This window comes from Paraburkholderia sp. WS6 (genome assembly GCF_030464835.1).
GTDB lineage: Bacteria > Pseudomonadota > Gammaproteobacteria > Burkholderiales > Burkholderiaceae > Paraburkholderia > Paraburkholderia madseniana.
Genome location: NZ_JALQCK010000027.1, coordinates 57,015 through 114,685 on the forward strand (window position 1 = coordinate 57,015; position 57,671 = coordinate 114,685).

Consider the following 57,671-nt stretch of genomic DNA (forward strand, 5'->3'; position numbering starts at 1 on the left):
CGACCCGTCGAAGATCGACGAAGCGACCCGCCGCCACTACGCCGCGATCTACGCGAAGCCCGGCGCGATGCATTCCGCGTTCGCCCAGTTCCTCGCGATCGACCAGAAGGATGACGCCGACAACCTCAAGGCGATGCAGACGAAGCTGACGATGCCGGTGCTCGCCATCGGCGCAGAGAAGGCCTTCGGCGCCAACGTGGCGGTCCAGATGCGCAACGCGGCGACGAACGTGCAGGAAGTCATCGTGCCGAACGCCGGTCATTGGTTGATGGACGAAGCGCCCGCGCCGACTATCGCCGCGGTACAGAACTTCCTCGCAGCGAACTGAGTCCGGCAGCGGCTACTGCGCCGCGGCTCTGACGACGTTCAATGAACGCACGCCAGACCCACAACCTTTACGACACATTGGAATGAACATCATGAAAAAGAATCTCGCTGCGCCGTTGTTGTTCGTCGGCACAAATCTGCTCGCAATGACCATGGTCGCCGCAACGGCTTTCCTGGCGCCCCCTGTCTTTGCGAGCGGCTTTGGTCCCGCACCGTCATATAACCCGATTGACGGTGCACCGGCTTCGCAACGCGGCCAAAGCGCGTTGACGCTCGCTGCGCAAAATGCACCACGCGTTACGGCACAGGTTCGCGTTGCTGGCTTCAGCGGCGTCGGTGGTGTCGTGACTGATGCGTCCGCGTCGGGCACTCCTTTAGCCGTGATCGCTACTGGCGCGGATTCGTTTAACTCTCGCCGTTAATGTAGCGCACGCATCGCACCTGATTTTGATGGACGTCCAGAGCGTGAATCGTCGCGTCAGGTACTTGGAGAGCGGGCTGTTCTGGTGCCTGGGGGTAGCGACCGACTTTTCGACCATGAGGCGCGGCGTTGCCTTTCATTCAGACGCGCAGTAGCGTAGAAATGCTCAGCCGGTGCCGCAGCTCTTCGACTAGCGATGGGATTTGCCGTGAATGTCGCCTGTCGTGCACCGGCATGGTCCCGAGTGGCGAACCCTTCGCATAGCGCGTGGAAACACGCGGCCTCGCGGCCCCGGAGTTTATGTAACTTGTCCTGCGCTTCGGCGTTCTGCAGTCGCAGACGGATGAGCTTCATGAAGTTCTCCTTGACGGACAACTGCCATGAAAGTGCCTCGCAACTTACCCGCAAACCGGGCGGAAGCAGGCGGGTTTCTCTGAATGAAATCGGATAGATTGCCGCCATGCACCGGAGTCGCAACCAGAGCGAATGCGTAAAGCATCAACCATTCGCTGTACCCGTGCACGAGAAAGCCGCCCGAGCGTTCTATGTACTGCTGCCGGGACGTTTCATAGACCTTCCGGAGTGCAAACCAGGGAACATGCGGCAAGTCGTGGTGAACCAGATGGTAGTCGTTATTCAGGATCAACTTAGGATCGCGAAGAGCCTTGCTGGTCGGGACTTTATGGCTCATTGCTGAGTGACAATATGAATTTCTACCCGCAATTTACCCGCAGATCGCTACCGATGCCTGTAGCGGCGCTTTGAAGGTCCGGCCCGCTCTGATCAAGCATTTTCGAGCGTTGCGAGTCAGCTGTGGGACCGCTGGGGGCAGCGGATAATCAATTCGCAGCCAGCCAGGCGTGTTCGCGCGTATCCGGCCGCCCCGCACGTGGCGGGTGGTGGGTTCGGTGCACCTGCAATTGATCCGGTCGCCGCGGAATGGGATCGCCTGCTGCTGGTGATTGCGTGAAGGCGCGCCGATCGGGTAGGGTGGCGACAACACAACCACAAAGAGGAATTAGCAATGAACAAACAGGAACTGGTGGATGCGGTCGCCGCGCGGGTCGGCCGCAATCCGGCGACCGGCGCCGAAATCCAGATCCCTGCCGCGAAGACCGTCAAGTTCACGGCGGGCAAGGCGTTCAAGGATGCCGTGAACGGAGCCTGACAGCGGGCGACAGCCGCCGGTCGCGATTTGCGGAAAGGTCGCGGCCCAGCTATCCTGAAGCTGGATCTCTTCGCGGGCCGATCGGTCGGTCATTCCGGGGTGCCTGCGGATCAAATACCTCGACTATCCAGCTTCGATATGACCGCCGATACCCGAACGTGGCAAGTGCGGCCCATCCCATCGCACTGGATGCGGAAATTTGCTGCTCGTATACTCGCGCTGACATCGGGAAAGGAAAGAGTATGCGGCGCGTGATCGTTCGGCGGTCTTCAGTTCACGGCAAAGGCGTGTTCGCCATGCATGCGCTCGCGGCGGGCGAGCGCGTGCTTGAGTACAAGGGTGAAATCACGCCGTGGCGGGCTGCCGTTCGCCGGCACCGGCGTGAAGGCGTAGCCGGACATACGTTCCTCTTCGGCCTGTCGGACGGACGCGTCATTGACGGCAGCCGCGGCGGCAACAGCGCACGGTGGCTCAACCACGCATGCGCGCCTAACTGCGAAACCATCGAAGACGGCAATCGGATTTTCATTCACACACTCCGGCCGATCGGCGCAGGTGAAGAACTGTTCATTGAATATTTGCTGGCCATTGACGATCCTTCGGATGAAGAGGCTCGGGCTCTATATGTGTGCAGGTGTGCCGCGGCTGACTGTCGTCAGTCGATGCTAGCGGACGCGGCGTGAACAGGGAAGCGCAGGAGGGAGAGGGTAGTGTCGCTCCCCCTGAAAGCGCTTTCACCACGAACCGGCCGCACGCTTGCTTTGTCCGGATCTGCGTGGATGTGGTTTTTCATTTCGATGTGCTAAAACCAACGTCGCCAGAGGGAGAGGCAAGCGGCGGACGTCCCGGCGACAAGACAAAAAACCAGATGTCGCGGGATCTTGACGATTTGTGGTGACGCCGATGCCGGCGCGTCGTCTGAGGACTTAGGGGAGCGTTCTTATGCCGAAGCTGGAGTTCGCTCGAAAGATGATTGGGGAATTGAGCCTGCCGCAACTGGTGAACCGGTTTGAACTGGCGTTGGCGGGAGCCCGATCGCACGTCTGTCTGGAAAGCGCTGTCGGATCTCAATGAGCGCCTCGCTTCGGTTGGCAAGAAAGCTCCCGCGCGAACCACTCGATCCACGCCTTCGCGACGTCGGCGCAAAACGGCATTTGAATCACCCAAACTGTTTTCTTGAGCGCTGCCGTATGGGTGGCCTATCGGTGATGTTTCAAGGGAGAGGTCTACCGGCCTTCCAGAAGTCTTCGCTGGCACTCCGTATCCGGCTGAGTTCGGCCACGAAGCACCCGTTCGACCCCGTGACCTGGATCGTCAACAATAGCTTCCTGCGGGTCGCGAACGTGCGCATCACGACAGCCGCAGTCGCCTCACGTCTTGCTGCGGAGGCGCGCCGAACAGACGGCTGTACTCGCGACTGAACTGCGAGGCGCTCTCGTAGCCGACCTGGATCGCGGCACTACCCGCGTCGATGCCAAGGTTGAGCATCAACTGCCGCGCCTCCTGCAGGCGCAGCTGCTTCTGGTATTGCAGAGGACTTGTTCCGGTGATGTTGCGGAAATGCTGACGGAACGTCGAAGGACTCATGTGCGCGTGCGCGGCCAGGTCATCCACCTGGAGTCCCTTCGAGAAATTCTGCTTGAGCCATGTCACGGCCCTGGCGATTTGTTGGCTCGGCGATCCGTTGGCCGCAAGGTGCTGTAACTGCGGACTGTGGGGGCCAGCGAGAAGTCGCACGATGATTTCCTGCTGAAAGAGCGGCGCCAATTGCGGAGCCAATGCCGGTTGGTCCAGCAATTCGATCAGCCGAATCAGGACGCCGATCAGGGCATCGTCAAGAGTTTCGATCGTGATGGGCGTGAAAGCTGGCGTTCGAGGCGGAGCCGGCAACTGCATCTCCGCAGCTGTCTTCACGATGTCACGGCTGTCCAGTGTCAGCATCAGGCCCAGCATCGGTTCCTCAATACTCGCGCGCGTGACGTGCGAGATCACAGGCAGGTCGATGCTTGCCAGCATCGACTGGCCGGGGCCGTAGTTCACTACCTCTTTTCCTACCAACGCCTGCTTATGGCCCAGCGCAACGACGCCCAGCCCGAGGCTAAAGATGCAGTGCAACGGCTCGGTTGGCCCCTTCCGGCGGTGAAGGGAAAGGGCTGGTATGGCTGTGGTGTAGTCGCCGTCAGACTGGGCAAAGCGGGCGATGGCTCGCGCGAGGCCGGCCGTGCGTGCGGTAGTCGTACTCATTGGCTCGGAAACCCGGTATTTCATGCGAAATCTCAAACGCCAAGACGATGGAAACACTTTACTCCGGTAGAAGACCATTCGCGTGGCTTTAAGCACGCTTCGTCAGTTTAGGCAAGAAGTTCGGCACTTTCGGCAACCTCCCCGGTGCCAATCGCGCGACACTGAAGCCAGTTAATTCATATCCGATGCTCGAATTTCGGGGCATCAAGAACACAAAGGACCTACGTATGAATAGCAAGAAAGTGTGGCTGATTACCGGCGCCGGTCGCGGCATGGGCGTGGATATCGCCAAGGCAGCATTGGCGGGCGGCCACGATGTTGTGGCGACCGGGCGTAATCCTGAAAAGGTCAGGAACGCCATCGGCGATCACGATAATCTTCTGGTCGCCCAGCTGGACGTGACCAGCTCCGCGGATGCCGAGGCCGCCGTCGAAACTACCGTCCAGAGGTTTGGTCGCATTGACGTGCTGGTCAACAACGCGGGGAACTTCTATGGGGGCTTCTTCGAGGAGCTTAGCCCCGCCCAGGTGCGTAGCCAGCTCGAAACGCTTCTGTTCGGCCCGATGAATGTTGCCCGGGCTGTATTGCCGGTGATGCGCAAGCAGCACTCTGGCCTGTTAGTCACAATCTCATCGACGGCTGGCATTACTGCTGGTGTGTTTTGCAGTGCGTATGCCGCCGCAAAGTTTGGCGTCGAAGGATGGATGGAGTCGCTTGCCCAGGAAATTGCTCCCTTTGGCATTCGCACCATGCTGGTAGAACCAGGTTTTTTCCGAACAGATCTCCTCAGCGCAGACTCAACTACCTACGCCGAACTCTCCATTGATGACTATGCGTCCCGCACTCAGGAGACCGTGACTGCGTGGAAAGGCATGAACGGCAAGCAGGGTGGCGATCCGGCCAAACTCGCCGCCGCGCTAGTGGAATTGACGGCACAGGAAGAGCCGCCCGCTCGCTTCGCCGCCGGCGCGGATGCAGTTGAAGCTTTTGAATCCAAGGCGAACACCTTGCTCGCTCAGGCGAATGCCCACCGCGAGCTGTCTTCATCCCTTTCATACGCCCCTGAATAAAGACGGGCGCCGCCGGACAAGGGTTCGTCACCCTGACCTTTGATGCATCCCACCAGGGGGCCAGCGGCGGTATGCCCCGACTGCTTGACGACCTTCGGTGCTGTGACCAGGATCGTCGGCGTGAGTAAGGTCACGCGGCAAACCATCTTTCTATACGCGAAGATCGACATGCGTAATGGTGCCCTTTAGTAGGGACCGGCCGCGGTGTTCCCGACATGTATTCGCGGTTCCGTTGTGACTCGCCTGTTCGGCATCCAACTCGCGAAAAAAGGAACGCCTATGCACCATCGCCTCGACAGAAAGTGCATACGGCGGTCGCGACTATCTTCCGCTCAGGCTGGAACCGCACCGATTTGCTGCAAGAGGGCCAACAGGTCAGGTTGCCCGCGCTCTTCGACAATCTTCCCGTTGGAAAAACGATAGAAGTTCACGGCCTGAACCTGGATCTTCTTTCCGCTTGCGGGCATGCCAAAGAAGGTGGCTTGGTGAGTACCGCGCATGATGAAACGTGCGGCAACCGTGTCGTTTTCCGCGATCATTTCTTCGAGCGTCCATTGAATGTCGGGGAAACCAGAGCGCATCATGCCAAGGATTTTCATGTACCCCTGCGGTCCAATGAAAGGATCCGGGCTGACGGGGGCGTGGAAGATTGCATTGGCATCAACAAGCTCTTCGGCAAGCGCCTCGCTGGCTGTATTGATGAATTCAACAAAGCGGGACGTCAACAGTTTGTTCGATTCGGCGGACATGATTTGAACCTTGTAAGTAAGTATGGTCGGCCGCAACGGCGTCGTTTGCGTGCGCCGCCAAACGAGAGCGGAGCAGGTTGCGGTAGGTCGCGTACGTGCCGGGTTCGGCCCGCTTACGACAACTGCAACAAGTCTAGACTGCAAATCCATTGAGATAAATGCGTGATATCTTTGGACATTCACAACAGGATGTTTCGAATGGATCGCCTCGCGGGTATGAGCGTTTTCACGAAAGCAGTCGAATTGGGTTCGTTCTCGGCGGCTGGGGATGCGCTTCAGATGTCGCCACAACTGGTCGGAAAATACGTCCAGGCGCTGGAACAGAGTCTCGGCGTGCGTCTGCTGAACAGAACGACCCGTAGGCAAAGCCCGACAGATATCGGCCGGGCTTATTACGAACGCGCCAAGATCATCCTCGCGGAGGTCGAGGCGGCCGAAAACCTCGTAGCCGAGACCCGTTCAATGCCGACTGGCCGTCTGAAGGTAAATGCGCCTGTGAGCTTCGGGATGCACACCTTGGCGCCTAAGTTGCCGGAGTACCTTAAGGCGTTTCCGCAGGTCGCAGTTGACGTGACTCTGTCGAATCGAGCCGTCGATCTGATTGACGAGGGTTATGACGCAGTGTTCAGGATTGGCGAACTGGGGGATAGCGGCCTGATTGCTCAGCCACTGGCTCCATACCGGTTAGTGCTATGCGCCGCGCCGTCGTATCTTGCTGCAAACCCGCGCATAACATTCCCCGCAGATCTTGAGCGCCATGAGTGCCTTGGCTTTACGCATACGGAACTACGATCGGAGTGGACGTTTGATGGCCCTGAAGGCCGCGTCGCTGTGCAGGTCTCGGGGCGGTTCATGGGAGACCATGGTGAGGTGCTGCTGGCGGCCGCCGTGGCGGGCGTCGGGGTCATGCTTCAGCCCGTGGAACTGGCGAAGGGCGAACTCGATCGGGGCAGTCTGGTTGTTGTGCTTCCGGATTATCAGGCGCCTTCGCGACCATTACACGTTCTATATGCGCGTGATCGCCGCGTGACGCCCAAGTTGAGGAGCTTTCTGGATTTTGCGCGAGAGCACTTCGGAGCTTAGCGAAGTAATAGTTCCTCAGCATTGTTCAAATCCCATCGGTGTCACGACTCTGTCGAGCGGGCGCTGGTGGCAATGACCGCTTCCGGGAAAACTGAAGGTCTCTGCCGGGTCGAACCCGGCCTGCCGTTTAATGGGAGCGCATAAGCAAAAACAGGCGGTGACACCAAGCAGGTCCTGCTGCCAAGGTTGCACACCCTGTTGCCTGTCCGGTTAGTTCTTGTAGCGACTGACCGCAAAATCGTCGGCGGTAATCGCCGGTGTTGTGCCCGACATCAAATCCGCCAGCAATTGTCCCGAACCGCAGGACATGGTCCAGCCCAGAGTGCCGTGGCCGGTATTAAGCCATAGGCCCTTGATCGCGGTCGGGCCGATAATCGGCGTGCCGTCTGGGGTCATAGGCCGCAGGCCAGTCCAGAAGCTGGCTTGCGTCACGTCGCCTGCATGCGGGAACAGGTCGGTGACAACATATTCCAGCGTCTCGCGCCGGGTGCCGTGCAGTTCCTTGTCGAAGCCCACCAGATTGGCCATGCCGCCCACGCGAATTCGATCCTCAAAGCGGGTGATCGCGACTTTGTAGGTTTCGTCGAGGATGGTCGAGACCGGTGCCTGCGCCGCGCTGGTAATCGGCACAGTAATTGAATAACCCTTGACGGGATAGACTGGAATGCTGACCAGGCCGCGCAGCAGTGCGGTGGAATAGCTGCCCAGTGCCACAACACAAGCGTCTGCAGTCAATGTCTCGCCGCTGGAATGTACGCCCTTTAGCGTGCCACCTTCGACTACCAGGCCATCGATGCTGCGCTTGAACAGGAACTGCACGTGCCGTGCTTGCGCCATCTCGGCCAGTTTGGTGGTGAACACGTGGCAGTCACCGGTTTCATCGCCTGGCAAACGCAAGCCACCGACCAGCTTATTCTTTGAGCCTTCAAGTGCCGGTTCGGCGCGAGCCAGTTCGTCGCGAGACAGCAACTCATAAGACACTCCCATTGCCTTCAGAATGGCGATGTCTTTGGCGGTACCGTCCATTTGTTTTTGCGTGCGAAAGACTTGCAGCGTGCCCTGCTGGCGACCTTCGTAGGTGATATTGGTATCGTTGCGCAGGGCCACGAAGCAGTCGCGGCTATATTCGGCGAGCCGCACCATGCGCGCCTTGTTGACGGCATAACGCCTTTTAGTACAGTTAGCCAGCATCTGTGTGAGCCATTGCACCTGAAACAAGGTGCCGTCCGGCTGGAGTGACAGTGGCGGATGCTTCTGCAGTAGCCATTTGATGGCCTTGGCGGGTACGCCTGGCCCGGCCCACGGCGACGCGTAGCCCGGTGAAATCTGGCCGGCGTTGCCGAAGCTGGTTTCGAGCGCTGCAGCCGGTTGGCGATCAAGCACCGCCACCTCATGGCCAGCGCGCGCCAGATACCAGGCGCTCGTCACACCGACCACGCCTGCTCCAAGAATCAAAATTCGCATCAAAGTCTCCCGCAAAAAACCTGTTCATTTCTGGTTCTGATGAAGATGCAGATGCAGATGCAGATGCAGATGCAAAGTATGAACGATGCGGCGTTATTGCATAGATCGGCGTGCCCTCGTTTTACGGCCACTGAGTGACGGGAGGAGATCGGGCCGCGGCGTGGGACTCAGAGCGTAATCGGTTGAATGGTATGCGATTTCTGTTTGTGTTCGGGCCGCCTCGAACCCTCATCTCTATTGGGATGCTTTTGCACGAAATAAATATTCGCTTGCCGGCAACGGATGTCCGCGGTTCTACGCGTGGGACATCCCATGTACCAGGCCGTGCGCCAGCACGCGCAGCTCCTGGAACTGTGTCGCCAACTCGAAACTGAGCACGAACGCGGCGCCATAAAACACGCCGGGATAGCGCTGCGCGAACGCCAGTATCGGTGCGGCGATGCACGTGCGTATCGCCCTGGCGCTCATCACGGATGCGATGCCGATACCGAGTGCCGCACCGGCCAGCACGTCCGTCGGGTAGTGCACGCCGAGATAGATGCGCGGCAGGCCGATCAGCACCACGGCGTGCAATAGCGCGTAAATCCCCACGGGCCGTGAGGCGAGGAAAATGCCCATAGCGACCGCGCACCAGAGCATGGCGTGATCGCTCGGAAACGAACTCCACGTTCGCAGTACCGGCTCGTCCACGTTGGCCTCCGGAAAGAACGCACGCAACGCCGGTTCGTACATCGGCCGCAGGCGAAACGGCAGGTAGAGCGCAAGCAGGCGGCCAGCCGCCAGCGCGATGAGGCCGCTTGCAATGGCGATCACCACGAGCTCGCGACGGTGTCGCCGAACGGCCTCGCCGTCAGGTCCTTCCGCACGTTCGGGCCTGAACCAGACCCACCACAGCAGTGCAACCAACACCACACCCTTGGGCAAGTACGCGTTCACGACCGCTTCAACTACATGGGTGAAGTCTGGAGAGGGAATGGCCACTTTACTTATGGACGCGATGGCCCACGTATCGATGACGTTCATTTGTCTCTGCTCCCCTATATGCGGCAATTGACGTAACTTCATTGTTGGCCGCAGCCGTCGCCACGACGCCGCATCGCCAGCATCGCTAGTGCCTGGCTATGCGGCGAAGCGCTCGATGGCCGGTGACGACCATCATCGTATTGTCATGAACACGCGGTAAGTGCGCTAGCGCGTACTGTCCAGGCTAATTGTCGGATCCCTCGCTCAAGCCTCTTCCAGAAGCATTCACGCCAATCGCCCACGCGCGGTTGCCAACAACCGCTGTTATGGCCGCCGCCGCAGCCACCAGCACCGTCGTTTCCCGCCTTCGGGTTAACGTTAATTGGTATTCAAATTCCGGGTTGTCTCACTGGTACAGCCATCGTCCGCCCACGGCCAGCGCACAGGCTGCTGGCCGCAATGGTCGACGAACAGCAGGCGAAGCGATATGGGTAGATGACTCATGTTGACCCGATTGCAGTCCGTCGCCAATCGTGTCCGTGTGTCTCAAACGGGTCGGGTCCCGCCTCACGCTTTTCTCGTAAGCGGCCGTTCTCTGGGCGTAGCAACGTCAAGGCATGATCGTGCGAATGACAGGTTGCCGTGTATCGACAGCTTGGCCTCGCCGAGGCGTGCGCGGGCCGGCGGCAACGCGCGCTCGATTATTTCGAGCGTGTCCGTGAACACGATCCTGACGATCGCGCGAGTGTCTGTCTTGCGTCGATCAGGGAGCGCCGGATATCGACGGCACGTCAGGGAACCATCTGCATGTCGCCTGGAGCTTGCGGCGGCAGCTTGATAGAAATGACCTTGAATTCGCCGCTGGTCGGCTCGGACCCCGCATGCACGGTTCCCTTCGGGATGGTGATCAAGTCGCCGGCGTGGATCTGACGCTGTTCGTTACCTAACCAGAACGTGCCGCTTCCCGAAATCACATACTGGATTTCGTCAGAACCTCTATGCGTATGCCTGGGTACGTTACCGGTCTGCACTGCGACGGTCCCGCTCGGCGTGACGACCAGACCCTTCGAACGCAAGGTGCCCATGTTCGGAATCTGTGGACCAAGATCGGCATCGGTTAAGGCTGCCAGGTCAACGATCTGCGCCGTTAGCGGTACGTCTGACGCCTGGGCCCGCGCCAGTGTGCCCAGATGAGATGCAAACATGCCGGCAACGAAGGTGGCAGGCAATGCCGCGAGATAGATGTATCGACGCATGTTCTTATCCTTTCAGATTGAACGGACCATCGGTGTGCAGTGTTGAGGAGTGGCTTGTCCTTATTCGATTGTCGCACCATCGAGAAGGCAGCTCAAAACCAGGGCAACACCTGAGCATCCTCCCGAACAGGACATGCGAAGGAGATCCCCGGGGCGAGGGGGAAATCAGCCGGCGAATATTGACGTGCAGCATATCGCGAGCGGGAGGCTTCGCTGCCTCGAAGTCGGGCGCCTCCCGTGCGTAGGCATATATAAAACCCGCGGGGCGGCAGCCGGCCAACGCCAACGCCAGGGCCAATGGAGATGCACGGCTACTTGCCAGTTCTGCCGATAGAACTCGCAGATATATGCGAACTGCACAAGCGAATAGATGTTCTGCAGGATGCCACAGTACGCGATTACCTTGATGGTTGTGTATCGGCGTGGGAAATGCGCTGCGGAATCGGTTTCGATAAGAGTTGAATCCATGTGAGAGTGGGGTGTGTCGGTTGTCGGCGAAACTATACGTTGGCCCTGCACGACGTATTAACGTCAATTTGACTCTGGACTTGAGATTTAAGCGGGCAATGTGGTTGGTTTCGCACAACGCGGTAAATAGGAGGCGACTTCACGCCGCCACTTTTATGTAGATGAAAATTGGCGATTTGGGGTAATCTTGCGCCGCATCTTTATCATCCTACTTCGCCACAGGATTGCTTTTTATGGTCGCGAACGCCATTGCCTACAGCCGATTCGATGTTGCCGGGTTGCCACCGCAGCAGCAATTGCTGGCTTATTGGGAGCGGCTTGGCCATGTTATCGAGATCGTGCCGTCGCGTGAGCAAGTCCGACAGCCCTTTATCTGCGTCAGTGACCGCTACGATATCGGCGAATTCAGTATTAGCGACACCTTTACCGATTATGTCGTAATAGAGCGCACCATCGCCCGCATTTCGCGCGATACCGCGCGCAGCATCGGCTTTACCATTTTCCTGGATGGTGATGCGCATTCGGCAATGACGCACGCCAATAGGCGTGGGTACGCCTTTTCTGGGGGCAGCGTGCTTGCCAACGACCTCGATCAACCCGTACGCGTGCTGCGGCAGGCATGCCGATACATCACGCTTCTGGTGCCCCCCAACTTACTGCGGCAAGTGTTTCCCGATCCGGGAGCGATACACGGCCGCGTGCTCGATCCGGGCAAGCCTGGCACACGGCTTATAGTCCAGCGTGCCAAGGCGCTTGTCGAGAACTTCCGGTTCGTGCGGTTCGAGGACGCCCATCGCAAGCTCGCCGACCTGGTTCAACTGATCGTGGTCGCATTCGGGGAAGAGGCTGGTTTGAGCGGCAGCAAGCGAGCCGTCAACCGTGCGCTGATGTACGAATATGCGCGACGCTATGTACGCTCTAACCTGCAGGAAGGCGGGCTATCGCCCGAGGGCGTCATTGAATCGCTAGGGCTCCCGCGCAGCACAATCTATCGGCTGTTCGAACATGACGGCGGGCTTGGCGCCTACATTCGCTATCTTCGCTTGCGCGCCGCCGCAGACGATCTCGTTCGATTTCCGAAGACTCCGATCAAAGACATTGGCTATTCAGTCGGCTTCAACAGCGCATCCCACTTTACACGTGCCTTTCGTGATGCTTATGAAATTACACCTCAAGAATTGCGCTTGAACAACTACCGATATCTCCATGCTGAACAGCGATAGCCAGCCTCATTGACGCTCTTCCTTACGCTGCTGCTGCGCCGGCGACGCTCAGTGGCTCGCGGCTATTCGGGCGGTCGTGATTTCACCTTGGCTCGAGCTGGACAGTGAGGCGGCGTGATCCAGAAACGCCACCACGCCCTGCGCCTTCCGCCCGAAATACTCGACGAGATGATCGATGAACGTCCGAACCTTGACCGGCAGATGCCGCCGGCTCGTACGAGGGCCCTGCACCGCCGCGTCGATCAAGCCCGCGCGCCTCAAGATGACCGTGCCGATGTGCTTCCCATACAGGCCGATTGCGAGCCCAAGCACGATGAGGCTCGCTGCGGCGGCCTTCGGTGTGCCGATATGCTCCCCGAAGATCAGCACGAGCAGCGGCAACGGCGCCACCGTCGAGATCGGGTACTTCTTCAGCAACATGCTAATCGGCCCCCGACTTGAAAAACGAATGGCCGCTATGGAGAAATCTGAGAGTCCCATGAGGGTCGACCTGAGCCGCTCGTCGTCGGCCGATAAAGGGGCTTCGGTTTTGACAACCGGATGGCCGATTAGGGGGCGGAGCCGACGCGTGAACGTCTGACTGACGACAGAATTGAACGACGGTTCGTGGCCGTTTGTACTCGCACGGCGTCAGGTGAGATAGCGGCTGCACGAACCCTATCGAACTGTTTTAGCGTGCGGCCGGTAATGGCGAAGCTAAATCTTGGTCTGCTCCGAGATCTCCAGTACGTCGTCGACCTCGATGCAAGGGTATCGCACGGTACTTTCCAACCCGACCGGGCATAGGGCTTTGCCAAGAGTGGCTATCGTTCGATAAAACAGAAAACTACTCCCGGAAAACAGGCCATTCACCATCTCTAAGCGCGCAATTATAGTAGGCGCATCGCTTATGGAAGTTTCCGCATGTCAATCACTCTCACCCCTCTCCATCCGCCCATCGGCGTCGAAACTCGCGGCTGTGATCTGAGCAAGCGCCAAACAGGAACTGGTGATGCCGCCAGCTATCAAGCTCGAACAGGCCAAGGGTTTGAGCCTCTATATGCTCAACGCGATTACGATGATAAGTCCGTGCCCGCCTCGGCATCGGCAGGCACATCGGCGAGCGCGCGGGCATCCGTTCGCGACGCCGCGGCGAAAGCCACACAGGAGGCCGCGCGATGAACGCGCGCGCGTCCCTCACCGCCCGGCTCATGTCGGCCTCCGCGTGGCGCGATGCGCTGCTCGACTGGGCACGCACCGACGGGCTCGCATGGATCTATATCCTGAAAACGGTCAGCGCGGCGCTGCTTGCGCTAGGCATTGCGATGAAGCTCGAATTGCCGCAGCCGCACACCGCGATGATGACCGTCTTCATCGTGATGCAGGCGCAAAGCGGGATGGTGCTCGCTAAGGGCTTCTACCGGATCGCCGGGACGCTGATCGGCTCGCTCGTCACGATCGTGCTAATCGCGCTGTTCTCGCAGCAGCCGACACTGTTCCTGCTTGCCGTGTCGATCTGGGTCGGCATCTGTACGTTCGGCGCCGCATGCAACCGGAATTTCCGCTCGTACGGCTTCGTACTCGCCGGTTATTCGGCAGCACTCGTCGGCATCCCAGCCGCACAGCACGCAGATGGCGCGTTCATGGCCGCGGTCACCCGCGTGACCGAGGTGACGCTCGGCATCATCTGTGCGGGCACCGTCAGCGCACTGGTGCTCCCGCAACATGCGGGCGACACAGTTCGCACCGTGGTCCGCGCGCGCTATGCGAGGTTTGTCGAATTCGTCGCCGACACGCTTGCCGGTCGCGTCGATCGCGCGGGTGCCGAGCAGATCAATGCGCGCTTTGTCGCCGACGTTGTGGGTCTGGAAGCCTTGCGCAGCTTCGCGGTGTTTGAAGACCCGCGCACGCGGATGCGCAGTGGACGGCTCTCGCGCCTGAATACTGAATTCATGATCGCGTCGACGCGCTTTCACTCGTTGCATCAGTTGATGAACCGAATTCGCGCAAACGGACAGCACGAGGTCATCGACGCAATCAAGCCATATTTGCGCGAAGTCTCGCCCCTGCTGCTAAAGAAGAATGGTGAACCGGTGCGCAATGCAGCCGATGCCGGACACGCGGCCGCGCAGTTGCAGGTGTTCAAGGAGATGCTGCCCCGGCGCATCCGCGAAACCCGCGCGATGCTCGAGAGCCGTCCCCGGATCGACCTGCTCGATTTCGATACCGCCGCCGAACTGCTCTATCGATTCGTCGACGAAATGCATGCGTATACCTTGACGTATGGGTCGCTTACGGCGGATCTGCATGAACGGGAACGCACTGAAGAGCGCTACGTGCCGAGAACCAACACGATCGCGGCAGGTGTCGCCGGCCTGCGCGCGGCAGTCGTGTCGCTCACGCTGGGCGCATTCTGGATCGCGACCGCGTGGACCAGCGGCGGCACTGCGGTACTCAATGCGGCGGCAACGTGCGCACTGCTCGCATTGATGCCTGAGCCGGCCAAGACAGCCTCGCAAATGGCCGGTGGCACCGTGTTCGCGGTAGTGGCAGGGCTCATCGCGATGTTCTTCGTGTATCCGCGCATCGACGGTTACGTACTGCTTTGCACCGCACTCGTACCGTTCCTGCTGGTCGGCATGCTGATGGCGACGCGCCCACGCTTGGCTGGATACGGAATGGGTTACTGCCTCTTCTTCAGCTTGCTCGCCGGTCCCGACAACCTCATTCATTACGATCCGTCGTCGTTCATGAACGATGCGATTGCGCTGATTGTTTCGATGCTTGTCACCGCGGTCGCGAGCGCGGTGCTGCTGCCGCCAGCAAGCCCTTGGTTGCGCAATCGCCTATTACGCCACCTGCTGCAGCAAGTGGCGGCCGCATGCACGGACCGGCTCGGGCACGCCCGCCAGTCCCTGGAAAGCGGCACGCGAGACCTGATGCATCAGGCCAACGCGCTCGCCACGGACCGGCCCGACGTGCAAGCTCAGATGCTTGCGTGGATGTTCACCGTGCTCGAAATGGGCCACGCTGCGATCGAGCTGCGCACCGAACTGGCAAACTTGCCGGACGATGCACGCTACGCGCCGTCGGCTGCGTGGCGGCGCGCAACACAACGTATGCTTGAGGCCCTGGCCGCACTGTTCGATACACCGACGCGCGAGCGACTTATCGCGGCGCACGAAGCGACGTCGGCCAGCATCGATGCCGCACTGCAGACGCTGCACACCGTAATTACATCGCGCGAGGACCGGCACCGGCTGCAGCGCATGCTCACCTACCTCCATTTTATCCGTACCGCCTTGCTCGACCAGCGATCGCCGCTGAACGTTTCGATGTCGGGCATGCCAGCGCCCAATCCGAATGGAGGCAACCGTACCGCGTGATATCGCGCTGTTCGATGCCTACGTACCACTCCTCTTACTGCTGGCGTTTGCAGGCGCGGCAGTCACATCAGCCGGTGGCAGGTCCAGCGTCCGTGACACGGCAGCGTTCGTTTCTTCTGCGCTTCGCTGCGTTGAGCAGGCAGTTCACGAATATCAACGGTTCATATTTTTTTCCCAGACACCCGCCGGATCAAAAGTCTCGCGCAAGCAGGTCAGCAGCGCTTGGACACGGCTAAGGTGCGAGCGGCTGTGAGGAATTTGCGCACGAATCCAGAACTGAGGGACAGGGAACGCGTCCAGAAGGCGCACGAGTTGCCCGCCCGCAAGAGCAGCGCTGGCCATGTAAGACGAGACGATCGCAATGCCTATCCCTGCCAGCGCTGATTCGAGCAACATAAGGCCGTCGTTCGTGGTCAGGTGCGGTTCCACGGTCACAGCGATCTGACCTTCAGGGCCCTCGAAAGACCAGATTGGTCCAGTTGGTCCGAAGTTAAGCAATCGGTGCCTCGAAAGGTCTGCCGGATGCTGCGGGTAGCCGTTGACCGCCACATATAGCGGGGATGCGACGACGAACCTGTCGAGCGGACAAAGTCCCACATCGAGCACATCGTCGTAGCTCGCCGGCAGCATGCCCACCACGAGGTCGAATCCCTCCTGAACCGGATTTACGTTCCGGTCGATGACGACCACATCTAGCGAGACGTTCGGGTGAGCTTGTTGAAAACCCGCGAGCACTCTCGCGAGAAACACCGCTGTCAGAGTGGTGGGCACCTTGATACGCAGGGGTCCTTCGAGGTCGTTCGTATTACCCGAGATGCTGCTGATCGCGTCGTCCACGTCATGCACGATGCGTTGAGCGACAGGCAGCAAACGTCGCCCCTGGTCGGTGAGCGAGAGCTTTCGCGTGCTCCGCTCGAACAACGAAGACCGCACGTTCCATTCGAGCTGCTCGATCCTGCTGGTTACGACTGACGGCGAAATATGCAATTTTCGCGACGCCGCCGAAAAGCTTCCGCAGTGGACGACTTCGAGAAACGTTCTGAAATTGGTCACGATGTCCATTTTCGCCTCGCCAATACGGCTGCTTAGGGTATCCCCTAGTGGGTCTATCGTTCGGTTAAACAGAAAAGTGCTCTATGGAAACAGGCTATTCACTCTCTACAAGCCGGCAATTATAGTAAGTCCATCGCTTCCTTCGTGGATGGAATTCCTGCATGTCAATCACGCTTACTCCTCTTAACCCGACCATCGGCGTTGAGATCCGCGGTTGCGATCTGAGCAAACGTCTGAGCGACGAAGACTTTCGGGCGGTGCTTGATGCCTACTACCGTTACTCGATGGTGCTCATTCGCGGACAGCAATTGAGCGCCGAGGCGCAGACCGCGTTTTTGCGGCGCTTTGGCACCCCCAAGATCTCGCAGCGCAAAGAGTTTCATGTCCCTGGGGTACCGGAGATTGGTCGCGTCGGCAATACGAAGCATCCGGACGGCAGCCCGTCCGCGTTTCTGGATCGCCACGGCAATCTGTGGCACAGCGATACCGCAAGCGACGCTCACCTCGACGGCGTCACGATGCTGTACTGCGTAAAAACGCCCAATGTGGGGGGGCGACACGCTGTTCGCCAGTTCCGTGAACGCGTACGCGACACTGCCTGATCCATTGCGCGACCGGATCGAGGGTCGTCAGGTGACGCACAACTTCAACAAGCACAACGACCATCTGCTTGCGAAAAATCCGGGTTCGGCAAAACCACTGTCTGCAGAAGACCGGACGAAGTGGCCCGACCGCATACACGACTTGGTCCAGACCCATCCGGTGACCGGCAAGAAGCTCTATTTCGTCACCCCGACGTTGATGAAGATGATCAGCGGCTATTCGGAAGACGAGAGTACCGAACTGACCGCAGCGCTGCTTGTGCATGCGACCCAGCCTGAATTCGTTCTGCGTCATGTCTGGCAGGTCGGTGACCTGGTGTTCTGGGACAACCGTGCGTCGTTGCATTCGGCATCGCCAGCGATTTACAGCGGTGGTGAACGTCTGATGCATCGCGGGTATGCCTATACGGAGCCTCCAGCATGTCCAATAGATCACGAACTGTCGGCGGCAGCAGCGACGTAGCAGTGACGGTCGTCGCGACCCGCTGTCATACAAATAGAGCGTTGGAGAGACGCCTGTCATCGCGGCCCAAACCAAGGGCCGCCATCAGGAGACGAGATGAAAACGTTCAGTATGAGCGCGGCGCTCAATGAGAACACAGCGGAAGAGGCGCCGATGCTAAGGACCGGGTATCGTTGGGTCGTCCTGCTGTTTGCCTGGGGCGCGCTGTTGTTGACCTTCGTTGACCGCTTGGCGTGGGGGAGTCTCGGCCTCGCGGCCGGGGCGTCTCTCGGCATGCCGATTGCCGCGCTTGGCGTGTTCGTCACGGCCTTCTACGCAGGATATGTGCTGTCGAACGTGGTTGGGGGACTTGCGACCGATCTCCTCGGCGCCCGCTTGATGCTGTCGCTCTCGCTGGTGCCACTCGGCGTCTGCACCGCGTTGTTTGGATCGATAACGTCGCTATACATGGGATTGATGCTTCAGGCGCTCATGGGTCTTGCGGCCGGCTGCGACTATGCCGCGTGCATCAAGCTGACGACGTCCTGGTTCGACGTCAAAAGCCGCGGTCGAGCGATCGGCCTGCTGCTCACGGCCACGTCGCTTGCGGTCGTGCTAACGAACTGGCTCGTACCGATGCTTCTGCATTTCTCGGGATGGACGCAGATTTATCAGGGGTTGGGTGTCGTGACCTGCGTCTTCGGGATGGCTTGCCTGTTCGTCCTGCGCGACGGGCCTCTGTCCAGTCGACAGAAACAGTTGCCGCGTGACCGGGAGAGGATCGATGTCCGGTTGCTTTTGCGCAACCGCAACCTGATGCTCGTCGCGCTCGCTGGGCTCGGGGCGATGTGGGGCACCTGGGGCTTCGCTTTCTGGGCCAATGCGTTGATGGTGAAGGGCCATGGCCTTTCACCCAGTGCCGCCGGGTCGATCACCATGATGTTCGGGGTGGGCGCGATTGTGTCGAAGCCGTGCATCGGACTTCTGTCGGACTGGCTCGGCGGACGCCGGAAAGCGCTGGTCATGCTGTGCGTAGGGTCGTTCGCAGGGTTGTTGCTGGTGTTCGGCTCGCTTCACACGGAGACGCAATTTCGCATGGTTGCGCCGCTGCTTGGCGTAACAGCCTTTGCCTACAGTCCGTTGATGGCGGCCATGATCGCCGAGATAGCGGGCCCCTTGCTCGCGGGATCGGCGACGGGAATGACGAACGCGTTATGGCAACTCGGCAGCGTGATCGTGCCGGTCACTGTGGGCGCCGTATATCAGTGGTCACATTCATTTCTCGCTGCGTTCATCACGCTCGCGCTGGGGCCGTTGGTCGCGTGCGTCAGCATGATGGCGGTGCGCGAGCTGCCGGCCGACTAGTGCATGGACAGCGCCGCGCGTCAGCAAGGCACGCTAACAGCTGGATGTTTTTTGCAATCGATAGGGAGGACAAGTGTCAATGATTCGCCAATATGATGTCGTGGTCGTCGGCGGTGGCTCCGCTGGAGTTGCCGCCGCAGTCGGCGCAGCACAAGCCGGCGCAAGAGTGGCGTTGATCGAATCGGCGGGCTGCCTTGGCGGGGCATCGACCACGCGTAGCGTCCTGACTTACTGCGGCATCTATACATTGCAGGACGAGCCTCGGCAGGCCGTGCGGGGCGTGGCCGACAAGGTCATTACGATGCTCCGCGCGATGGGCGCCATCACGCCGCCGCAACGGCATCGCGGCGTCTTTCTGATCTTCGATCCCGAAGCCGTCAAGCTGGTTCTCGACCGGGTCTGCCGGGACGCTGGCGTCGACGTTCTCTTGCATGCGTTTGTAACCGGGGCACAACGCACCGAATGCAAGATCTCGCGGATTCGCTTTGCCGATCATTCAGGCGAACACTGGATCGAAGCAGCGGCGTTCGTGGATGCCAGCGGCGACTGCGATCTCGCCGCTTTGAGCGGTGCCTCGACGCGTTATGGCAACGCCGGCGCGGTCAATCTTGGCACGCTCGGGACACGGTTCGGCGGCGTCACAACCGATGCGGATATCTCCGCAGAAAGTGTGCACGCCGCTATTCGCGCAGCCACGCAAGAGGTCGATGGCAACGACCATCGTCGGTTGACGAAGGACAAAAGTGTGATCGCGCGTCTGCCGGTTTCCGGTGATGTCGTGGCTTATCTGGCATCCGTAGATTACGATCCGCGAGATGTCGAAAGCCTGTCCAGAGCCGAGGCAAGCGGCCGCGAACAGGCGTGGCAATACTTGGAGATACTGCGTCGGCTGCCCGGTTGGCAGCGTGCGTATCTCGCCTGTACGGGTCCGGAGTTCGGGACACGGGAAAGCCGCCATATCGACAGCGTTCGCCAGCTTAAGTGGAAGGAGGTGATGGCGAGTGCCCGCGCACCTGACTCGGTTGCGCTGGGTACCTGGGGTGTGGAATGGCATGACCGCGTGACTTACGAAAGCAGTTTCGAAGCGCCGCCAGACGAGGGCACCTACGATATTCCCCTTTCGTGCCTGATGAGCGTCGATACACCGAACCTGTTCGCCGCCGGCCGCACTGCAGACGGTGATCGTAAGGCCGGCGCCAGCCTGCGGGTCATGGGAACTGCGTTCGCGACCGGGCAAGCCGCTGGCGTCGGCGCGGCATACTACGCCGGAGACAAGCGCGTGGATGTCGATGAAGTGAGAGCGAGTCTGCGTAAGCAGGGAGCACTCATCGACGCTGGCGAAATATGAAACCGCATGGTCGGATAGCGCAGGATCTGGCCAGGAGGTCGTTTCATCGCGCGAGTTGGGCCTCCGTGTCAGTGGGCCGACTGTAGGAAAGGAGGGCTGCAGCGCGTAGCGATCAGGCAGACCCGTCGGATCGGGTTACCGGGCGTCAGACACGCGCAGACGAGTGAATGGCTCACGCGTTTCCGCTCGAGGGACGCGCGCGATCGAACGCGTTTGCGAGTCGGGAATGGCCGGATTAACAGCGGCCAAAAGCGCGGCTAAAATGCAGTGATGACCGATATCGACATCAAGCTGCTTCAGTCGCTCGTGGAGATTTATAAAACGCGTAGCGTCTCGCAGGCAGCGCTCAACCTGGGTTTGTCACAGCCGACAGTCTCGTTCAACTTGTCGAAACTACGCGAGCACTACCAGGACCCGCTCTTTGTTCGTGCTCCACAGGGCATGGAACCGACGCAGTTCGCCGTAGAGCTTCATCAGCGGGCCTTGGCGTTGCTCGCCTCTTTCGAATCGGTCGCGCAACACCGGAAATCCTTTGATCCCGACACCGCTCGGCAGTCGTTCCGGGTCGCGATGACGGATATCAGCCAGATCGTCATCTTGCCAAGGTTGCTCAATCGCCTTAGAGCGATTGCACCGGGCGTGATGATTCGCGTGCTGCATATCACGGAGAAGACGGCGAATTTGCTGGAAGCCGGCGAAGCGGATCTTGCGATCGGGTTTATGCCCCAGCTCGATGCCGGCTTTTATCAACAGAAGTTATTTGTTCAGCACTATGTGGGCATGGTTTCGCCCGATCACGCGCGTGTCAGGTCGGATCCTTCGCTCGATGCGTATCTCGCGGAAGGACACGTCACCGTCACGCCATCAGGCACTGGGCATTCCCTCGTGGATCGCACGCTTGCTCAACTTTCGCTGGAACGCAGAGTCGTACTGGAAGTCCCGAATTATCTCGGCGTTGCCAATATCATCGCTCATACGGATCTCCTCGCTACGGTCCCGTTGCGACTGGCGGAACTGATTGCCAATGAGACTTCGGTGCGCCTCTTTACCTTGCCATTCGTTATTCCCGAATATCAGGTCAAGCAGCATTGGCATGAGCGGTCGCATCAGGACCTGGCGCATAAATGGCTGCGCACCGTGCTGACCGATCTGTTCCTCGAGTCGTCAGGTCCGACAGCCGCGCCGGACCAGCCCGACTAGTCTCCGATAGCGATGGCCGGCGATGCTTCGATTGCCCCGTTTTGATGGCGCACCCGGCCCAGCACGGCAAGCGATACGGCCGCGGCAAGACTAGGCACGGTCAGCATCAGGAAGATGGTTTTGAAGCCGAGGTTCTGGCTCATCATCACGCCGCCGAGAAGGGACCCTGCGATCGAGCCGCTGCGGCCGACGGCATTGGCCCACGCAACGCCCGTCGCCCGGCTCGCGGTCGGATAAAAGGCCGCCGCCAGCGCGTTGCCACCGACTTGCCCGCCGCTCACGCATAGGCCGATACCGAACACCGCGATCACAATCGTCACGACCGAACTGCCGCCCAGTGCGCACATCACGATGAACGCCGCAGCCGCAATGTAAGCCCGGGACAAGACGCGATGCGGATCTCGACGGTCCATCAGGCGTCCGAGGCAAATTGCGCCGACCGTACCGCCGATCTGAAAGGTCGCTGTCATAAACGAAGCTTTTCGCAGGGAAATGCCGTTGCCGGCAAGCAAGGTTGGCATCCAGCTCGAGAGCAGATAGACGATTAAGAGACTCATGAAGAACGTCGCCCACAAGAGCAGCGTGCCGGTGATCATCTCCGGCGCAAACAGCGTACGCACTGACGATTTCGCCGGTGCCTCACCCGCAACGAAATACATTCGTGGATCGAGCCGTGGGTCGATTCGCCTCGCAATCCGCCCAATACTTTCCTGATTCGATTCACGCCCGCGTTTGGCAACCAGGAGGAAGCGCATCGATTCAGGAAGGGCTAGCAGCAATAGCGGAGCCAATAGAAGTGGCGCCGCGCCCCCGATGGCGAGAATTCCGCGCCAGCCAAGATCGGCCAAAAGCTGTGCGCTCATGAGTCCTCCAAGCGCCGACCCTAACGTAAATCCGCAGAACATCAGTGTCACGAGCCCCGAGCGCCTGTGACCGGGTGAATACTCCGACGTCAGCGTGATGGCGTTCGGCATCGCTCCGCCCAGTCCAAGGCCGGTGATGAAGCGCAACACCACGAGCCAGAGCAGATCCGGTGAAAGACTCGAGGCAAGGCTGGCCGCGCCGAATATCACGACCGATCCGACGAGGATGGTCTTGCGCCCAAAGCGGTCGGCCATGGGTCCGAACAACAGAGCGCCGGCCATCAGCCCGAAGAGGCCCGCGCCGAAAAGCGGCGCAAGTGCTGCCGCATTCAGGTGCCATTGCTCTCGCAGCGCCGGTCCGATGAATCCAATCGCGGCGGTGTCGAAACCATCGATGGCGACGACCAGAAAGCACAAGGCCAGCACGCGCTTCTGGAACGATGAGAACGGACGCGAATCGATGAACTGATCAACACGAATGGATGAGGGGGATGTCACGGTTGTCTCCTGATGGATCGTTGCACGTCGCCGTCGTAGTGCGGTGCTTATTGACCCGATATTAGTGAGACTGGGCGCCGTGTCCATAAAGCGGCACTGATGGGGGCCATCGAAAAAACCGATACAGCCGTCGAGACAGGTCGCAAGCGTGCTATCGGCGTATCCGATAGGGCATATAGGCTGACCTTTATGGACAAGTCCGGAGCGCCTTTCCTAGACTGGCATCAACCAAAACGAAGCCATCAGGAGACGCGATGAACGCGCCATATGCCTTTCACGAACCTGCCCCCACGCGGCAAGACTTCTATGACCGGATTCGCGGTCTCAACCTGACGCCGTTGTGGGAATCGCTGCATAGCCTCGTGCCGCGAGAGCCCAGATCGCCCGCCACGCCGACGCTATGGCGTTATCGCGATGTCCAGCCGTACTTGATGCAGTCAGGGCAACTGATCACGGCGGAGGAGGCCGTGCGACGCGTCCTCGTACTGGAGAATCCTGGACTCCCCGGGTTGTCTTCGATTACTCAGTCGCTCTACGCCGGACTGCAGCTCATTCTTCCCGGTGAAGTTGCGCCGTCACACCGGCACGCACAGTCAGCCTTGCGATTCATTGTGGACGGCAAAGGCGCTTACACCACGGTCGACGGCGAGCGAACGCTCATGCACCCGGGTGACTTCATCATTACGCCGTCGTGGGCCTGGCACGATCACGGCAACGAAGGCATCGACGGCGTATCCGAACCGGTCGTCTGGCTCGACGGCCTGGATATTCCCATGCTGCGTTTCTTCGATGCTGGTTTTGCAGAAAACGATACTGAGCTCTCGCAGCGCGTGACCCACCCGGAAGGCAGCACCTTTGCGCGCTTTGGCTACAACATGGCGCCGGTCAAGAACGTGGGTGCGCTCGCCAATTCACCGATCTTCAACTATCCATACGCCCGCAGTCGAGAGGCGCTCGACACCCTGAAGCGCACCGACGCAGTCGACGCCTGGCATGGACACAAGCTGCGCTACGTGAACCCGCTGACAGGCGGGTCTCCGATGCCTACCATCGCCACGTTTCTTCAATTGCTGCCGGCGGCCTTCGCGGGCAAGCGTCATCGCGCGACCGACGGCACGGTCTATTGCGTTGTGGAAGGCCGCGGCAGCGCCGTCATCGATGGACAGCGTTTTGAATTCGAGCCACACGACGTGTTCGTCGTGCCGTCCTGGGCGGAGCTGCGGCTCTCGTCCATCGACGACGCAGTGCTGTTCAGCTTCTCCGACCGGCCATTGCAAAGCGCTGCATCGATCTTGCGCGAAGCCTTTTTGGACAACTGAACCGCATACATCTTCTAAGGAAAACACCATGCAATATGTATTCGAACCCGCTGCACCGGTTGGCTTGATGGTTGAAGGAACAGAAGACCGTCTTCCGGTACGACGCGTTTATTGTGTCGGCAGGAACTATGCGGCGCATGCACGTGAGATGGGTTTCGACCCGGATCGCGAACCGCCATTTTTCTTCTGCAAGCCAAATGACGCGGCCTCGATCGTTCCGGTCGAAGCGGGAAAAACCGCCACGATTCCTTATCCGCCGCAAACGTCGAACTTTCACTTCGAGATCGAACTTGTTGTCGCGATCGGCAAGGCGGGAAAGGACATCGAGGTCGATAAGGCGCTGGAGCATATCTATGCATACGGAGTCGGACTGGACATGACGCGGCGCGATCTGCAAATGAAAATGCGCGAGCAGGGGCGCCCTTGGGAAATCGGAAAAGCATTTGATTTCTCGGCACCCGTCGGACCGTTGCGCAGAATCGCTGATATCGGACCGCTCGCATCCGCTGCAATCGCGCTCGAAGTCGATGGCACGGTGCGCCAGAAAAGCGACATCTCGCACCTGATCTGGTCGGTAGAAGAGACCATTGCGAATCTCTCGTCGCTGTTCGAATTGCAGCCGGGTGACCTTATTTTTACGGGTACGCCGGAAGGTGTGGGCGCGGTCCAGCGCGGAGAGACCATGACGGGAACTATCGAAGGGTTCCCGCCGCTCAAGGTGCGAGTCGCATCATGATCACGCTCTATAACTATTTTCGTAGTTCCGCTTCATATCGCGTGCGAATCGCACTTGCATTGAAGGGCTTGAGCTACGAATACATTCCCGTGCATCTCACCCGCGGGGGTGGGGAGCAATTCAATGCGGCCTATCGAGAGCTCAATGCGGACGCGCTCACGCCGACGTTTGTTGGTGAAGAAGGCCAGTTGCTCACGCAGTCGCTTGCGATTGTCGAATACCTTGATGAAACGTATCGTGATCCGCCGTTACTTCCTGCGTCGGCCGTCGATCGAGCGTACGTGCGCTCGCTGGCATTGCAAGTTGCATGCGAGATGCACCCGTTGAACAATCTCCGGGTTCTTGCATATCTGAAGCAAACGCTTGAAGTCAGCGACGAACAGAAAAGCGCGTGGTATCGGTACTGGATCGATCTCGGGTTTTCATCGCTCGAGAAAAAGCTCTCGAGCGACAAGCGCACGGGTCTGTTTTGCTTCGGCGATACCCCAACAATCGGCGATCTTTGTCTGGTGCCGCAGGTTTTCAATGCCCAGCGCATGCTCGTTCCACTTGACTCGTACCCGACCATCGTCCGGATCGCCTCGCACGCTTTAACCCTCGACGCCTTCAAAAAAGCAGAGCCCGCCGCGCAGATAGACGCGGCGTAACAGGCCTCGGCCGTCGATGTTTCTTATACGCATGAAATGAAGGAGACACCATGAACATGCTACATCCCCGAGCGACCAATGTGCTTGTTGCCGGCGCCGGAATTGGCGGCCTTGCTACGACGCTTGCGCTTGCTCAACGAGGACTGTCGGTAGATCTCATTGAGCAGAGTCCTCACATCGGGGAAATCGGAGCAGGGCTGCAGCTGGGGCCCAACGCGTTCGCCGCGCTCGATGCACTTGGGGTCGGCGAAGCCGTTCGGAAAACGGCTGTTTTCACCGAACGTCTGGTCATGATGGATGCGGTTGACTGCAGTGAAGTCGCCTCCGTTCCGGTCGGCGAAGCATTTCGTACGCGCTTCGGCAATCCCTACGCTGTCACGCACCGGGCTGACTTGCATACCGCATTATTCGATGCGGTTCGAGAGAATCCGCTAGTCCGCGTGCATACCGGTGCCCGCATCGCCAATGTGACGTTCGACGAACGTACAGCACACGTCGAAACTGACTCGAATCGGGTGTTTCAGGGCGCGGCGCTCATTGGTTGCGACGGCGTCAAATCGGTCGTCCGATCGGTAATCGTTGGCGATGAACATCGCGTCTCGGGCCATGTGGTCTATCGTGCGGTGGTGCCCTTGGAGCAAATGCCGGAAGACCTGCGCATGAATGCGCCGGTGGTCTGGGCCGGTCCGCATTGTCACCTGGTCCACTATCCATTGAGAGGCGGTCGCGAGTACAACCTGGTCGTCACGTTTCATAGTCGCGACAAGGAGGTCTGGGGTGTGAGCGACGGCAGCAAGGAAGAGGTGTTGTCTTACTTCGAGGGCGTTCACCCGCGCGCGCGGCAGTTGCTGAACTGTCCGACTTCCTGGCGCCGCTGGAGCACGGCGGATCGCGACCCCGTCGATACCTGGAGCAAAGGCTGCGCGACAGTGTTGGGCGACGCCGCTCACCCGATGATGCAGTACCTCGCACAAGGAGCATGCATGGCGTTGGAAGATGCCGTCACGCTTGGGGCAGCGATCGACGAAACGGACTTTGATTTTCCGGCGGCGCTCTGTTTGTACGAAAGAGCGCGTGTTGCACGCGCAGCTCGTGTCGTGCTGTCGGTGCGCGAAATGGGGCGTATTTATCACGCCGCGGGCGTCGAACGGCTCGTTAGAAATGCGCTTTGGACAGGCCGCAAGCAGGAGCGATTCTATGACGCGATGGATGGCTCTACGGTTGGCAGCCTGCTCACTGCCTCGACGATGCGTCCAACTTGATTCGGCCCGCGGAAGTGGTTGCGTAAAAGCACATTCGCCATTCGATGCCGGCGACAGCAATTGATGTCTCTGACTGGTTCTGTCGCAATAAGGCGGTCCGCTATGATGTGCGGAACAAGATTAATGACTAAAAGCTTGATGAAGACGCTGAATCCGGCCGTGGCTCGAGTGCTCAAACGCCTGCATTACCCACTTGATGTAATCCTGACGTGCGTGCGTTGGTACGTGTCTTATGCGCTAAGCCTGCGAAACCTGGAAGAAATGATGGAGGAGCGAGGCATCTCGGTCGATCATTCAACCGTGCATCGCTGGGCCCTCAAGCTGTTGCCGGTGCTGGAGAAAGCGTTTCGCCGTCACAAACGCCCTGTCGGCAAGAGCTGGCGCGTCGACGAGACCTACATTAAGGTCAAGGGCCAATGGAAATACCTGTATCGCGCCGTCGACAAGGACGGTAACACCATCGATTTTCTGTTGCGGGCCCATCGGGATAAGGCCGCGGCGCGCCGGTATTTCGAAAAATCGATCGCCCAAAATAGCGAACCCGAGACGGTGACGATCGACAAAAGTGGCGCCAATCTGGCTGCGCTGGAAGCCATCAACGCCGCGCGCGAAACGCCCATCAAGATCCGCCAGACGAAGTACCTGAACAACGTCATCGAACAGGACCACCACGCGATCAAGCGGCGCACCCGACCCATGCTCGGGTTCAAGAATTTTCGGTGCGCCCGCATCCTGCTTGGTGGCATCGAGGTGGCGCACATGATCGCCAAGGGGCAGATGAAAGACAACGGCGCCCGACAAATTCCTGCTGAGCAGTTCTATTCGTTGGCTGCATAGGTAGTCCTGTTCACATCAGACTTTGCTCACCTTGAAATCGTTATCGCGACAAAGCCGCCTACAACGTGACAACCCCCACGTGTGTTCAGGTCGCCGGACAGTTGACCGTTTTCACATGCATGTCTTGGCAGGGATATGCGTGTGGCCGGCGCGGCGTTTCGTTGCGAGCGGAGGAGTAGGCCGCTCCATTCGGCGAATCTGCGCACCCTGCGATCGATGCGATCGATGCGAGCAGAGCCGAGATGACAATCAGACGGTTTAATGTAGGTAGTCGCGATAACATCAATTGAACCCCAATGGACTGAGTTGACGGACCGCGTCGATTGTTTCCACTGTCGAAAAAGATCGACGATTCCGTTTTTTCCATTGTTGCGTCGTACGCATGAACCCGACATGGCCCGAAAATGACCTTTTGGTAATGTGTGACGTGACCTGGCAGGCTGTTGAAAAGCATCTTGTGGCCGTCGTCCGCAGAGGGGTAAACGCCATCGAATACGACAACATGGTGCACAACGTTGTGTCCATCGATGCCATTCTCGCGGATAGCAGCGAGGCGCGCTTCGAGTCGTTGAAGAGTCCCGCACACGGTGCGCGTCTCGAGCGGAGATGATTTATCAAAACCTCATATGGGCTCCGTGTGACGCGTGCAGGGTCCGCGGATACAAGCAGAGGGGCGATTTCACATGCATATTCTGATTGCGGCAGGGCACGCCAGCGTAGTCGACTACTGTGCCATCCGATGTCTGTCGGTTCGAGGTGAGATGGCGCGATTGCGACTGGGTCGCGCAACCGGCTAGCACGATCGCAAACGCAAAAATTGTACAAAGTCGTTTCATGATCTGTTTTATCGCGGTTGGTTTGACGGGAACGTCGAGACGAGTGAATCGGACCGATTCCACCAGCCGCCGCCCACGGCCTGGAACAAGGCTGCGGTATCCGCCAGTCTGGCGGCCCTTGCCTGTATCGACGCAATGCGCGCCATTTGCCAGGTCTGCTCCGCGCTCAGCACTGACAGATAAGACGCTTCGCCTGAGCGCAGCTTTTCACGTTCGATAGCCACACTGCGCGAGGCAGCCTGCTCCGCATTGACGGTCGCCTGCAACGTCTTCGCGTCCGCCTGCACGCTCTGCAATACATCGGCAACGTTCTGAAATGCGTTGATCACCGTTGAGCGGTATTGGGCGCTGGCCTGATCGAATGCCGCCTGCGCCGCGCGCTGGCGATGCAGCAGCGCTCCACCCTGGAAGATCGGCTGGGCGACCTTCCCGACAATGGTGAAGAACTGGTTGTACGGCGTAAATGCGTTCGCGATGGCACTGGGCGAAGTTCCCAGGGCGGCTGTCAACGAAATTTGCGGCAACCGATTGGCGATCGCGACACCCACCTGCGCGCTAGCCGCATGCAATGCCGCAGACGCGGCAAGAATGTCGGGCCGGCGCTCCACGAGGGTCGATGGCAGACTGACGGGAAGATCCTCGGGTAGGTGCAAGGAGGACAGGTCGAAATCGGCCGCGACATCCTCGTTCGGAAAGCCGCCCATGAGCGCGATCAACGCGTCGCGCTGCAGCGCCAGTTGTTTCTCGAGCGGCGGTATCGCGGCCTGCGCCTGCGCAAGCACTGCTTTCTGTTGCAGGACGTCCGCCTCGGCAATTTCACCGAGCATGCTTTCGCGCCGGAGAATGTCGAGGAGTTCGACATGGGCTTTGATCACCTCCTGCTGCGCAGCGATCTGCCCGCGCAGCGAAGCAACGTTGAACGCTGCAAGCGCGAGATTGCTGCTCAACGTCAGATAGGCCGCTTCCAGTTCGAAACGCTGATTGTCGGCTTGCGCGGATACTGATTCGATCATGCGGCGATTCAAGCCGAATGCGTCGAGTGAATACGACACGGTCAGCTCGCCCGTGTAGAGCGAGTAAATGCGCTGGTTGTTCGCGGCGACGGGTGCAAGGCTCGCCGTGGCCGTTTCATTTCTGCTGCCTGACGCGTCGACGCCGATGCTCGGAAAGAGCGTCCCCCTCTGGCTCAGCATGTTCTCACGGGCCACGGCAAGCGCGGACTGTGCGGCAGCGATGGTTGGGCTCGCCTTGAACGCGCGGTCGATCATCGTGTTGAGCTCCGGCGACTGGAACAGCGTCCACCATTGGCCCGGAATATCGCCGCCAACAGCGAATTGCTGCGCCTCTCCCACTGCGCCGGGGGCCGCAGCGGTCTTCGAAGGCAGCGGAGCCTGCGTGTAACCCGCGCCGCTTGGGGCGGCCGGCTGCCTGAAGTCAGGACCTACCGCGCAGGCCGCCAGCAGTAGTGGCATCAACAGCGTGGATGAACGTTTGAGAGCGATCACGTTATAGCCTCCTTCTATCATTCTGCGAATTGCGTTTCGCGCTCGGGGACGTGCGCAAGACGCGCCGTGCTTTTGCGGCGATCGAACCAGGGATAAACGGTTGGCAAAACCAGCAGTGTCAGTAAGGTCGCCGACACGAGACCGCCAATGACGACTGTCGCAAGTGGACGCTGAACTTCCGCCCCGGAGCTCATCGAGAAGGCCATCGGCAGGAAGCCGAGGCTCGCTACGGTTGCCGTCATGAGGACAGGCCGCAGCCGGGTCGCGGCAGCGTGTTTCGCAGCCTCGACGGCACTCAGGCCGCGAGCGCGCGATTCGACGATGCTGCTGACCAGCACGACGCCGTTGAGCACGGCAATACCGAAGAGCGCGATAAAACCGACCGCAGCGGAAATACTGAACGGCAGCCCGCGTATCCAGAGGGCGAAAATGCCGCCGATTGCTGCAAACGGCACGTTGCAGAAGATGAGCGCTGCAAGGCTGGCACTGCCGAACATCAGGTAGAGCAACGCAAAGATCGTGACAAGCGAGATGGGCACCACGACGTAAAGGCGCGCCATTGCGTCCTGCAGGTTCTTGAAGCTGCCGCCCCACGAAACCGTATAGCCGGGCGGAAGCTTGACCTGCGTCTCGACCGCACGTTGTGCGGCGACGACGAAGCCGGCGAGGTCGCGCCCTCGCACGTTGGCCTGAACGAGGATGACGCGCCGGCCCTCTTCGCGTTCAATGGTCGATGGTCCCGGCTCCATGCGGATGTCCGCCACCTCCGACAACGGCACTTCACGGCCATCGCCATTGCTGATGCGTAGCGCACCGATTCGCGTCACATCGTTGCGATCCTGCGACTGCATGCGAACCCGGATGCTGAACTGGCCCTCACCGTCGACAATCGTCCCAACCGTGCGCCCGCCCAGCGACTGAACCATATCGAGCACCTGGCTAGCATTCAGCCCGTACCGGGCAACCGCGTCGCGCCTGACGATGACACGCACGTAAGGCTGGCCTATCGTCTGCTGCGCCTGTACATCAGCCGCGCCCGGCACTCGTGAAATCACGGCCGCCACCCGCTCGCCCGTATCGTGCAGCGTTTGCAGATCGTTGCCATGAATCTGCACGGCAACATCGGCCTGAACGCCCGCGATCATGTCGTCCATGCGCATCTGGATCGGTTGCGCCCAATTGAGCGCCAAGCCCGGAACAGCGCGATCCAGCGCCGCGGAGTACTCGGCGACGAGCCCGTCCTGGGTTTGCGCCGTCTTCCACTCGGACTGCGGCTTCAGCATGATGAAGGTGTCGCTTTGCTCCACGCCCATCGGGTCGGTCGGAATCTCTGAGCTGCCGCCGAGCGTGACAGCCGACTGCACTTCGGGAAAGTGCATCAGCGTGCGTTCGACCATGGTTTGCGCCTGGACCGCCGACGGCACGGAAATGCCGGGCAGCTTCGTCGTCGTGACGGTCAGCGCCCCTTCGTCCAGGCGCGGTAAAAATTCAGCGCCCAGCCTCGTGGCGGCGAAGGCCGCGACCGCGAGCAACGCGACGGCGAGCCCCATCGTCAGCGCAGGCTGTTGCGCGGCACGCGCGAGAATCGGCTCATAGCGCAGGCGCACCCAGTGAAGGATGCGGCTCTCACGCTCTGCGACCTTGCCGCGCAGCAACAGGCTAGCGAGCACCGGCATGACCGTCAGCGTGAGGACGAGCGACGCGAGCAGCGCGAAGATAACGGTCATCGCCATCGGCCGGAACATTTTGCCTTCAATACCCTGAAGGCTCAGTATCGGCAGGTAGACGGCCGTGATGATGAGGACCGCGAACGTCACAGGCCGGGAGACTTCTTTTGCTGCCTCCTGCACGAGCGGGCGTAACGGCTGATTCGGCGCTTCGGAACGCCGCCGCACGACGTTTTCGATCATCACCACTGCACCGTCGACAAGCAGGCCGAAATCGATCGCGCCGAGACTCATCAGATTGCCCGACATTCCCGTACCGTACATGGCGATGACGGCGACGAGCATCGACAGCGGAATCGCCATTGCGACGATCAGCCCTGCACGCGCATTCCCGAGCAGCAAAAGCAGCACCGCGATGACGAGCACGGCACCCTCGACCATGTTGTGAGCGACCGTATGCAGCACCCGGTCCATCAGGTCCGCACGGTTGTAGTAGGGCGCAACCTCCACGCCGGGCGGCAGCGTCCGGTTGATCTCCTTGATTGCGTCCTGCACGCGCTGTGCAACGACGCGCGTGTTTTGCCCGATGCCCATCAGCACGACGCCGACGACGGCTTCGCCTTTGCCGTCACGCGTGACCGCGCCGAGCCGAGGCATTGGCGCTTCGTCGATATGCGCCACGTCATGAACGTAAAGCGGCGCACCGCCCGCAGCGGTACGAAGCACGATGTTGCCGATGTCGGTCGTGTTACGCAGCAACCCCTCGCCGCGGATGATCGATTCTCCGCCGTTGTGCTCGATTGTCGCGCCGCCTGTTGCGCCGTTGTTCATCTGAACGGCATTGAAAATGTCGCCGACCGACAGGCCATAACGCGTGAGCGCATTGTCGTCGACCTGCACTTCGTAGGTCTTCAGGAGGCCGCCGTTCACATTTACGTCGACCACGCCTTCCACCTGGCGCAGCTTCGGTGAGATCTGCCAGTCGAGCAGTGTGCGCAACGTCATCAGCGACTGGCCGTGGCCACGTACCTGAAACTGATAGATCTCGCTCAGGCCATCCGACAGCGGCCCCATCTGCGGCGCGCTGGTGCCGGGTGGAAGCTGTATCGTCTGCAACCGCTCACCGATCAGATTGCGGTCGAGGTACAGGTTCGTATCGTCGGCGAATCGCACGTAAATTACGGAGAGACCGTAACGCGAAATTGAGCGCAGGCTCTGCATGCCAGGCAAGCCCTGCAGCGCGAGCTCGACTGGCGCCGTGATCGAGCGCTCGACATCGACCGGCGCGAGCCCGGGCGCCTGGGTCGTCACCAGCACCTGCTGCGGCGAGATGTCCGGCTCCGCATCGAAAGGCAGCCGTTGCATGCTGTATAGCCCGGCTACAATCAGGACGGCAACGAGAATCAACACGGCGGCGCGATTTCGCAGTGCTGCCTCGACAAGTTTGGTAATCATGGCATACGCTCGCGGATTAGCCTTCGTCTGGAATGGAGCCCTTCATGAGCGCAGCCTTCAGCCAGTAGCTGCCGTCGGCGACGACGGACGTGCCGGCCGACATGCCACTGAGAATCTGCGTCATGCCGTCGGCGGCGTAGCCGGTGCGAACGGCGCGCCACGTGAAACGGCCGTTGCCGGAAGGAATGAATACGGCTGTCTGTCCATTCACATCCTGGAGCGCCGTGTCGGGCACAAGCGTCGTGTCCCGACCGAGCGGCGACTGGATCTCGACCGTGCCGAACATGTTTGCGCGAAGTGCGCCATCGCCGTTAGGCAACTCGCAGCGGACCGCTACGGTGCCGGTGTTGATGTCGACCTGGTCGGCGACATCGATGACACGGCCGGTGAACTGTCGATTGCCATACGCATCAATGTGGACAAGCACCGTTTGACCGGGGCGTACGTCTGCGGCCTCGCGCTCAGGGACGTTGGCTTGGACCCACATTGTCGAAAGATCGGCCAGCGTCGCAATCGGCGACGACGTGTCGACTATGTCGCCGGCGGCCGCGCCCACGTTGCTGATGACACCGTCGAACGGCGCGACGAGCGCACCTAACGAATCGCCCGGGCTCAGTCGGGCCAGCGTGGCCGTTCCATTGCTTCGATTCGCCGGCGCACCGATCGGCATCAGGCGCTGCTGCATGCCCTGCCACTTCTGCAGGTCTGCTTGCCGCGACTTCAGCATGGCCTGTGCATTGACCACGGCAGCACGGCGGCGGTCGAGCTCGCTCTGCGCGATACCGCCTCCGGTGACGAGCTCGGTGCCGCGCTGCAGTGCTGCATTGGCCGCATCGGCTGCAGCCCGCGCGTCCGCCACCGCGGCGGACGCGCTTGCGACCTGACTACGTACGTCGCTCAAGTCGAACTCGTCGAGCGTGGCGAGCCGTTGCCCCGCACGCACATGGTCACCCGCGGCGACATCGATAGCAACGACCCTTGCCTTTGAAGGAGAGCCTAGCTGCGCGAGCCGCTTCGCGTTGAATGCGACAATGCCGGTAGCGGCAATGGTATGCACACCGGGCCGAAGCTCCGCTTTCGCGAACTGCAATTTGACGTTCGCGAGCGCCTCGGGTGAGAGGTTTACGGTAGTGGGCAACGGCGGAGCCTGATCGACTGCCGTAGCTGGCAGCGCTGACTCGGTAGCCGCGGGGGAAGTCCGCGAGTGAAGGGAAAGCAGGGCACCGCAAAGAATGAGGATGCCCGCTCCCCCGACAGACAGCTGCAGACGCTTGCGATAGCGAATGTTCACGATAGCTCTCGATGTTTGAACAGACCTTAGGACTCTGAGGTATGGCGACGGCTTCCCTCAGTGCTGGAGAGCGTATTGTCGTGTTGCGCGTCTGATTACGAGGTGGCGGGAAGATGTCATTTCGGACACCTTGGGAAGGCACGCGCAGAATGCGCCGTTGGCTTGCCGACGGAAGGCGGACGCGGGCGCGCCATCTTGCGCGGTTCAGCTAACGGAACTCTGGGAGAAAAGGATGCCGCGTGATTGCGCGGAACGGCGACTCAGGGTGTCACGCGGTAACGGAAGGAAAGTAAAGCGTGAAGGTCGTCAAGCCGGCGCGGCTCACGACGTCGACTCGGCCACGATGCAACTCCATGATCGATCGTACGATGGCGAGGCCCAGCCCCATGTTCTTCGCCGACCCTTGCCGCGCAGAATTGATACGATAAAAGCGGTCGAAGATCTTGCCGATATGCTCCGGCGGGATGGTTTGACCGTTATTCGTGACTTCCACGGCGACGTACTCGCCAGACCGGTAGGCACGCAGCGCGATCTCCGATTCGGCGTCGGCATGCGCAAGCGCGTTCGATACGAGGTTGCTGACGGCGCGTCGAAGCATCGACGGATCGGCGCGAACCTGGATTGCGCCGTCGATGCCGAAATGGACGCCCTTGTTTTCGGCCACTCCTTCAAAGTACGAGGTGAGCCTTGCGAACTCTTCATGGCAATCGAGTACGTCCAGCCGAAGCGGTTCCTTTGAGTGGTCCGCTCGCGCGAGGAACAGCATGGTCTCGATCATCCGTTGAAGGCGCTGGCATTCTTCGATGTTCGAGTCGATAAGCGCTTCATATTCCTCGGTGGATCGCTGACGCGAAAGCGTGATTTCGGATGCGCTGATCATGTTGGCGAGCGGCGTGCGCATGTCGTGCGCCAGATCGGACGAGAACTGCGAGAGTCGCTCAAATGCACGTTGAAGCCTGTCGAGCATCCGGTTCACTGGACCCGCGATGTCATGGAGTTCGACGGGACCACCGCCTATATCGAGGCGCTCGCCAAGATTGTGGGCTTCGATGCGCGAAATTCGCTGGCCGATGGTTTTGACCGGAGACAATCCCCGCTTTGCGATGGCGTAGCCAAGCAAACCCATCAGCGCGGAACCACCGAGGAGCACGAGCCATACATCGCCTTGATACTCGCGAAGAACGGAGTCGCGCGTCGCCGCTTCATGTGAGAGCAGCACGCGTATCGCTTCGCCTGAAGGCAGCGTTTCGTCGCCGAATACGCAGCGCGAAGGCCCGATGGACGGGGGAGAGCATGAATAAGGCTGTTGTTCTGCCGGATTGCCCGACCCAATCGACCGCAAGCGCTGGTCCCGCCGGCCCGAGTCGGCCAATACCCTTCCTTGACTATCCAGTATGGCGAATGAGATTGCGGGATGCGCGAGCAATTCCTCTCGAAACAGGTCGCTATTGCTGCCAATCGCCTCCGCCGAGCCGTATCTGCGAGCGGCCGCCAGAAACTCGTCGAGCTTGACCGAAATCTCGCTGTCGTCGCGTTGCCTGAGTTGGCTGGAGAGCGAATGATAGAGGAGGCCGCCGGCCATCGAGAGCACCAATATGGCGACGATGGTAAACGCGAGACTCAGACGCCTGAGCAGCGAGTACGCTCCATCCACGGCAGTCATGGTCGCTCTTCCATCACATAGCCCATGCCACGGACCGTATGGATTAGTTTCTTCTCGAATGGGTTGTCGATCTTTGTGCGCAGACGTTTGACAGCCACTTCAACAACGTTCGTATCGCTGTCAAAGTTCATGTCCCAGACCTGTGACGTGACGATTGTGCGCGTGACCACTTCGCCCTGCCTCTCGGCGAGCAGTTTCACAAGCGTGAATTCCTGCGCAGTCAGGTCGATGCGTACGTTCCCGCGACGCACACGGCGCCTGACGAGGTCGATTTCCATATCGCCGACACGCAGCACGGTGTCGACCGATTGCGTGGGTCTGCGCAGCACCGCGCGAATTCGCGCAAGAAATTCGGAGTAGACGAACGGCTTCGCCAGATAGTCGTCCGCCCCTGATTCAAGTCCGGCGACCTTGTCTTCGACCGCATCGCGCGCGGTCAGGAGGAGCACAGGTGTGCGTTTTTGCGCGCGTAAGCGCTTGAGCACCTCAAACCCGTCGAGGCCCGGGAGCATGACGTCGAGTACGATGAGATCGTAGTCTTCATGGAGCGCGAGAAACAAACCGTCGTTGCCATCGTTAGATACATCGACGATGAAGCTTGCCTCCATTAAGCCTTTGCGAAGGTACGAGGCCATCTTCGGTTCGTCCTCGACGATCAGGATACGCATGATGAAAACCCTCTCGCACAGCAAGTCGTGCATTCAATGCAGATAGTACATGACGCTAATTGCGTCTGCGCAGCGTATCGCGCTGAGGCAGAGTCAATCAAATGCCGATACTGGCAACTCTCTTGGCATCGCCTCGGCAGTGCTCTTCGAAACGGCAGACAGATAATTATAGAAAGACATCCTTGCGTCAAGATGGACGGGAAATGACAAAAAAGTCATGAATCGGGACACTTATCCGGTCATGGCTCAAGCGTAGTTGACGACGATAAAGCAGGGACAGGGGCTGGTGGCAATATTACGGCTCCAGTGCCGCAATGAGGCCTGTCCGCTGTCGCAATCAGACTGACATTCGCGATTGGGCGCTTGCGGCAGGGGCATGATGGTGACCGTCAATCACCGCCACCATCGCGTTGTTGTCACTCGTCACTACGTCTGGTACGAAAAGCCAAACGCATAAATTCACGGCTTTCCGGCCTCGGAGTCAGCCACACAACCAATTTTCTGTCGACAGTTCGTCGGCCTATTGCGACACGTGTGACCTGCCCGCTGTCGTGTTCGGTGAACGTCCGCGTCTCGTAGATGCAAGGAACAAGTGGTGGCTCACTCCGGGCATCCAGATCCAAACATGACGTCGATGTAATGCAAGCGTCAGGACACCGGGATTAAGCCAGCCTTAAAAAGCAGAATGAGCAGTTGCTCGCGGTGCCGCCGCACGCTGCGCCGCCTGCTCCTGTGCGTGCTGTTTCGCGAGATGGTGACCGACAATACATCCGCCTACCGCGCCGACCACCGCGTGATGACCGGCGTAATGACCGGCCACACCACCGACGACAGCGCCCTTAAGGCAACCGGCGGCGTTTGCCGTTCCGACGCTTGCAAGAAGGAGTGCTGCTGCGACCAGCCTGAATTTGCTTCCAGTTTTCATGTTGTTTGTACGCGTGTGTCGGGGCCCAACCCGAGTTGGAGGCGGGTTGCTCAATTTCAACCTTCCGTTTCGCCGCTCTGAAGTAGTAGGGTTGTTGCTTCCGAGGCAATGTTTCGCGTGAGTTGAAATTGATTGCCGCAATCGACGGCGGTTCACGCGAGAGTCTGAAGTTCTGTTAAACGGATGTCGATGAATCAACTTCGATCGCGCACCAGAGCCGCGGCGATGACTAGCGGACGGACTGCCTGCGGTGCGAAGACAACGGTTACGCGTCCCATTCCGGCGCGAACGGCGGAGTGACGAAACGGTGGTTCTTCGGCAACACCGCAATAGCGTGCCGGTCATCATCGTCGAGTTTCACCGCCAGCGCGTCGAGATTGGATTTCTGACTTTCGCGGCGTTGAGCCTTAGGAATAACGGCCACCCCGTCCTGTTCCAGAAGCCACGCAAGAGCAACCTGGGCAGCGGTCACGCCATGCTTGACGCCGATTCCCTGAAGTACGGGGTCGCTCGCTGCCCTGCCTTGTGCAAGCGGGGCATAGGCGACGAGTGGAATGCCTTTCTGGCGCAAGTAGCTCAGCATTTTCGACTGGTCTAGAAACGCGTGGTATTCAATCTGGTGGCAGGCGATGGGTGCGCCGATTTCCTCGATAGCTTTTCGCAGCATCGTCATGTTGAAATTGCACACACCGATTGAGCGGACTGTGCCGTTCTGCAGAAAGCCTAGCATTGTCTCCATGATGGCGCTGAGGTCCATGTCACGCGACGGCCAATGCACCATGTACAGGTCAACATAGTCGACACCGAGCTTTCCGAGGCTGGCGTCCAGCGCGCGCCGGAGGGACTCCGGCTTGAGGTTCTCGTGCCATACCTTGGTCGTCAGATGCAGTTGCTTCCGTGCGAGACCCGACGCGGCAATTGCGGCGCCTACAGCTTCCTCGTTCTGATACATCTCGGCAGTGTCGATGTGTCGATATCCGAGCTCCAGCGCGCTTTCGACTACCGGCTGGCAGCCGCCACCCGGCATACGGTATGTGCCAAATCCGAGGCGTGGCAGTTCAATTCCCTGTGTCTTCAAAGTTTCCATTGATGCATTCCCAAGCCGGTTCAGGTCTGCAGCGAAGGCCGCCGCAGCGTTCAGGAGGACAATTTCTCATTTTTTGATTGTTGAATAAAGTATGTGCTGCTCAAATCACTCGTGATTAAACTATCTAAATGAGACGAGCATTGGAGAGGGCATGACGTTTGATGGTCGCTTGTTTTCTGGCATCACCGTACTTGCCGCAGTCGCGGAGAGCGGCAGTTTCGTGCGCGCAGCAGACGCTCTCGGATTGTCGCCATCGGGCGTTAGCCGTGCTATTTCACGTCTCGAGAAGCGGGTAGGCGTGCGGCTGCTTGACCGGACGACGCGCTCACAGACGCTGACCGACGAAGGGAGGCGTCTATTTGACGCGGTTGGCCCGCATCTGACAGGCATCGAAGAGGCGGCTTCGGCGGCATCGGGTTCAGCGAATGTTGTGCAGGGAAAGCTTCGTGTGAACGTTGACCCGTTCTTTTCAAGGACGGTGCTGGCGTCACGACTGCCAGATTTTCTGGCACACCATCCTGACCTTTCGCTCGAACTCATCATGCGCGACGACGTCGGCGACCTCGTGGCAGATGGATTTGACCTTGCGGTGCGCTTTGGGCCCCCGCCGATGGGAACATTGATTGCGCGCAAGCTACTCGAGACGCGCATCATTACGGTCGCGTCTCCATGGTATGTGGCTGAGCACGGGAAGCCAGGAAATCCGCAGGAGGTGGGCAAACATGAGCGAATCATGTTTTATAACCCGGTCACGGCCAAGCCCTTTGAGTGGGAGTTCCATCGGGGTAAGAAGGTCACGGAGATACCCGCAGAGGGCCGCCTCCTCGTGTCGGACGTGGAAACCATGCTCGGCGCGTGTATAGCCGGCGCTGGCATCGCCCAGGTGATGGAGATTGGCGTCGAGCAAGCAATGCGTGATGGCTTGCTCGTGGACCTCTTCCCGGACTGGTCGGACGAAAGATTTCCGCTGTATGCACTCTTTCCATCCCGGCGCCATCGAGCTGCGAAAGTTGAGGCGTTCATCAATTTCTGCCTCGAGTCATTATCGGCAGCGGCACCCGTTGCGCACGTTCGACGTCGCAAGCAGGATCGTTGACAGCCAGGACATGGGTTTCGACCAGGTTGCCGATCATCCATGGACCAGGAAATCTGAACTTGCCGACTCCGTTCGCCGATTCATCATTCGATGCGGTCATCTCAGTGGACGTCATGGTTCATCTTCGTAACCGTGAAATGTTCTTCGATGAAATGGCGAGACTGTTGGTACCCGGCGGCAGGCTCTTGCTTACCGATGCTGGCGTTATCACCGGACCGATCTCCAACGAGGAGGTTGAGCGGCGAAGTTCCAACGGATACACGCAGTTTGTGCCTCCCGGAGGCAATGAGAATCTGCTCGGAGCTGCCGGAGGCGTGCTACGTGCAAGCTTTTGCATGAATTCCACCGCCGCAGCGAGGCAAACGCCGCCCACCACCAATATGGCGCCTATCCCACTTTCGAATCGATCAACGTCGCATCCAGCGGTCCGAAGTGCTCCACTACAACGGCGATTTCGGTCATGCCCAGCAGGATCGCCTCTGCAACCTGCGCTATCAGATCTGCTCAAGCCTGGCGCAGCAGTCCGGCAGGCCGTTCACCGAGGTTGCCGGACTTGATGCCTTCTTCGTCGTAGAAGGAAATGGTGACCGGATCGACGTCGCCTGACGCGTGCGGGAGCGGATGCAGCACTTTGGTCTCCGGCGCGGCGAAATATCGCTCGAACGACCGCTCGTCGCGCATATAGTCTGAAGTCAGAACTTCGGGGGCGTGAGTCTTCTGATCAAGTTCGTGACGAGGGAGCATAGAAGGGCTCGCGCTTGGGCGTCAGCGCAAAATATTCGCTGTAGAACGCCTTCACGTAAGGAAACACCGCTGAGCCCAATTCACGCTTGGCCTGATCCTGCGAGGCGCGTGGTTTCGCCAGTATCTGTTCGATCTCGCGCAGAATCGCATCGCGATCCACGCGGGTGAAGCGGCCTTCGTGATACACAACCTCGCCCTCGATCATCACGGTATCGACGGCATTCGTCTTGGCGCGCTGCATGAGTGCATCCAGCATAGGAATGTTGTCGTCCTGATACGGATACGTGGCGGTCCTCCAGTTCATCAGCACCAGATCGGCCAGACGTCCGTTTTCCAGACACCCGATTTGTGCGCCGAATGGGGTGGTTCGAGCGCCGTCCTCAGTGGCCATTTTCAATATCTGCGGGCAAGTCGGCACGTCATCGTCCATTCCCGGCGTGCGGTGTACGCGCAATGCGAGGCGCATCTCCTGCAACATGTCGCGGTCTTCGTTGATACCGGCTTCGTCGAGTCCCATGCCGACCGTCACACCGTATTTCGAAAACGCGTTCAGGGGTGCCACGCCACTGCGCAAGCGTAGATTCGAACTGCAGTTGTGGCAGATGCAGGTGCCGGTATGGGCGACCATTTCGATGTCTGCGTCCGTCAGCCACACGCCATGGCCAAGGGTTAGCGACGGACCGAGCAGACCGAGATCGTTCAGGTGCGCGACGGCCGTCTTGCCCGTTCGGCGGCGCGCGTATTCCTTCTGATAGGCGGTTTCGAGCAAATGCATATGCATCGGTACGCCGGCTTTGTCGGCGCGTTCCTTGATGGCAAGCAGTGTGTCATCGCTACACCAGTGCAGGTTAGCAGGCGCAAGCTGAATCCGAGTCAGCGATTGGCCTTCGTTGTCCTGCACTAGCATGTCGAACAACTGCAGATGGTCGGCCAGAGGGACCTGCTGCGCTTTCAGATGCGCAGCGAGCTTCGCTCCGATGTCCGCCGGCAGACGTTTAACGAAGTCTTCGTCGGCTTCGTAGACGAGCAGATTCTGCTCGCGCACGGCGAAGCTGTACGACGCGCGCATGCCGATGTCCTGATACGCTTTGAGAACGCCTGAAGCGGCTTCATGTATCGACGACAACGGACCCGGTCGCCAACCGTGGATGTGCTGCACAGTCGTAATGCCGGACGCGATCATTTCGAAGGCGGAGTACAGGGTATCGAGGTAAAGATCGATCTCGCGTGCACCCATCCGGCTTGCAAACCACAGTTCCAGCGCGTGGTCCGGAGAGCCATGTTGCAGCGGCGTCAGGCCGACGTGATGGTGACTGTTGACGAAGCCAGGCAGCAACACCGTATCGGGCGAGCCGAGACGCGGCACGTTCGGATACTTTGCGATCAGCTGTTGCGCATCGCCGATCTCGACAATCACGCCGTCGCGTTGATACAGCGCACCGTGGCGGATGATGTCGGCGGTGTGCCGGTTGGTAACGCCCTTCACGATCCACCCAGCGACAATCAATGTTTCGGACATGGTTGCTTTCACCTGAATAGAGGAATGGTTCAGAACGATGGCGTGTCATATAGATCGACACGCCGGTGGTCGAAGTAGGTCAGCTTTTCGCGGGTCGCCGCGATGTCTGCATGCGCGAGCGTCGCGCTGACGATGCCGGGCCCTTCGTTGCCGCGTCGGTGCGCGAGCACCGCGCCGCCGGCAGCGATCACACACGACTCGCCATAGTTGTCGATGCGCGCGCCATCGAGGAATTCGTCTCCAATCTTGTTGGCGCAAACAACCGCCAGCCCATTTTCCCGTGCGTGGGTGCGCAGTTCGCCGACGAAGAAATCCATATCGTCGCCCCCGGTGCCCGCGACGGGCACGAGGACGAGATCCGCACCGGCCGCACGCAGCGCGCGCCAGCATTCTGGAAAGCGGCGGTCGTAGCAGACCAGAACGCCGATGCGCCACGAGCCTACCTGCACCACGTGGAGTGCGTCGCCAGGCGTGAAGTGCGCGGCCTCGTCGTAGCCGGGCGGCGGGTCGTCGCCGACTGGCAGGTGAAGCTTGCGCGCAACCGGGCCGGCGCGCAGCGGCTTGCCGTTGGCGTCGAAGCCGAGCACGGCGTTGTGGTACCGGCCAGTCGCGGGATCGACTTCGTAGAACGGTACGAACAGGGTGACGCCACACTCCTTGGCCAGCGTGGAGCAGCGTGCGGCGAGGGGACCGTCGGCGGGCTCCGCCCAGTCACGATATTGCCCGCCCGGCGCGCTTGCGAAGTACGGCACCATGGAGAGTTCGGGCAAGACGATCAACTGGGCGCCTTCAGCGGCGGCGGCGCGCACGGCGGCAAATGCTGCGGCCTCGTTGTTGGCGAGGTCGGTCGTGCAGGGAGGCAATTGCAGTGCAGCGACGCGAAGTGTGCTGAGGGCTACCGACAAATTCATCGGACCCGCTCCTGCTCGGCGAAGGCGCGATCGACTTCATCGCGCATCAGGTCGGTCAAGTGGACGCTGAGATCGTGGAACGCGCGGCTGCGCGTGTCCCGCGGACGAGGCAGATCGACCGGAATGATGGTCTTGATGCGCCCGGGGCGTGCCGTAAACACGACGATACGGTCGGCGAGCGCAATGGCTTCGTCGATGTGGTGAGTGACGAACACCATCGACACGTTGCTTTGCTGCCAGACCTGGGTCAGGAAATCCTGCATCTTCGCACGCGTTTGCACGTCCAGCGCGGCGAACGGCTCGTCGAGTAGCAGTATCTCGGGTTTCAGCGCGAGTGCACGCCCCACTGCTACTCGCTGGCGCATGCCGCCCGAGAGCTGGTCGGGCCGTTTGTCGATGGCTTCGGACAAGCCGACGCGCTCGAGAATTTCCTCTGCGACACGCCGCCGGTTTTCCTTGGGCATGTGCTGCATTTTCAGGCCGAAGGTGATGTTTTCTCCCACGCTTAGCCACGGAAAGAGTGAGGCGTCCTGGAAGACGAGTCCGCGGTCCGTGCCCGGTTCGCGCACCTCCGCGCCACCGCACACGATGCGGCCGCTGGATACCTGTTCCAGTCCTGAGATCAGATAGAGGAGGGTGCTCTTGCCGCACCCGCTTGGGCCGAGGAACACGACGAATTCGCGGCGAGCGATATTCAGATCGATGTCACGCAAGGCAACGAACGGTGCTCCGTCTGTCTGCCATGTCTTGCCGACGCCCTTGCAGGTGACGAGCGGCGGTTGTACGGAAGCTGATTCATTCTGGCTCATATCATTTCCCCAGGCCGTTATTCGGAACCCAGAACAGCACCTTGCGCTGGACGATCCGCAACGCAACGTCGAAGGCAAAGCCAGTGATGCCGATCAGCGTCATCGTGAAGAACGACAGGCTTGAGTTGAAGGTATTGCGCGCGAGCATGACGACCTGGCCGAGCCCGCTGCCGACGCCAGTCGCTTCCGCCACCAGCACCACCATCCATGCGCCGAACAGGTTCATGCGCAGCACCATGAAGAGCGATGGCAGGATGGCCGGCAGAATCACATGGCGGAAAGTCTGCGCGCGCGTCGCGCCCATCACAGCGGCGACGTTGAGATGGGTGCGGCTGACGTTGTCGATCTGACTGATCGTCGAGACGGTCATGACGAAAAAAAGCGAGATGAACACCATGAATACAGCGGGTGCATTACCGATTCCGAACAGGAAGATCGCAACCGGCAGCCACGCGATCGGCGAAATGGGAGCCAGCAGCGTGATAGTCGGCAGGGTGAGGTTGCCGAACAGGCGGAAGTAGCGGATCGCGACGCCCATCGCCACGCTGCAGCCGAAACCCAGCACCAGGCCGCTTAACACCCGTAACGTCGTTGCGACGATGGTCATGGCGAGCGACTTCAGCGCTGTTGCGTTCGAAGTCTCGCCAATTACATCAGTCGGAATGAAGTACTGTGCTTGCGATGCGAAGTTGCGCAGGAAGATATGCGGCGGCGGCAACAGAAGCGGATCTGCCCAACCTGCGGCCCACGCCAGTTCCCATGCGGCAATGAAGCACGCCAGCGAGGCGACGCCCCAACCAAGTGGCACGAGTCGCCGGACAAGGTCGGAGCGTGGCCGGCCACTTGCTGCCGGGCGCACCACCCGCCGGTGCGCGAAGAGGGTCGTCGGATCGGCTTTCATGCGGATTTCAGCTTGAGCTGGCCATAGAGATCGCTGTTTTCCTTAATCACCTCATTGAGCGGCCCCCAGTCGAACATTTCGGGGCCGGGCAGCCGCTTGATGTAACGGAGATCCTTGAGGTTCTGCGCGCGCTGCAGGATGAAATTCTGGTTGCTTCGCTGATCGATCATTGCCGGCTGTTTCGAGGCCGCATCGAGTGTGGCGTCATAGCTCGTCTTGAAGTACTTCCCGACGGTGTCCTTGACAGCCGAGGCACGGTCCAGCTCTTCCTGATGCTGGGCGACCATCATTGCCTTGATCAGCGCCTTCACCGCATCGCGGTTTTCGTGTAGCAGCTTGCTGCGCACGGCGAGAACGCAGTCGCTGTAGTTCGCGCCGTAGACGTCAACGCCGTTCGAGAGTTGCACAGAGCCCGGCCTCGCTTTCAATGCCTGCGTTGCGTAAGGCTCGATGTGGCACATCGCATCGACGTTCCCGGCGATAAAAGCCTGCGCGAGTTCCGGCGACGTGCCGAAGTAGCGCACCTTGACGTCGGCGAAGCTCATTCCGGCTTTCTTCAGGTAGTCGTAGGGCAACATTTCGAGCGTATCTGCCTGGAATGTGCCGATGGTTTTGCCACGCAGTTGCGCCGCCGACGTGATGCCCGGCTGCGCGACGATTACGCAACCCTGCGCGCCCGAACCTGCGACGATCTTGATTGGTGCGCCGGCATCGTAGAGTGTCATGAAGTTGGTGTACGGAACGACGGACACATCCACCACGCCCGCGCCGAACAGCGCGGCGATGTCGGCGTTCGACGGCGTCGTCACGAAGTCGAGCGTGACGCCCTGCGCGAGATTGCGTTCCTTGACGAGAAAGAATGGGCAATTGCACAGACCCGTGCCGTGCGTCGCCTTGAGGGTCAGCCGGCCGGCCGCCATAGCCTGTGGAAGATAAGCACCACCCAACGCCGCGGCGCCGGCCAGGCACGCGCCGCGCATCAGAAATTCGCGTCGCGTGCTGCCGAGTTCGGTCAATGGGTAACCATCCGGGTCTTGCTGAACAAATTTCCTGAACATCGCGTGGTCCTTAGAGAGGTTGAACGGCAGATGGGGATATGAAAGTTTCCGCAGGCGACTGCGCAAGCGTTTGTGCCAGCAGGTCGAAGCTGAAGATCTCTCCGATCGAGCCAGAAACCTGCATTCGTCCGAGTGCTTCCAGCGACTGGGCACGCGCGAGAATGCACTCGCGAAGCGGGCGAATATCGATGATTGGCGGCTGCGCAGCGATGCCGGCCAGCAGTTCATCGAACGTGAATTCGGGGTAGCGGTGCGCGCTGGCGCGCAGGGCTTCGCGGGGATTGTTCGTGATCGCTTCCTGCGCATCGAGCATCGCGCGCAAGGCCGCGCGGATGATCTCAGGATGTGCGTCAAGAAAGCTCTTGCGGGCGACGAGCAATGTGTCGGGATAGTCGCCGCCCCATGCCTGCAAGCCGTCGCAAAGTACCTCGAAGCCGCGCATCCGAAGGCGGGAAATCCACGGTTCGATCAACGTCAGCGCCGCGAGGCGGCCGCTGGTCAGATCGTCGACCGCCTTGGCGAGCGATGGGTACAGCACGCGTTCGATCTGCACGGGGGCCATCCCGCGTACCCGCAGCGCATCGTGCAACAGGACTTCCATTGGATCGTCGGCGAAAGTCCCCACGCGCTGGCCACGCAGATCGCTCATCGAAAGGCCTGGCAGACCCATAAGCGCCATACCGAGCTTGCCACTGCCGCCGACAATTCGCAGCGGATCGGGCCGGGCATGATCGACCAGCGGCTGTGTAAAGCCTGTGGTGCCAAGGTCAGCCTCGCCGCTTCTCAGCAAGGCGGCGGTGGAACCGAACTGGGCCAGCGGCGGTGCTTCGACCTGCAGGCCATGGCGCTCGAACAGGCCGGCATCGACCGCTACGAACAACGCGAGATTAGAAAGCGCACTGCCGTGCGCGAGGAGCAGTTTTTGCATGACGGGTTCACGGGGGCGTCGGGAATCGCGTCGGCAGATGGGCTGCCGGATGCGAGGGCTTGGCCACGTTTTAGCGAAGACCGTGCCAGCGGGCATCGAGTTGTGTGCACTTTGATGGATCTCTTTGTTTACAGGATGATGGACATATTGTTTTATAAAATTATGGTTGTTTGTACACAATAATGCACCGACGAGCCTTCTGAAAATGCACCGCGATGTTGCCTAAAGGGCAATTTTGCACCGTCATGTCGCGCTAAGCACGCTCAATGGGCATCGCGTTGTGGACCCCTTTCCGGTGCGCTATAGGGAAGCAAATTCGCTTTCGCAGACGATTTGTTTTCGTTATGAAAATACAATTCGCCGTATAACTTGTGTGCAATATGGGCGATAATTCGCACTGTGACTGAGGTGTGCAGTCGGCGCAGTCAACCGCGCGCGTTGCCCTCATCGTGATCCAACTTACTACCAGGACCCTTTCATGCCGACTGATAAGAAGAGGGCAAAGACAGCCGACACTGAAGTGGCTGGCTCCTTTGACGGAGCTCATCGCCACGTGATTTACGAGCGCTTGATGAATGCGATTTCGGAGCATCGGCTGCAGCCTGGCACGAAGCTCGCCGAGGATCGGCTCGCCGCTATTTTTAGCGTGAGCCGCACCACGGTGCGCGCGGTGTTGCAGCAACTGTCGCACGAGCTTGTTGTGACCATCGTGCCGAATCGCGGCGCTTTCGTTGCGAGCCCGACGGTCGAAGAAGCGCGCGAGTTGTTCGAGGCGCGACGTCAGATCGAATTGCCGATCATCGAAAAGGTGTGCCGTTGCGCCACGAAGAAGGACCTGGCGCGTTTGCGCGCGCATGTGGCACAGGAAGACGAGGCTCGTAAGCGTGATGACCGGCGTGCCACGGTGCGGCTATCAGGTGAATTCCACGTGATGCTCGCGCAGGTGTCGGGTAACCGCTTCATCGAGCGGACCATGCGTGGCTTGCAGATGCTCACGTGCCTGACGATCCTGCTCTACAACGCGCCTACTGCGCAGGCGTGCCTGCACGACGAACACGCGCGTCTGATCGACGCAGTGGAAGCGGGCAACGTCAAGCTGGCGCAAAAGCTCATGGACGAACATCTCGATCATATCGAAGCGACCTTGCGGCTGCATGGACCGGAGGAAGAGAACGACGACCTGGAGGCTATCCTCGTTCACGGCCTGTGATGCCGATGCGATTCAGGGTGCCGTGAGCGTGTCGAGTACGCGCCGCAGAAACTGGTCGCATTCGGCCAGCTGCGAGAGTTCGACGGATTCGTCGGCCTTGTGCGCATCGTCGATGCTGCCCGGGCCACAAATCACCGTGGGGATTCCCGCTTGCGAGAACAGGCCGGCTTCGGTGCCGTAAGTCACCTTGCGTGTTTCAAAGTCATTGCACAGCGTGCGCACGAGTCGCGTGATGGCGGCTTGCTCAGCGCTGTCGAGCGACAACGTCGTGCCGACCTTTTCAAATGAGATCGCTGCGGCATCGGAGACTTCGCGCATCTGTGGTTCGAGTTCCTCGCGGGCATAGCGGGCGATCTGTTCAAAGAATCGTTCCGGATCTTCGGAGGGCAGATTGCGGTATTCGAAGAAGAACTCGCAATCTTCGGGAATCGTGTTGATTGCGACGCCGCCCTTGATCAAGCCGGTTTGCGCCGTCGAAAACGGTACGTCGAATGCGCGATCGAACGGGCCGTTGCGGCGCAGGGTATCGGCCGTATCGCGGATTCGGCAGATCAGGCGCGCGGCGTATTCGATCGCGTTGACGCCGCTCGGCGTGCGTGACGAATGGGCGGCCACGCCCTTCACGCAGCATCGGTAGGCGTTGTTGCCCTTGTGAGCGACGACGGGCCGCATGCTGGTCGGTTCGCCGACGATGCAGCCTGCCGGCCGGATGCCGCGTTCCGCGAGTTCAGTCAGAAGCAGGGGCGCACCGAGACAGCCGACCTCCTCGTCGAAAGAGAAGGCGAAGTGAACAGGCTCGCGTAGCCGGCGCTTCTGGATGTCGGGCAACAGGCCGAGCGTCACTGCGATAAAACCTTTCATGTCGCACGAGCCGCGGCCGTAGAGCCGATCGCCGCGGATGGTCGGATCGAAGGGATCACTTGACCAGTTCTGGCCGGTTACGGGAACGACATCGGTGTGCCCGGACAGCACGACGCCGCCATTCGTCTCCCCGTTAAAGGCCGGCAGTGTCGCGAACAGATTTGCTTTTTGCCTGGCCCTGTCATAGACCAGCAGCGTTTCTATCTGATGGGCTCGAAGGCGGTCCCGGATCGCTTCGATCAGGCCGAGATTCGAGCGGCTGCTCGTCGTATCGTAGCGAATCAGTTCGTCGGCCAACGCGAGATAGGCGGGGCGTTCGTTAGTGTTCAGTGTTGGCTTATCAAACATCACGTGTGCCGTCGGGCCCTCCGAATAACATCGAACGATTGTAGGCGGACGAAATTCGCAATGTGTACGTCAACGTATGCGGCCCCGCAAAGCTGCGCGTCGCAAGCCCGGCACCAGCTGGCATCTGGATTGCCTAGTGCAGGAGTCCGTCGTCGTCAACCGGCCAGTTTCGCTGTATGAGGTTGCCATTCGGCCTGCAGTGCCTGGGCGCGCGCGTAGACCTTCTCCATCTCCGCGCGCAGCGGCGCGACGGATTCATCCGCGAGGTCGAACTCCGCGCCCAATGCCTGATAAGCGGCGTTGATCTCCCGCAGCAGCGCGCCTTCATCGACGCGCGTGAGTCGTCCGTTCCGCATGACTGCCTCGCCCGCAACAAACACGCTGTCGATAGCGGCGCCGCGCTCGGCATACACCAGTTGCCGCACCGGATCGGTTAACGGCGTGAAGCTGATCGTGTCAGTCCGGTAAGCGACCAGGTCGGCGCGATAACCCGGCTCGATTGCACCGAGCTGGCTGCCTAGTCCGAGCGCTGTCGCGCCGCCAATTGTCCCCGCACGCAGCGCTTCAGCTGCGGACAACCAGCGCGAATAATCGTCGCCGCGTATCTTCGACACTGCTGCGGCGCTGCCAAGCACGTTGAGCATATTGGCGGTGACCGTCGATGCGCAGCCGTCGGAGCCGAGACTCACGTTGACGCCCGCATCGAGCAGCGCTCGCACCGGTTGAATGCCTGAGCCGAGCATCAGATTGCTCCATGGATTGTGTTGCACGCTCGCACCCGATTGAGCCAGACACGCGATCTCCGCATCCGCCAACCAGACCGCGTGGATCAGCGACGTGCCTGGCCGCAGAAATTCCAGTTCGGCAAGGCGCATCACCATGGACTTGCCGTAGAAGGCTTGCGCCGTTACCACCTGCAAGCGGGTTTCCTGAACGTGGATGATGACCGGCAGATCATGCGTGTCGGCGAATTCGCGGCAACGCCTGAGAAATTCTGGCGTGCAGCGTTGCGGTGCGGAAGGGGCAATCAGCATGCCCACCCGATCATGCTGGGGATGGCGGCGCGCCAACTCGCTTTCCAGCAGCGCGAAGAACGCATCGGGAGAGGGCCGCGGCTGCGCACGTAGTTGCGCAAGCAGCGCGGGCGGGAAAATGCTGTCGACCTCCGGGAAGTTATCGACGATCGCGCGATCCATCATCGAGAACCCCACGAGCGCGCGAATTCCCGAGTCCTCGTAGGCCTGGAAGATAGCGTCGACAGCGGCGGGGTCAATGGCCTGACCGAGGCTCACGTCGTCGACGAGCGTGGTTGTGCCGCTGCGCAGCGATTCGAGCGCGCCAATTAACGTTCGCAGATAGACCTGGCGCGGCGTCAGCTTCACGGGGCGCGGCGCGCGCACGTAGTGCATCCACAACTCGAGCGGCAGGTTTTCGAGCCGTCCCTTGTGAAAATGCTCGTGCGAATGTTGATGGCCGTTGATGAGCCCCGGCACCAGCAGGCAGTCGTCAAGCGGTATGCGTTCGCCGTCGGTCGCGCTGCCGCCCGGCACGATAGCGGCGATGCGCTCGCCTTCGATCACGACGTCGACGCGTCGCGGCTCATAACGCTGTTCGGTGCCCTGTAATGCCTTGACGTTGGAAAGTATCTTGCGCACGGGTTCTACCAGATCGAAGGAAGGGTGGACTGCGGCGGCTAGCGAAACTGCCGCGACAAGCCAGCGAGCCGCTCCATCAGCAGCATGGAAATCAAGGTGGCGATAATCAGCACGCCTGAGGCCGCAGCCGCACGGACGTCGAGGCTGTCCTCGATGATATGCCACAGGTGGATGGGCAGCACTTCGGATCGCGCGTCCGACAGGAACAGTGACAGCGCGACGTTATCGAACGAATTCATGAACGCAATGAACGCCCCCGACGCAATGCCCGGTACCAGCGCCGGCAGTACGACGCGGCGGAACGTGAACCAGCCGCCCGCGCCGAGGCATGTCGAGCTATCGAGCAGCGCAGGATCGAGCTGCGCATAACTGGCCGACGTCGTGTACAGCACATACGGTGCGCACAGCGCGATATGTCCGGCGAGCAGACTGTAGAACGAGAGCCCCGCGCTTTCGAGGTTGAACAGAATCAGGATACCCAACCCCAGCGCCAGCGACGGAATGGTCAGCGGCGCCATGAAAAACGAATCGAGTAGTCGCGCAGCGAACGTGCGGCGGCGCGCGAGCGTCACCGCGGCGGCGACCGCCAGCACGGTCGCGCAGGCGGTCGCAGCGGCAGCGAGCTTCAAGCTCAACAGCAGGTCGTCGATGATCTCCGGCGAATCGAAGATCAGCGCCTGATACCAGCGCAATGACAGTCCCGGCGGCGGAAACTTCAACGAGTAGCCCGACGTGAGCGATGTCACCAGTACAATCAGCGTGGGCCCGATCAGCATCAACAACCCGATGCCGCCCATCAAGCCCATCACTGCATTGAACGACTGGCGACCAGGCTGGATGCGGCGCGCCGGCATGACGCCCGGCGCGGCAAGCGTGGATTTAGCCATGGACAAACCCTCTGGTCTTGCGGCCGAAATAGTTGAGCAAGGTCACCACGAGCAGCACGCTCACGAGCAGAATCACGGCAAGCGTCGCCGCAAACGGATAATTCTGCGTCTGGATGGCCTGTTCGTAGATGTAGAACGGCATGTACATCAGCTGGCCGCCGCCCACCAGGGTTTGAACCACGAACGCGCTGACCGCGCCGGTAAACACCAGCAAGGTTCCGCTGAGCAAACCCGGCATCGCAAGCGGCACTGTGATCTTCCACCAGGTGCGCCAGCTGCTGGCGCCCAGCGCATGCGACGCCTCGGGCAAGCGCGTGTCGAGCGAACTGAGCGTGGTGACGAGCGGCAACACCATCAACGGCAATTCGATCTGCGCAAGCGAGAGGATCACCGCCAGCGGTGTGTACAGGAGCTTGACCGGTTGGCCCGTGTGCCCGAGCGCCACCAGCAGCGCGTTGACCAGCCCTTCATTGCCGAGAATCACGACCCACGCAAACGTGCGCACCACCGAACTGGTCAGAAGCGGCAGCAGGATCAGCACGATCAGCACACGCCGCCAGCGCGGCGGGCTCACCACGTACAGATGCGCAACCGGATAGCCGAGCACGATCGTCACCAGCGTGGTCGCCACGCCAAGCCAGAGCGTTTGCCAGAGGATGCCGCGGTTATATCCGTCGCCAAAGAAAACCATGTATTGGCGAATGCCGAAATGCGTCATGGCTGTGTCGTTGTGCAGGCTGATCAGCGCGACGAGCAAGAGCGGCACGCCCACAAACGCGATGAAGAACAGGCCCAGTGGCAGCACGAGCAGCCAGTCGCGCGGCATCCGGTGATTCGCGTTCATGATGCGTCAGACCTTGACCAGACGGTTGAAACGGTCGATATATTCAGCGCGGCGCGGATTGATGCGTGCCCAGTCGACCTGCACGAACGACGTCATGTCACTGGCGTTATGAGCGACAGCGGCGAGCGCTGCACCGAACGGCACCCTCGTGTTGGTCGGCGCGACGTAGTAGGGCGCGCTCGTCATCTGCTGCTGCACTTCGACGCTCAACGCGGTATTGATATACGCTGCGGCGAGATCCGCCGCCTGGGTGTTCTTCACGATATTCATCGTGCTGCGCACCATGCCCCAGTTGCTTTCGGGGCGCGCGAGCGCCACCGGCACGCCCTTGGCCTTCAGCGATTCCACGTTGTTGATGTAGTGGCAGGCAATATCCATCTGACCTTGCTGGAACAGCGTGCCGAGTGCGCCCGGATTGGCGGCAACCGCGCCGACGTTCGGCATCAGCCGCTTGATGTAATCGAACGCCGGGTCCATGTGATCTTCGTCGCCGCCCAGCATCTTGGCGAGCGCCACCATCCATACCGTGCCCAAGGTGGAGTCGAGACTCACGAGGCCGACGCGGCCCTTGAATTCCGGCTTGAGCAGATCATTCCAGGATTTCGGCGTGGTCTTCACGCGCTCCGTGTTGTACGCTATCCCATAGACCTGCGCGGACACATAGGCGCCCAGACCCTTCGGGTCGATGAAGTGCGCGGGCAGATTCGCCAGGTTCGGCACCCGGGCTGCCGGAATGGGTTCGAACACGCCTTGCGTGATGCCCTGCAGGTAGGGGCCCTCGTCCATCATGACCACGTCGAACGGCGGGTTATTGCGCGCGGCCACCAGCTTTGTCAGTGTGTCGACCGCTTGCGATGCGGTGAGCACGGCGCTCACGCCCGCAGCCTTGCGAAACGCGGGCAACAGGATCTTGCGTTGCGACTCTTCCCACGCACCGGGAAACGTGGTGGCGGCGAGGGATTCGGACGCAGCCATGGCAAGCGGGCTGCCGAGCGACAGGCCGACAGCCCCCGCTGCTCCCATCAGTTGCAGGAGCTTGCGACGTTGGTGATCGATCAGCGACATAGGACCTCTGGATGGATAGTTGAACAGGATGAACCGGCGATAACGAAGCGGGCGGCGCGTTAGACCAGGACGATTGTGACCATGCGCTAAACACCTGCGTTACTGGGTTGCGCCGCCTTGAACGTGCGCACTCGCGCACCTGACTTGAAATCGAGCGCAACGCGCAAGCCCGGGCGCAAGTCGGCACCCTCGGCGCGTGGCACGGAAATCTTCACGGTCTGTCCGGCATCGGTCTGCAGATCGACCACCAGCGTGGGACCGATCGGCATCGCCAGTTGCACTGTAGCCAGCAGCTGACGCGCGCTGGCGCCCGGTTGGGGCAACTGCCACGCCCATTGCTCGGGGCGAACCGCCAGCAGCGCCGCACCGGCATCGCGCCACGGGCCGGGCTGAGCGACGGCCAGCACGGCGCCATCGTCGAAGTTTGCCAGGCACTGGCTGCCGTGCACGCGCAAGGTGACCGGCAGCAGATTCGCCGTGCCGACGAAGGTGGCGACGAAGGGGGTTGCGGGCTGATCGTAGATCGCGACCGCCGAGTCGTATTGTTCGAGCCGCCCTCGATTGAGCACTGCGACCCGGTCGGCCATGCTCATGGCCTCTTCCTGATCGTGCGTCACCATCACGGTCGTGATATTCAACTCGCGCTGCAGACGGCGGATTTCGATCTGCATATCGAGCCGCAGGTTTTTGTCGAGCGCCGCAAAAGGCTCGTCCAGCAGCAGGATGCGCGGCTCGACGGCGAGCGTGCGGGCCAGTGCCACGCGTTGTTGCTGACCGCCCGACAACTCACGCGGATAGCGCTTCGCGAATGCTTCCATGCGCACCATTTCGAGCATCTGCAGCGCCTTGTGAGCGGCATCACGACGCGCGACGCCGTTGGCTTCGAGACCGTAGGCGACGTTGGCGGCGACCGTCATGTGTGGAAACAGCGCGTAGTTCTGGAAGACGATGCCCACGCCGCGTTGGCGTGGCGCGAGGCCGTCCACGCGTTGTCCGCCAATATGCACTTCACCCTCGGACTGCACCTGCAAGCCGGCGAGAATCCGCAACAGCGTGCTTTTGCCGCAGCCCGACGGACCGAGCAACGCAACCAGTTCGCCTGCGGCAATGTCGAGCGCGACGTCTTCGATAACCGGTACGGTGCCGAAACGATGCTGGATGCCGCGCATCTGCACGGCGGCACCGGTTTGCGAGGCACGCGCTTGCGTAGTTGAAGGGACGAAGGTCCCGGTGCCGGCTGAGTCGTGCCTCGACTGCGAATCGATACTGTGCGGGGTGCTCATGCGCTAGCCCTTTTCCATAGTTGCGTGGCGGCGTGCTTTCCAGCAGCGATGACCGCGTCGGCGTCGCAACGGGTGGGGGCGCCGCCGTCGACCACAATCTCCCCGTCCACGATGACCATCTCGACATCGCGCCCAAGTCCCGTGTGTACTAGCGTGCCCAACGGACTGGGGTGCGGAATCAGATGCGCGCGCTGGAAATCGAATATGGCGAGGTCGGCGAGCCAGCCTGTCTTGAGGCAGCCGAGTTCGTCGCCGAGTCCCATGGCCTGCGCGCCGTTGTGCGTCGCCATGGTGAGCGCATCGGCGGGTTGCCAGTCCGCAGCGACTTCGCCCAACTGGATGCGCGCGATGGCCAGCGCCCAGCGCATCACCTCGGTCATATCGGCGTGCATGTTGTCGGTGCCCAATGCAATGCGCGCGCCGGCGGTGCGCAGACGCGGCGTGGGCGCCATCGTGCCGCCCGTTGCGTTGCCCTTGGGGATGTGCGCCACCGTGATGCCGGCCCGTCCGACGCGTGCGATGTCGTCGTCGTCCAGATACAGGCAGTGCGCCGCCACGAGCCTTTCGTTGAGCAGTCCGACCTCGTCAAGCAACTGCGCGGGGCTTTTACCAGAACGCTGCTTCACTACACTAACTTCGGTACGGCTTTGCGCGAGATGAGTCGTCACGCCCAGATCATGTGTGCGTGCTGCGTCGGCAATCAGACACAGAAAGTCGTCGGAGCAGGTGTCGGGCGCATGTACGGCGAGTTGGACTCCGGTGCGCCCGTTGCGCTTGCGATGCCAGCGGCCAGCGAGCGCCAGCGCGTCGTTGAGCGTGCGCTCGCCGGTTGCGGCGTGGTATTCCCAGCGCCCGTCCGCGACGCCGGAGAAATCGACGTCGTGCAGGCGGCCACATGAATACACCCGCAGGCCGAGGTCGGCCATGGCCTCCATGGTCAGATCGGCGTGGACGTAGCTGTCGTTGATCAGCGTCGAGCCGAACAGCATCGCTTCGAGCGCGCCGAGACGCGCCAGCGCGATAGCTTCGTCTGGGCGCACGTCATGGCCGTGTGGAATCCCTGGCGTGTAGGCGGGCGCAAAGCCCAGGTCTTCGGCGACGCCGCGCACCATCGTCAGAATGGCGTGGGTATGGACGTTCACGTAGCCGGGTACGATGACGCGTCCGGCAAGCCGGCGCGTGGACCGCGTGCGTGTCTGCACCGGCAGATCCTGGGCGCGGCCGACAAAGGTGAGACGGTTACCGCGTATGCCGATGGCCGCGTCGTGCAACAGCGGTTGGGCCGGGTCCATCGTCACGACGGTGGCGCCCAGTAGCAACAGGTCAAGGTCAAGCTCGATAGGTGGGGCAGTCATCAGCCAGGTGGTCCGGTTCAGTTCAGGTGTGCAGGTGCTGCAGGAAACGCCGCGTGCGCTCTTCGCGCGGACGGCCGAAGACGTCGCCGGGCGTGCCTTGTTCGACGATGGCGCCAGCGTCCATGAAGACCACCCGATGCGCGACGTTGCGCGCGAAGCTCATCTCGTGTGTCACGACCATCATCGTCATATGGGCCGCGGCGAGATCGCGCATCACGTCGAGCACTTCATTGACGAGTTCCGGGTCGAGCGCCGAGGTCGGCTCGTCGAACAGGATCATCTGCGGCTCCATCGCGAGTGCGCGGGCAATCGCCACGCGTTGCTGCTGGCCGCCCGAGAGTTGCGCGGGCCGCTTGTTGACGTGCTGCGCTAGGTGGACTTTTTCCAAGGCAACTTGTGCGCGAGCGCGGGCCGCGTCGCGCGAGAGTCCCAGCACGCGCTGCGGGCCGGCGGCGACGTTATCCAGTGCACTCAGATGCGCGAACAGGTTGAAGCGCTGAAACACGAAGCCGAAGCGGCTGCGCTGTCGCGCCAGTTCGGCTTCGGGCAGCGCGCGGCCTTGCTCCGACAACCCGATACGCTGGCCGCCGAGGCGGATCGTGCCGCCGTCCGGTCTCTCCAGGAAGTTGAGACAACGCAGGAGCGTGGTCTTGCCCGAACCCGACGGCCCGATCAGCACCACGGTCTCGCCGTGCCCGACCTCCAGCGAGACGGAGGGCAGGATGACCTTGTCGCCGAAGCGCTTGTGCAGCCCTTCTATGGACAGCAGCGTTGCAGCGCCGCCTTCATGCTGGCGCGCAACGGCGTCCCTGGCGGACGCTGCGGGCAGGTCAGAGGCGGTGACGATGGAAAACATACTGGAATCCGGGCTCATGAAGTCAGTATTGCGGCAGCCGCCGCTCGAGGTAGCGCGACAGCCACGCCAGCGCCGAGATCAACGCGTAGTAGTAGAGGGCGATGAGCAGGAAAATCTCGAACGGCGAGAAATACGTCGCGATGATTTCCTGTCCGGCGTGCGTGAGTTCATACACGGAGATCGCGGACAGCAGCGCCGAACCCTTGATCAGCGAGATCAGTTCGTTGGTGAGCGGCGGCAGGATGCGCCGCCACGCTTGTGGAAAAAGCAC

51 protein-coding genes and 4 pseudogenes (2 of these 55 cut by a window edge) are annotated in these 57,671 nt (G+C 60.5%); 22 read left to right on the top strand and 33 right to left on the bottom strand.

Annotation, left to right across the window (positions count from 1 at the left end):
• Together M0D64_RS27975 and M0D64_RS27980 are read left to right on the top strand one after the other, a co-directional pair.
• A protein-coding gene (locus tag M0D64_RS27975; protein ID WP_266260105.1) for an alpha/beta fold hydrolase crosses the window boundary here: on the top strand, positions 1-328 show its 3' end. 809 nt of this gene lie to the left of the window's left edge; the window shows 328 of its 1,137 coding nt (coding positions 810-1,137); its start codon lies off the left edge, out of view; the stop codon is at positions 326-328.
• 91 nt (positions 329-419) lie between these two features.
• Positions 420-749: a hypothetical protein gene (locus M0D64_RS27980; RefSeq protein WP_266260107.1), complete on the top strand. Its 330-nt coding sequence runs from the start codon at positions 420-422 to the stop codon at positions 747-749.
• A gap of 297 nt (positions 750-1,046) precedes the next feature.
• Here M0D64_RS27980 and M0D64_RS27985 read toward each other — a convergent pair.
• Positions 1,047-1,394 (bottom strand): annotated as a pseudogene (locus tag M0D64_RS27985) (fatty acid desaturase); the annotation flags it as partial.
• A gap of 408 nt (positions 1,395-1,802) precedes the next feature.
• Here M0D64_RS27985 and M0D64_RS27990 point away from each other — a divergent pair.
• Both M0D64_RS27990 and M0D64_RS27995 read left to right on the top strand, forming a co-directional pair.
• Positions 1,803-1,916: pseudogene (locus M0D64_RS27990) on the top strand (HU family DNA-binding protein); the annotation flags it as partial.
• A 242-nt stretch (positions 1,917-2,158) separates the two neighbouring features.
• Positions 2,159-2,599, top strand: a complete 441-nt coding sequence (locus tag M0D64_RS27995) for an SET domain-containing protein (protein ID WP_266260109.1) — start codon at positions 2,159-2,161, stop codon at positions 2,597-2,599.
• A 667-nt stretch (positions 2,600-3,266) separates the two neighbouring features.
• Here the strand turns inward: M0D64_RS27995 and M0D64_RS28000 are convergent.
• Entirely contained in the window at positions 3,267-4,184 is a 918-nt protein-coding gene (locus tag M0D64_RS28000; protein ID WP_266260110.1) for an AraC family transcriptional regulator, read from the bottom strand.
• 203 nt (positions 4,185-4,387) lie between these two features.
• On the opposite strand from M0D64_RS28000, the gene M0D64_RS28005 reads away from it, so the two are divergent.
• Positions 4,388-5,230, top strand: a complete 843-nt coding sequence (locus tag M0D64_RS28005) for an SDR family oxidoreductase (RefSeq protein ID WP_266260111.1) — start codon at positions 4,388-4,390, stop codon at positions 5,228-5,230.
• 332 nt (positions 5,231-5,562) lie between these two features.
• On the opposite strand, the gene M0D64_RS28010 is transcribed toward M0D64_RS28005, so the two are convergent.
• On the bottom strand, positions 5,563-5,979 hold the full coding sequence (locus M0D64_RS28010) for an ester cyclase (RefSeq protein WP_266260112.1): 417 nt from the start codon (positions 5,977-5,979) through the stop codon (positions 5,563-5,565).
• 198 nt (positions 5,980-6,177) lie between these two features.
• On the opposite strand from M0D64_RS28010, the gene M0D64_RS28015 reads away from it, so the two are divergent.
• Complete coding sequence (locus tag M0D64_RS28015; protein ID WP_266260113.1) at positions 6,178-7,062, top strand: LysR family transcriptional regulator; 885 nt, start codon at positions 6,178-6,180, stop codon at positions 7,060-7,062.
• Positions 7,063-7,272: 210 nt separating this feature from the next.
• On the opposite strand, the gene M0D64_RS28020 is transcribed toward M0D64_RS28015, so the two are convergent.
• From M0D64_RS28020 to M0D64_RS28030, 3 genes are all read right to left on the bottom strand, one after another.
• A complete protein-coding gene (locus M0D64_RS28020) occupies positions 7,273-8,526 on the bottom strand; it encodes a D-amino acid dehydrogenase (protein ID WP_266260160.1) in 1,254 nt (417 codons plus the stop codon).
• 294 nt (positions 8,527-8,820) lie between these two features.
• Complete coding sequence (locus tag M0D64_RS28025; protein WP_266260114.1) at positions 8,821-9,549, bottom strand: phosphatase PAP2 family protein; 729 nt, start codon at positions 9,547-9,549, stop codon at positions 8,821-8,823.
• A 731-nt stretch (positions 9,550-10,280) separates the two neighbouring features.
• Positions 10,281-10,745: a cupin domain-containing protein gene (locus M0D64_RS28030; RefSeq protein ID WP_266260115.1), complete on the bottom strand. Its 465-nt coding sequence runs from the start codon at positions 10,743-10,745 to the stop codon at positions 10,281-10,283.
• Positions 10,746-11,446: 701 nt separating this feature from the next.
• Between M0D64_RS28030 and M0D64_RS28035 the strand changes: the two genes are divergently transcribed.
• Positions 11,447-12,436 carry a helix-turn-helix domain-containing protein gene (locus tag M0D64_RS28035; protein ID WP_266260116.1) on the top strand — a complete coding sequence of 330 codons (990 nt, stop codon included), beginning with the start codon at positions 11,447-11,449 and terminating at the stop codon, positions 12,434-12,436.
• Between the two features lie 48 nt (positions 12,437-12,484).
• On the opposite strand, the gene M0D64_RS28040 is transcribed toward M0D64_RS28035, so the two are convergent.
• Together M0D64_RS28040 and M0D64_RS44925 are read right to left on the bottom strand one after the other, a co-directional pair.
• Complete coding sequence (locus M0D64_RS28040) at positions 12,485-12,856, bottom strand: hypothetical protein (protein ID WP_266260117.1); 372 nt, start codon at positions 12,854-12,856, stop codon at positions 12,485-12,487.
• Positions 12,857-13,132: 276 nt separating this feature from the next.
• Positions 13,133-13,207, bottom strand: a pseudogene (locus M0D64_RS44925) (integrase); the annotation flags it as partial.
• Between the two features lie 386 nt (positions 13,208-13,593).
• On the opposite strand from M0D64_RS44925, the gene M0D64_RS28045 reads away from it, so the two are divergent.
• Positions 13,594-15,801 carry an FUSC family protein gene (locus M0D64_RS28045; protein WP_266260118.1) on the top strand — a complete coding sequence of 736 codons (2,208 nt, stop codon included), beginning with the start codon at positions 13,594-13,596 and terminating at the stop codon, positions 15,799-15,801.
• Between the two features lie 153 nt (positions 15,802-15,954).
• Here M0D64_RS28045 and M0D64_RS28050 read toward each other — a convergent pair whose 3' ends face one another.
• Complete coding sequence (locus M0D64_RS28050) at positions 15,955-16,863, bottom strand: LysR family transcriptional regulator (protein ID WP_266260119.1); 909 nt, start codon at positions 16,861-16,863, stop codon at positions 15,955-15,957.
• Positions 16,864-17,015: 152 nt separating this feature from the next.
• Here M0D64_RS28050 and M0D64_RS28055 point away from each other — a divergent pair, with 152 nt between their 5' ends.
• The 5 genes from M0D64_RS28055 to M0D64_RS28075 all read left to right on the top strand — a co-directional run bounded on the left by M0D64_RS28055 (position 17,016) and on the right by M0D64_RS28075 (position 21,811).
• Complete coding sequence (locus tag M0D64_RS28055; protein ID WP_266260120.1) at positions 17,016-17,456, top strand: TauD/TfdA family dioxygenase; 441 nt, start codon at positions 17,016-17,018, stop codon at positions 17,454-17,456.
• Between the two features lie 4 nt (positions 17,457-17,460).
• Positions 17,461-17,919 (top strand): TauD/TfdA family dioxygenase, encoded by a 459-nt coding sequence (locus M0D64_RS28060; protein ID WP_266260121.1) that lies wholly within the window; start codon positions 17,461-17,463, stop codon positions 17,917-17,919.
• 96 nt (positions 17,920-18,015) lie between these two features.
• Entirely contained in the window at positions 18,016-19,263 is a 1,248-nt protein-coding gene (locus tag M0D64_RS28065; protein WP_266260122.1) for an MFS transporter, read from the top strand.
• A 79-nt stretch (positions 19,264-19,342) separates the two neighbouring features.
• The gene (locus M0D64_RS28070) at positions 19,343-20,611 is read left to right on the top strand and encodes an FAD-dependent oxidoreductase (protein ID WP_266260123.1); all 1,269 of its coding nucleotides are present in this window, start codon (positions 19,343-19,345) and stop codon (positions 20,609-20,611) included.
• A 270-nt stretch (positions 20,612-20,881) separates the two neighbouring features.
• Positions 20,882-21,811, top strand: a complete 930-nt coding sequence (locus M0D64_RS28075) for a LysR family transcriptional regulator (protein WP_266260124.1) — start codon at positions 20,882-20,884, stop codon at positions 21,809-21,811.
• On the opposite strand, the gene M0D64_RS28080 is transcribed toward M0D64_RS28075, so the two are convergent.
• On the bottom strand, positions 21,808-23,172 hold the full coding sequence (locus M0D64_RS28080) for an aromatic acid/H+ symport family MFS transporter (protein ID WP_266260125.1): 1,365 nt from the start codon (positions 23,170-23,172) through the stop codon (positions 21,808-21,810). The two genes, M0D64_RS28075 and M0D64_RS28080, sit on opposite strands and share 4 nt — an antisense overlap.
• 254 nt (positions 23,173-23,426) lie before the next feature.
• On the opposite strand from M0D64_RS28080, the gene gtdA reads away from it, so the two are divergent.
• The 6 genes and pseudogenes from gtdA to M0D64_RS28110 all read left to right on the top strand — a co-directional run bounded on the left by gtdA (position 23,427) and on the right by M0D64_RS28110 (position 28,583).
• Entirely contained in the window at positions 23,427-24,491 is a 1,065-nt protein-coding gene (gene gtdA / locus M0D64_RS28085) for a gentisate 1,2-dioxygenase (RefSeq protein WP_266260126.1), read from the top strand.
• 28 nt (positions 24,492-24,519) lie between these two features.
• Positions 24,520-25,227 (top strand): fumarylacetoacetate hydrolase family protein, encoded by a 708-nt coding sequence (locus M0D64_RS28090; RefSeq protein ID WP_266260127.1) that lies wholly within the window; start codon positions 24,520-24,522, stop codon positions 25,225-25,227.
• Positions 25,227-25,874, top strand: a complete 648-nt coding sequence (maiA, locus tag M0D64_RS28095) for a maleylacetoacetate isomerase (protein WP_266260161.1) — start codon at positions 25,227-25,229, stop codon at positions 25,872-25,874. The genes M0D64_RS28090 and maiA overlap by 1 nt, the downstream gene beginning before the upstream one ends.
• Positions 25,875-25,924: 50 nt before the next feature.
• A pseudogene (locus M0D64_RS28100) lies at positions 25,925-27,162 on the top strand (3-hydroxybenzoate 6-monooxygenase).
• A 112-nt stretch (positions 27,163-27,274) separates the two neighbouring features.
• Complete coding sequence (locus M0D64_RS28105; protein WP_266260162.1) at positions 27,275-27,973, top strand: IS6 family transposase; 699 nt, start codon at positions 27,275-27,277, stop codon at positions 27,971-27,973.
• A gap of 382 nt (positions 27,974-28,355) precedes the next feature.
• A complete protein-coding gene (locus tag M0D64_RS28110; protein WP_266260128.1) occupies positions 28,356-28,583 on the top strand; it encodes a hypothetical protein in 228 nt (75 codons plus the stop codon).
• 234 nt (positions 28,584-28,817) lie between these two features.
• On the opposite strand, the gene M0D64_RS28115 is transcribed toward M0D64_RS28110, so the two are convergent.
• The 7 genes from M0D64_RS28115 to M0D64_RS28145 all read right to left on the bottom strand — a co-directional run bounded on the left by M0D64_RS28115 (position 28,818) and on the right by M0D64_RS28145 (position 39,070).
• Positions 28,818-30,314, bottom strand: coding sequence for an efflux transporter outer membrane subunit (locus tag M0D64_RS28115; RefSeq protein ID WP_266260129.1), 1,497 nt, complete (start codon positions 30,312-30,314; stop codon positions 28,818-28,820).
• A gap of 17 nt (positions 30,315-30,331) precedes the next feature.
• On the bottom strand, positions 30,332-33,436 hold the full coding sequence (locus M0D64_RS28120; RefSeq protein ID WP_266260130.1) for an efflux RND transporter permease subunit: 3,105 nt from the start codon (positions 33,434-33,436) through the stop codon (positions 30,332-30,334).
• A 16-nt stretch (positions 33,437-33,452) separates the two neighbouring features.
• Positions 33,453-34,574 carry an efflux RND transporter periplasmic adaptor subunit gene (locus M0D64_RS28125; protein ID WP_266260131.1) on the bottom strand — a complete coding sequence of 374 codons (1,122 nt, stop codon included), beginning with the start codon at positions 34,572-34,574 and terminating at the stop codon, positions 33,453-33,455.
• Between the two features lie 421 nt (positions 34,575-34,995).
• Complete coding sequence (locus M0D64_RS28130) at positions 34,996-36,390, bottom strand: heavy metal sensor histidine kinase (protein WP_171928550.1); 1,395 nt, start codon at positions 36,388-36,390, stop codon at positions 34,996-34,998.
• On the bottom strand, positions 36,387-37,058 hold the full coding sequence (locus M0D64_RS28135) for a heavy metal response regulator transcription factor (RefSeq protein ID WP_154565339.1): 672 nt from the start codon (positions 37,056-37,058) through the stop codon (positions 36,387-36,389). Before M0D64_RS28135 ends, M0D64_RS28130 begins: the two co-directional genes overlap by 4 nt.
• A 673-nt stretch (positions 37,059-37,731) precedes the next feature.
• Positions 37,732-37,983, bottom strand: coding sequence for a hypothetical protein (locus M0D64_RS28140; protein WP_166618277.1), 252 nt, complete (start codon positions 37,981-37,983; stop codon positions 37,732-37,734).
• Between the two features lie 265 nt (positions 37,984-38,248).
• Positions 38,249-39,070 carry an aldo/keto reductase gene (locus tag M0D64_RS28145; protein WP_266260133.1) on the bottom strand — a complete coding sequence of 274 codons (822 nt, stop codon included), beginning with the start codon at positions 39,068-39,070 and terminating at the stop codon, positions 38,249-38,251.
• 151 nt (positions 39,071-39,221) lie between these two features.
• On the opposite strand from M0D64_RS28145, the gene M0D64_RS28150 reads away from it, so the two are divergent.
• On the top strand, positions 39,222-40,166 hold the full coding sequence (locus tag M0D64_RS28150; protein WP_266260134.1) for a LysR family transcriptional regulator: 945 nt from the start codon (positions 39,222-39,224) through the stop codon (positions 40,164-40,166).
• A gap of 59 nt (positions 40,167-40,225) precedes the next feature.
• Entirely contained in the window at positions 40,226-40,723 is a 498-nt protein-coding gene (locus M0D64_RS44930) for a class I SAM-dependent methyltransferase (protein WP_367619664.1), read from the top strand.
• Here M0D64_RS44930 and M0D64_RS28155 read toward each other — a convergent pair.
• Genes M0D64_RS28155 through M0D64_RS28185 form a run of 7 tightly spaced genes read right to left on the bottom strand, consistent with a single transcriptional unit; the run spans position 40,671 to position 47,036 of the window.
• Positions 40,671-40,910 (bottom strand): hypothetical protein, encoded by a 240-nt coding sequence (locus tag M0D64_RS28155; protein WP_266260136.1) that lies wholly within the window; start codon positions 40,908-40,910, stop codon positions 40,671-40,673. The two genes, M0D64_RS44930 and M0D64_RS28155, sit on opposite strands and share 53 nt — an antisense overlap.
• The gene (locus tag M0D64_RS28160) at positions 40,888-42,429 is read right to left on the bottom strand and encodes an amidohydrolase family protein (RefSeq protein ID WP_266260137.1); all 1,542 of its coding nucleotides are present in this window, start codon (positions 42,427-42,429) and stop codon (positions 40,888-40,890) included. Before M0D64_RS28160 ends, M0D64_RS28155 begins: the two co-directional genes overlap by 23 nt.
• Before the next feature lie 29 nt (positions 42,430-42,458).
• The gene (locus tag M0D64_RS28165) at positions 42,459-43,340 is read right to left on the bottom strand and encodes a carbon-nitrogen hydrolase family protein (protein WP_266260138.1); all 882 of its coding nucleotides are present in this window, start codon (positions 43,338-43,340) and stop codon (positions 42,459-42,461) included.
• A complete protein-coding gene (locus M0D64_RS28170) occupies positions 43,337-44,149 on the bottom strand; it encodes an ABC transporter ATP-binding protein (protein WP_266260139.1) in 813 nt (270 codons plus the stop codon). The genes M0D64_RS28165 and M0D64_RS28170 overlap by 4 nt, the downstream gene beginning before the upstream one ends.
• 1 nt (position 44,150) lies before the next feature.
• Complete coding sequence (locus M0D64_RS28175; RefSeq protein WP_266260140.1) at positions 44,151-45,050, bottom strand: ABC transporter permease; 900 nt, start codon at positions 45,048-45,050, stop codon at positions 44,151-44,153.
• Positions 45,047-46,108, bottom strand: coding sequence for an ABC transporter substrate-binding protein (locus tag M0D64_RS28180; protein WP_266260141.1), 1,062 nt, complete (start codon positions 46,106-46,108; stop codon positions 45,047-45,049). Before M0D64_RS28180 ends, M0D64_RS28175 begins: the two co-directional genes overlap by 4 nt.
• Positions 46,109-46,118: 10 nt before the next feature.
• Positions 46,119-47,036, bottom strand: coding sequence for an ABC transporter substrate-binding protein (locus M0D64_RS28185; RefSeq protein WP_171928555.1), 918 nt, complete (start codon positions 47,034-47,036; stop codon positions 46,119-46,121).
• Between the two features lie 553 nt (positions 47,037-47,589).
• Between M0D64_RS28185 and M0D64_RS28190 the strand changes: the two genes are divergently transcribed.
• Positions 47,590-48,246, top strand: a complete 657-nt coding sequence (locus M0D64_RS28190; RefSeq protein ID WP_266239211.1) for a GntR family transcriptional regulator — start codon at positions 47,590-47,592, stop codon at positions 48,244-48,246.
• Positions 48,247-48,258: 12 nt separating this feature from the next.
• Here M0D64_RS28190 and argE read toward each other — a convergent pair whose 3' ends face one another.
• The 9 genes from argE to M0D64_RS28235 all read right to left on the bottom strand — a co-directional run.
• Complete coding sequence (gene argE / locus M0D64_RS28195; RefSeq protein ID WP_266260142.1) at positions 48,259-49,455, bottom strand: acetylornithine deacetylase; 1,197 nt, start codon at positions 49,453-49,455, stop codon at positions 48,259-48,261.
• A gap of 155 nt (positions 49,456-49,610) precedes the next feature.
• Complete coding sequence (locus M0D64_RS28200) at positions 49,611-51,110, bottom strand: amidohydrolase family protein (protein WP_266260143.1); 1,500 nt, start codon at positions 51,108-51,110, stop codon at positions 49,611-49,613.
• A 38-nt stretch (positions 51,111-51,148) separates the two neighbouring features.
• Entirely contained in the window at positions 51,149-51,997 is an 849-nt protein-coding gene (locus M0D64_RS28205) for an ABC transporter permease (protein ID WP_266260144.1), read from the bottom strand.
• The gene (locus M0D64_RS28210; RefSeq protein WP_266260145.1) at positions 51,990-52,841 is read right to left on the bottom strand and encodes an ABC transporter permease; all 852 of its coding nucleotides are present in this window, start codon (positions 52,839-52,841) and stop codon (positions 51,990-51,992) included. Before M0D64_RS28210 ends, M0D64_RS28205 begins: the two co-directional genes overlap by 8 nt.
• 6 nt (positions 52,842-52,847) lie before the next feature.
• Entirely contained in the window at positions 52,848-53,906 is a 1,059-nt protein-coding gene (locus tag M0D64_RS28215; RefSeq protein WP_266260146.1) for an ABC transporter substrate-binding protein, read from the bottom strand.
• An 86-nt stretch (positions 53,907-53,992) separates the two neighbouring features.
• A complete protein-coding gene (locus tag M0D64_RS28220; RefSeq protein WP_233469035.1) occupies positions 53,993-55,189 on the bottom strand; it encodes an ABC transporter ATP-binding protein in 1,197 nt (398 codons plus the stop codon).
• The gene (locus tag M0D64_RS28225) at positions 55,186-56,544 is read right to left on the bottom strand and encodes an amidohydrolase family protein (protein ID WP_266260147.1); all 1,359 of its coding nucleotides are present in this window, start codon (positions 56,542-56,544) and stop codon (positions 55,186-55,188) included. Before M0D64_RS28225 ends, M0D64_RS28220 begins: the two co-directional genes overlap by 4 nt.
• Positions 56,545-56,566: 22 nt before the next feature.
• Entirely contained in the window at positions 56,567-57,400 is an 834-nt protein-coding gene (locus M0D64_RS28230; RefSeq protein WP_301717677.1) for an amino acid ABC transporter ATP-binding protein, read from the bottom strand.
• Between the two features lie 22 nt (positions 57,401-57,422).
• Positions 57,423-57,671, bottom strand: partial view of an amino acid ABC transporter permease gene (locus M0D64_RS28235; RefSeq protein WP_266260148.1) — the final stretch only. It continues 399 nt past the right edge of the window; the window shows 249 of its 648 coding nt (coding positions 400-648); its start codon lies beyond the right edge, outside the window — the gene reads right to left on this strand; it ends in the stop codon at positions 57,423-57,425.

Coding starts and splice junctions, on each gene's coding strand:
- M0D64_RS27980 (WP_266260107.1), top strand. CDS start 420: ATGAAAAAGAATCTCGCTGCGCCGTTGTTGTTCGTCGGCACAAATCTG.
- M0D64_RS27995 (WP_266260109.1), top strand. CDS start 2,159: ATGCGGCGCGTGATCGTTCGGCGGTCTTCAGTTCACGGCAAAGGCGTG.
- M0D64_RS28000 (WP_266260110.1), bottom strand. CDS start 4,184: ATGAAATACCGGGTTTCCGAGCCAATGAGTACGACTACCGCACGCACG.
- M0D64_RS28005 (WP_266260111.1), top strand. CDS start 4,388: ATGAATAGCAAGAAAGTGTGGCTGATTACCGGCGCCGGTCGCGGCATG.
- M0D64_RS28010 (WP_266260112.1), bottom strand. CDS start 5,979: ATGTCCGCCGAATCGAACAAACTGTTGACGTCCCGCTTTGTTGAATTC.
- M0D64_RS28015 (WP_266260113.1), top strand. CDS start 6,178: ATGGATCGCCTCGCGGGTATGAGCGTTTTCACGAAAGCAGTCGAATTG.
- M0D64_RS28020 (WP_266260160.1), bottom strand. CDS start 8,526: ATGCGAATTTTGATTCTTGGAGCAGGCGTGGTCGGTGTGACGAGCGCC.
- M0D64_RS28025 (WP_266260114.1), bottom strand. CDS start 9,549: ATGAACGTCATCGATACGTGGGCCATCGCGTCCATAAGTAAAGTGGCC.
- M0D64_RS28030 (WP_266260115.1), bottom strand. CDS start 10,745: ATGCGTCGATACATCTATCTCGCGGCATTGCCTGCCACCTTCGTTGCC.
- M0D64_RS28035 (WP_266260116.1), top strand. CDS start 11,447: ATGGTCGCGAACGCCATTGCCTACAGCCGATTCGATGTTGCCGGGTTG.
- M0D64_RS28040 (WP_266260117.1), bottom strand. CDS start 12,856: ATGTTGCTGAAGAAGTACCCGATCTCGACGGTGGCGCCGTTGCCGCTG.
- M0D64_RS28045 (WP_266260118.1), top strand. CDS start 13,594: ATGAACGCGCGCGCGTCCCTCACCGCCCGGCTCATGTCGGCCTCCGCG.
- M0D64_RS28050 (WP_266260119.1), bottom strand. CDS start 16,863: ATGGACATCGTGACCAATTTCAGAACGTTTCTCGAAGTCGTCCACTGC.
- M0D64_RS28055 (WP_266260120.1), top strand. CDS start 17,016: ATGTCAATCACGCTTACTCCTCTTAACCCGACCATCGGCGTTGAGATC.
- M0D64_RS28065 (WP_266260122.1), top strand. CDS start 18,016: ATGAAAACGTTCAGTATGAGCGCGGCGCTCAATGAGAACACAGCGGAA.
- M0D64_RS28070 (WP_266260123.1), top strand. CDS start 19,343: ATGATTCGCCAATATGATGTCGTGGTCGTCGGCGGTGGCTCCGCTGGA.
- M0D64_RS28075 (WP_266260124.1), top strand. CDS start 20,882: ATGACCGATATCGACATCAAGCTGCTTCAGTCGCTCGTGGAGATTTAT.
- gtdA (WP_266260126.1), top strand. CDS start 23,427: ATGAACGCGCCATATGCCTTTCACGAACCTGCCCCCACGCGGCAAGAC.
- M0D64_RS28090 (WP_266260127.1), top strand. CDS start 24,520: ATGCAATATGTATTCGAACCCGCTGCACCGGTTGGCTTGATGGTTGAA.
- M0D64_RS28105 (WP_266260162.1), top strand. CDS start 27,275: ATGAAGACGCTGAATCCGGCCGTGGCTCGAGTGCTCAAACGCCTGCAT.
- M0D64_RS28110 (WP_266260128.1), top strand. CDS start 28,356: ATGAACCCGACATGGCCCGAAAATGACCTTTTGGTAATGTGTGACGTG.
- M0D64_RS28120 (WP_266260130.1), bottom strand. CDS start 33,436: ATGATTACCAAACTTGTCGAGGCAGCACTGCGAAATCGCGCCGCCGTG.
- M0D64_RS28130 (WP_171928550.1), bottom strand. CDS start 36,390: ATGACTGCCGTGGATGGAGCGTACTCGCTGCTCAGGCGTCTGAGTCTC.
- M0D64_RS28135 (WP_154565339.1), bottom strand. CDS start 37,058: ATGCGTATCCTGATCGTCGAGGACGAACCGAAGATGGCCTCGTACCTT.
- M0D64_RS28140 (WP_166618277.1), bottom strand. CDS start 37,983: ATGAAAACTGGAAGCAAATTCAGGCTGGTCGCAGCAGCACTCCTTCTT.
- M0D64_RS28145 (WP_266260133.1), bottom strand. CDS start 39,070: ATGGAAACTTTGAAGACACAGGGAATTGAACTGCCACGCCTCGGATTT.
- M0D64_RS28150 (WP_266260134.1), top strand. CDS start 39,222: ATGACGTTTGATGGTCGCTTGTTTTCTGGCATCACCGTACTTGCCGCA.
- M0D64_RS28155 (WP_266260136.1), bottom strand. CDS start 40,910: ATGCTCCCTCGTCACGAACTTGATCAGAAGACTCACGCCCCCGAAGTT.
- M0D64_RS28160 (WP_266260137.1), bottom strand. CDS start 42,429: ATGTCCGAAACATTGATTGTCGCTGGGTGGATCGTGAAGGGCGTTACC.
- M0D64_RS28165 (WP_266260138.1), bottom strand. CDS start 43,340: ATGAATTTGTCGGTAGCCCTCAGCACACTTCGCGTCGCTGCACTGCAA.
- M0D64_RS28170 (WP_266260139.1), bottom strand. CDS start 44,149: ATGAGCCAGAATGAATCAGCTTCCGTACAACCGCCGCTCGTCACCTGC.
- M0D64_RS28175 (WP_266260140.1), bottom strand. CDS start 45,050: ATGAAAGCCGATCCGACGACCCTCTTCGCGCACCGGCGGGTGGTGCGC.
- M0D64_RS28180 (WP_266260141.1), bottom strand. CDS start 46,108: ATGTTCAGGAAATTTGTTCAGCAAGACCCGGATGGTTACCCATTGACC.
- M0D64_RS28185 (WP_171928555.1), bottom strand. CDS start 47,036: ATGCAAAAACTGCTCCTCGCGCACGGCAGTGCGCTTTCTAATCTCGCG.
- argE (WP_266260142.1), bottom strand. CDS start 49,455: ATGTTTGATAAGCCAACACTGAACACTAACGAACGCCCCGCCTATCTC.
- M0D64_RS28205 (WP_266260144.1), bottom strand. CDS start 51,997: ATGGCTAAATCCACGCTTGCCGCGCCGGGCGTCATGCCGGCGCGCCGC.
- M0D64_RS28210 (WP_266260145.1), bottom strand. CDS start 52,841: ATGAACGCGAATCACCGGATGCCGCGCGACTGGCTGCTCGTGCTGCCA.
- M0D64_RS28215 (WP_266260146.1), bottom strand. CDS start 53,906: ATGTCGCTGATCGATCACCAACGTCGCAAGCTCCTGCAACTGATGGGA.
- M0D64_RS28220 (WP_233469035.1), bottom strand. CDS start 55,189: ATGAGCACCCCGCACAGTATCGATTCGCAGTCGAGGCACGACTCAGCC.
- M0D64_RS28225 (WP_266260147.1), bottom strand. CDS start 56,544: ATGACTGCCCCACCTATCGAGCTTGACCTTGACCTGTTGCTACTGGGC.
- M0D64_RS28230 (WP_301717677.1), bottom strand. CDS start 57,400: ATGTTTTCCATCGTCACCGCCTCTGACCTGCCCGCAGCGTCCGCCAGG.